The 44,668-nt window shown below is 63.5% G+C and carries 46 protein-coding genes; 28 read left to right on the top strand and 18 right to left on the bottom strand.

Annotation, left to right across the window (positions count from 1 at the left end):
- Nucleotides 1–208: 208 nt before the first annotated feature.
- The 5 genes from NKH41_RS28995 to NKH41_RS29015 all read left to right on the top strand — a co-directional run bounded on the left by NKH41_RS28995 (nt 209) and on the right by NKH41_RS29015 (nt 2,126).
- The gene (locus NKH41_RS28995; RefSeq protein ID WP_352770519.1) at nt 209–844 is read left to right on the top strand and encodes a BA14K family protein; all 636 of its coding nucleotides are present in this window, start codon (nt 209–211) and stop codon (nt 842–844) included.
- A 128-nt stretch (nt 845–972) separates the two neighbouring features.
- Nucleotides 973–1,302 carry a DUF2934 domain-containing protein gene (locus NKH41_RS29000; RefSeq protein ID WP_287286361.1) on the top strand — a complete coding sequence of 110 codons (330 nt, stop codon included), beginning with the start codon at nt 973–975 and terminating at the stop codon, nt 1,300–1,302.
- A 3-nt stretch (nt 1,303–1,305) separates the two neighbouring features.
- On the top strand, nt 1,306–1,455 hold the full coding sequence (locus tag NKH41_RS29005) for a hypothetical protein (RefSeq protein WP_023677295.1): 150 nt from the start codon (nt 1,306–1,308) through the stop codon (nt 1,453–1,455).
- Between the two features lie 146 nt (nt 1,456–1,601).
- Entirely contained in the window at nt 1,602–1,862 is a 261-nt protein-coding gene (locus tag NKH41_RS29010) for a hypothetical protein (protein WP_352501268.1), read from the top strand.
- A gap of 3 nt (nt 1,863–1,865) precedes the next feature.
- Nucleotides 1,866–2,126, top strand: coding sequence for a hypothetical protein (locus NKH41_RS29015; RefSeq protein WP_352770517.1), 261 nt, complete (start codon nt 1,866–1,868; stop codon nt 2,124–2,126).
- On the opposite strand, the gene NKH41_RS29020 is transcribed toward NKH41_RS29015, so the two are convergent.
- The 7 genes from NKH41_RS29020 to NKH41_RS29050 all read right to left on the bottom strand — a co-directional run bounded on the left by NKH41_RS29020 (nt 2,123) and on the right by NKH41_RS29050 (nt 11,218).
- On the bottom strand, nt 2,123–2,827 hold the full coding sequence (locus NKH41_RS29020; protein ID WP_352770515.1) for an SOS response-associated peptidase: 705 nt from the start codon (nt 2,825–2,827) through the stop codon (nt 2,123–2,125). The two genes, NKH41_RS29015 and NKH41_RS29020, sit on opposite strands and share 4 nt — an antisense overlap.
- A 113-nt stretch (nt 2,828–2,940) precedes the next feature.
- Nucleotides 2,941–3,159: a hypothetical protein gene (locus NKH41_RS29025; RefSeq protein ID WP_292659780.1), complete on the bottom strand. Its 219-nt coding sequence runs from the start codon at nt 3,157–3,159 to the stop codon at nt 2,941–2,943.
- A gap of 1,084 nt (nt 3,160–4,243) precedes the next feature.
- Complete coding sequence (locus NKH41_RS29030; protein WP_352770512.1) at nt 4,244–6,028, bottom strand: ABC transporter ATP-binding protein; 1,785 nt, start codon at nt 6,026–6,028, stop codon at nt 4,244–4,246.
- 9 nt (nt 6,029–6,037) lie between these two features.
- Complete coding sequence (locus tag NKH41_RS29035) at nt 6,038–7,066, bottom strand: glycosyltransferase family 2 protein (RefSeq protein ID WP_502895690.1); 1,029 nt, start codon at nt 7,064–7,066, stop codon at nt 6,038–6,040.
- Nucleotides 7,067–7,072: 6 nt separating this feature from the next.
- On the bottom strand, nt 7,073–8,179 hold the full coding sequence (locus NKH41_RS29040) for a glycosyltransferase family 2 protein (protein ID WP_352770510.1): 1,107 nt from the start codon (nt 8,177–8,179) through the stop codon (nt 7,073–7,075).
- A gap of 2 nt (nt 8,180–8,181) precedes the next feature.
- Nucleotides 8,182–9,378: an acyltransferase family protein gene (locus NKH41_RS29045; protein WP_352770507.1), complete on the bottom strand. Its 1,197-nt coding sequence runs from the start codon at nt 9,376–9,378 to the stop codon at nt 8,182–8,184.
- A gap of 433 nt (nt 9,379–9,811) precedes the next feature.
- Nucleotides 9,812–11,218, bottom strand: coding sequence for an MFS transporter (locus tag NKH41_RS29050; RefSeq protein WP_352770504.1), 1,407 nt, complete (start codon nt 11,216–11,218; stop codon nt 9,812–9,814).
- Nucleotides 11,219–11,422: 204 nt separating this feature from the next.
- Here NKH41_RS29050 and NKH41_RS29055 point away from each other — a divergent pair, with 204 nt between their 5' ends.
- Nucleotides 11,423–12,325, top strand: coding sequence for a sigma-70 family RNA polymerase sigma factor (locus NKH41_RS29055; RefSeq protein ID WP_352770501.1), 903 nt, complete (start codon nt 11,423–11,425; stop codon nt 12,323–12,325).
- Nucleotides 12,326–12,429: 104 nt separating this feature from the next.
- On the opposite strand, the gene NKH41_RS29060 is transcribed toward NKH41_RS29055, so the two are convergent.
- Nucleotides 12,430–13,632, bottom strand: a complete 1,203-nt coding sequence (locus tag NKH41_RS29060) for an MFS transporter (protein WP_352770498.1) — start codon at nt 13,630–13,632, stop codon at nt 12,430–12,432.
- Nucleotides 13,633–13,848: 216 nt separating this feature from the next.
- On the opposite strand from NKH41_RS29060, the gene NKH41_RS29065 reads away from it, so the two are divergent.
- A complete protein-coding gene (locus NKH41_RS29065; protein WP_352501275.1) occupies nt 13,849–14,277 on the top strand; it encodes a VOC family protein in 429 nt (142 codons plus the stop codon).
- Nucleotides 14,278–14,369: 92 nt separating this feature from the next.
- Here NKH41_RS29065 and NKH41_RS29070 read toward each other — a convergent pair whose 3' ends face one another.
- Nucleotides 14,370–15,263, bottom strand: a complete 894-nt coding sequence (locus tag NKH41_RS29070; protein WP_352770495.1) for a LysR family transcriptional regulator — start codon at nt 15,261–15,263, stop codon at nt 14,370–14,372.
- 96 nt (nt 15,264–15,359) lie between these two features.
- On the opposite strand from NKH41_RS29070, the gene NKH41_RS29075 reads away from it, so the two are divergent.
- Nucleotides 15,360–16,109 carry an SDR family NAD(P)-dependent oxidoreductase gene (locus NKH41_RS29075; RefSeq protein WP_352770492.1) on the top strand — a complete coding sequence of 250 codons (750 nt, stop codon included), beginning with the start codon at nt 15,360–15,362 and terminating at the stop codon, nt 16,107–16,109.
- 160 nt (nt 16,110–16,269) lie between these two features.
- A complete protein-coding gene (locus tag NKH41_RS29080) occupies nt 16,270–16,653 on the top strand; it encodes a YybH family protein (protein ID WP_352770489.1) in 384 nt (127 codons plus the stop codon).
- A 106-nt stretch (nt 16,654–16,759) separates the two neighbouring features.
- On the opposite strand, the gene NKH41_RS29085 is transcribed toward NKH41_RS29080, so the two are convergent.
- Nucleotides 16,760–17,221, bottom strand: coding sequence for an Lrp/AsnC family transcriptional regulator (locus NKH41_RS29085; RefSeq protein WP_126105586.1), 462 nt, complete (start codon nt 17,219–17,221; stop codon nt 16,760–16,762).
- A 155-nt stretch (nt 17,222–17,376) separates the two neighbouring features.
- Here NKH41_RS29085 and NKH41_RS29090 point away from each other — a divergent pair, with 155 nt between their 5' ends.
- Complete coding sequence (locus NKH41_RS29090; protein ID WP_352770486.1) at nt 17,377–18,384, top strand: ornithine cyclodeaminase family protein; 1,008 nt, start codon at nt 17,377–17,379, stop codon at nt 18,382–18,384.
- Nucleotides 18,385–18,464: 80 nt separating this feature from the next.
- Here the strand turns inward: NKH41_RS29090 and NKH41_RS29095 are convergent, their stop codons facing one another.
- Nucleotides 18,465–19,397, bottom strand: a complete 933-nt coding sequence (locus NKH41_RS29095; RefSeq protein WP_352770485.1) for a dimethylarginine dimethylaminohydrolase family protein — start codon at nt 19,395–19,397, stop codon at nt 18,465–18,467.
- Between the two features lie 33 nt (nt 19,398–19,430).
- Nucleotides 19,431–21,023 carry a zinc-binding metallopeptidase family protein gene (locus NKH41_RS29100; protein WP_352770699.1) on the bottom strand — a complete coding sequence of 531 codons (1,593 nt, stop codon included), beginning with the start codon at nt 21,021–21,023 and terminating at the stop codon, nt 19,431–19,433.
- Between the two features lie 75 nt (nt 21,024–21,098).
- On the opposite strand from NKH41_RS29100, the gene NKH41_RS29105 reads away from it, so the two are divergent.
- The 6 genes from NKH41_RS29105 to NKH41_RS29130 all read left to right on the top strand — a co-directional run bounded on the left by NKH41_RS29105 (nt 21,099) and on the right by NKH41_RS29130 (nt 26,427).
- Entirely contained in the window at nt 21,099–21,986 is an 888-nt protein-coding gene (locus NKH41_RS29105; RefSeq protein ID WP_023677271.1) for a LysR substrate-binding domain-containing protein, read from the top strand.
- Between the two features lie 124 nt (nt 21,987–22,110).
- The gene (locus NKH41_RS29110; protein WP_352770482.1) at nt 22,111–23,205 is read left to right on the top strand and encodes an ABC transporter ATP-binding protein; all 1,095 of its coding nucleotides are present in this window, start codon (nt 22,111–22,113) and stop codon (nt 23,203–23,205) included.
- A 67-nt stretch (nt 23,206–23,272) separates the two neighbouring features.
- A complete protein-coding gene (locus tag NKH41_RS29115) occupies nt 23,273–24,388 on the top strand; it encodes an ABC transporter substrate-binding protein (protein ID WP_023677269.1) in 1,116 nt (371 codons plus the stop codon).
- Between the two features lie 17 nt (nt 24,389–24,405).
- Nucleotides 24,406–25,239 (top strand): ABC transporter permease, encoded by an 834-nt coding sequence (locus NKH41_RS29120; protein WP_352770480.1) that lies wholly within the window; start codon nt 24,406–24,408, stop codon nt 25,237–25,239.
- Nucleotides 25,240–25,243: 4 nt separating this feature from the next.
- Entirely contained in the window at nt 25,244–26,050 is an 807-nt protein-coding gene (locus NKH41_RS29125) for an ABC transporter permease (protein ID WP_352770477.1), read from the top strand.
- Nucleotides 26,051–26,139: 89 nt separating this feature from the next.
- Nucleotides 26,140–26,427, top strand: coding sequence for a DUF982 domain-containing protein (locus NKH41_RS29130; RefSeq protein WP_352770475.1), 288 nt, complete (start codon nt 26,140–26,142; stop codon nt 26,425–26,427).
- 42 nt (nt 26,428–26,469) lie between these two features.
- Here the strand turns inward: NKH41_RS29130 and NKH41_RS29135 are convergent, their stop codons facing one another.
- From NKH41_RS29135 to NKH41_RS29145, 3 genes are all read right to left on the bottom strand, one after another.
- The gene (locus NKH41_RS29135) at nt 26,470–26,778 is read right to left on the bottom strand and encodes a HigA family addiction module antitoxin (RefSeq protein WP_352770473.1); all 309 of its coding nucleotides are present in this window, start codon (nt 26,776–26,778) and stop codon (nt 26,470–26,472) included.
- A 115-nt stretch (nt 26,779–26,893) separates the two neighbouring features.
- On the bottom strand, nt 26,894–27,952 hold the full coding sequence (locus tag NKH41_RS29140; RefSeq protein WP_352770472.1) for a glycosyltransferase family 2 protein: 1,059 nt from the start codon (nt 27,950–27,952) through the stop codon (nt 26,894–26,896).
- Nucleotides 27,953–28,419: 467 nt separating this feature from the next.
- Nucleotides 28,420–29,751 carry a dicarboxylate/amino acid:cation symporter gene (locus tag NKH41_RS29145; RefSeq protein WP_352770471.1) on the bottom strand — a complete coding sequence of 444 codons (1,332 nt, stop codon included), beginning with the start codon at nt 29,749–29,751 and terminating at the stop codon, nt 28,420–28,422.
- Between the two features lie 238 nt (nt 29,752–29,989).
- Between NKH41_RS29145 and NKH41_RS29150 the strand changes: the two genes are divergently transcribed.
- The gene (locus NKH41_RS29150) at nt 29,990–31,849 is read left to right on the top strand and encodes a sensor histidine kinase (protein WP_352770468.1); all 1,860 of its coding nucleotides are present in this window, start codon (nt 29,990–29,992) and stop codon (nt 31,847–31,849) included.
- A 6-nt stretch (nt 31,850–31,855) separates the two neighbouring features.
- Nucleotides 31,856–33,211 (top strand): sigma-54-dependent transcriptional regulator, encoded by a 1,356-nt coding sequence (locus NKH41_RS29155; RefSeq protein WP_352770467.1) that lies wholly within the window; start codon nt 31,856–31,858, stop codon nt 33,209–33,211.
- 30 nt (nt 33,212–33,241) lie between these two features.
- Here NKH41_RS29155 and NKH41_RS29160 read toward each other — a convergent pair whose 3' ends face one another.
- Entirely contained in the window at nt 33,242–33,985 is a 744-nt protein-coding gene (locus NKH41_RS29160) for a 2OG-Fe(II) oxygenase (RefSeq protein WP_352770464.1), read from the bottom strand.
- Nucleotides 33,986–34,133: 148 nt separating this feature from the next.
- On the opposite strand from NKH41_RS29160, the gene NKH41_RS29165 reads away from it, so the two are divergent.
- The 9 genes from NKH41_RS29165 (at nt 34,134) to NKH41_RS29205 (ending at nt 43,778) form a co-directional block, all read left to right on the top strand.
- Nucleotides 34,134–36,416 (top strand): tetratricopeptide repeat protein, encoded by a 2,283-nt coding sequence (locus NKH41_RS29165; protein WP_352778548.1) that lies wholly within the window; start codon nt 34,134–34,136, stop codon nt 36,414–36,416.
- 181 nt (nt 36,417–36,597) lie between these two features.
- Entirely contained in the window at nt 36,598–37,323 is a 726-nt protein-coding gene (locus NKH41_RS29170; protein WP_352770458.1) for a 3-keto-5-aminohexanoate cleavage protein, read from the top strand.
- Nucleotides 37,324–37,525: 202 nt separating this feature from the next.
- Nucleotides 37,526–38,569, top strand: coding sequence for an acyltransferase family protein (locus NKH41_RS29175; protein ID WP_352569108.1), 1,044 nt, complete (start codon nt 37,526–37,528; stop codon nt 38,567–38,569).
- Between the two features lie 317 nt (nt 38,570–38,886).
- Nucleotides 38,887–39,390: an Lrp/AsnC family transcriptional regulator gene (locus NKH41_RS29180; RefSeq protein ID WP_352935207.1), complete on the top strand. Its 504-nt coding sequence runs from the start codon at nt 38,887–38,889 to the stop codon at nt 39,388–39,390.
- Nucleotides 39,387–40,550, top strand: coding sequence for a saccharopine dehydrogenase family protein (locus tag NKH41_RS29185; protein WP_352770456.1), 1,164 nt, complete (start codon nt 39,387–39,389; stop codon nt 40,548–40,550). Before NKH41_RS29180 ends, NKH41_RS29185 begins: the two co-directional genes overlap by 4 nt.
- Nucleotides 40,551–40,660: 110 nt before the next feature.
- Nucleotides 40,661–41,449: an ABC transporter substrate-binding protein gene (locus NKH41_RS29190; protein WP_352541231.1), complete on the top strand. Its 789-nt coding sequence runs from the start codon at nt 40,661–40,663 to the stop codon at nt 41,447–41,449.
- 217 nt (nt 41,450–41,666) lie between these two features.
- Nucleotides 41,667–42,338, top strand: a complete 672-nt coding sequence (locus NKH41_RS29195; RefSeq protein WP_352451492.1) for an amino acid ABC transporter permease — start codon at nt 41,667–41,669, stop codon at nt 42,336–42,338.
- Nucleotides 42,335–43,009 (top strand): amino acid ABC transporter permease, encoded by a 675-nt coding sequence (locus NKH41_RS29200; protein ID WP_023677250.1) that lies wholly within the window; start codon nt 42,335–42,337, stop codon nt 43,007–43,009. Before NKH41_RS29195 ends, NKH41_RS29200 begins: the two co-directional genes overlap by 4 nt.
- A 25-nt stretch (nt 43,010–43,034) precedes the next feature.
- Nucleotides 43,035–43,778 carry an amino acid ABC transporter ATP-binding protein gene (locus tag NKH41_RS29205; protein WP_352770453.1) on the top strand — a complete coding sequence of 248 codons (744 nt, stop codon included), beginning with the start codon at nt 43,035–43,037 and terminating at the stop codon, nt 43,776–43,778.
- Nucleotides 43,779–43,864: 86 nt separating this feature from the next.
- On the opposite strand, the gene NKH41_RS29210 is transcribed toward NKH41_RS29205, so the two are convergent.
- Nucleotides 43,865–44,110 carry a hypothetical protein gene (locus NKH41_RS29210; protein ID WP_352770451.1) on the bottom strand — a complete coding sequence of 82 codons (246 nt, stop codon included), beginning with the start codon at nt 44,108–44,110 and terminating at the stop codon, nt 43,865–43,867.
- A gap of 73 nt (nt 44,111–44,183) precedes the next feature.
- On the opposite strand from NKH41_RS29210, the gene NKH41_RS29215 reads away from it, so the two are divergent.
- Nucleotides 44,184–44,276, top strand: coding sequence for a LysR family transcriptional regulator (locus NKH41_RS29215; RefSeq protein ID WP_352935211.1), 93 nt, complete (start codon nt 44,184–44,186; stop codon nt 44,274–44,276).
- 106 nt (nt 44,277–44,382) lie between these two features.
- On the opposite strand, the gene NKH41_RS29220 is transcribed toward NKH41_RS29215, so the two are convergent.
- On the bottom strand, nt 44,383–44,668 hold a 286-nt coding region (locus NKH41_RS29220), incomplete at its 5' end, for a hypothetical protein (protein ID WP_352778539.1).

Below are 44,668 nucleotides of genomic sequence, written 5' to 3' on the forward strand. Positions count from 1 at the left end.
ATACGGGGTTGTTTTGGGGCGCTATTGCGGCTAGCAGTTCACCCCCCTTAAGGAGCGTTGGGTCCGCGCCCCGCAACGGGGGTTTGGGGTCGCGGGGCTCCGGAGACGGAGAGAGGGGTCCTCCTTTAAGTGCCCTGCCCCCACCCTCTTCCTGGAACCGGATTCCCCGCCCCCGCATTTCCTTAACCGGGAGGCGAAGGAGCGCGGCATGAAAGCCTTATTCGCAATCTTTGGCGGCTTCGTGCTGACGCTCGCCGTATTCGCCAGCGGTCTCGCCTTCGCCACCTGGCTTCTAATAGCCAAGCCGGTACGGCCGGCCGCCCCGGTCTCCAGCGTCGCCGAACTGTGGGCCAAGGACCCGCGACCGGTGAACCCGGCCTCGCAGCGCCTCGAACGCCTCCCGGCCCGCCCGGTCCCCGTTCGCACCTCGGAAGTCGATCGCAGCTCGAAAACCACCGATGCCGCCGCAGCGTCGACAACCGACATTACCGCGACCGGCTCCATCCAGCCACCAGCGGAAGAGCAGCAGACGCTGCCCGCCGCCCACGTGGAATGGTGCGCCAGCCGCTACCGCTCCTACAGGCCGGACGACAACCACTACACATCCTACAGCGGACAACAGCGCCCCTGCATCTCGCCCTATCTCGGCGCCGCCGATGACGGCAGCTATTTCGAGGCGAGCGATACGTCGTCGGTGGAGGGCTACGCGCCATCGGATGAATCCGGCGCCGCCGAGCTCTCATTCGACCACGTGCAATACTGCTTCAGCCGCTACCGGTCATATCGACCGGAGGACAACAGCTATCAGCCGTATTCGGGCGGGCCGCGCAGGCAGTGCGAGTAGGCAGGCCGTGGGGTGGCTGGCGGCCGCAGTGCATGGCGCCTTGTGCGACCCCACCCAACGATCACGCAGATTTCTTGGATCGTTCGGGTTGGCGCGGCGTTCATCCGATACCCAAAGGAGAAATCAACATGGGCGACGACCGGGAAGACAAGATTCGTGAGCGCGCATACCAGATCTGGGAACGCGAAGGCGGGATCCATGGCGATCCCGAGCGGCACTGGCACCGGGCCGAGGCCGAGATCGACAGGGAGGCGGCCCTGCCACTGACGGCAGGCGATGCCCTGCCGGAAACCCGCGAGGTCGCGAGCTCCGACGTTTTGACGGTGGAGGCCCTGGCGGTGCGCACCGGCATATCGGGCGAACAGGCGCAGGAGCTGATCGACAGGCTGGGAAACGACAGGGCGGCTATCGAACAAGCCGCGCGCAACCTTAAGGGGAAGCAGCGGCTCGGGGAGTGACAGATGATCAGAAAACTCAAAGACGGAAAATACCGCCTCTATTCGCGCAAGAAGGACGAAAAGACCGGCAAGCGCCGCAATCTCGGCACCTTCGATACCCGCGAGGCCGCCGAAAAGCACGAACGTGAGGTGCAGTATTTCAAGAGGCATTGAGGCGGCGTGCTGTCGCTTCGGTGCCTCCATTAGTTGATATTGAACAAAACGGGAACAAAAATGTCAAGAGCGAATTGACTCTGCGAGGAATGCCTTCCTATTTGTCAGCAGGCGGGGCGGTTGCTCACAAATCGAGGAGAGCCGCGATGGGCAGACGAAAAAGCCGGTTCGACAGGCTGTCGGCGAGGGATGCGGAGGCGATCATCAGGGACACTTTGAGCCTGCGCAAGACGGTGCTGTCGTCGCAACTGCATCTGAAGGCGCATGGCGAGCTGTTCTGGCAGCTTTGCGGGCTTGTCGAGAAATTGCACGAGGTGCTGGCCAGCGTCGCGGAGAAGGAGCCCGATTACCGGATGGCGGAGCTTGGCCTGCTTCCGCTGCCCGAGGATTACTCGACCCGGAATTGAGCCATGGCCGGGCCGATGGACAGCGTTGGGCGTGCCGCCAAGGCCAACATGCTGCTCATCGTGGAGTGCGGCCATTGCTACCATGTCGGACGCTTCAGGGCGAATGACGTGGCCCAGGTGGTGGGCTGGAGCAAGCCGCTGGAAGCGATCAGGTTCAGGTGCAAACGATGCAGCCGCAGGGACACGACGGTGAAGACGCAGTTCATCGACCAGGACCATCCACCCAAGGGCTACATCTGGGTGCTGCAGAAATTCAAGCGCTAAAACAACGAGCCTTGCGCCGGCGCCTGCTGCGGAAACTTGATCTGTGTCGCCGGTTTTTCGACGATCACCAGCGCGTCATCGGGCGCCGTGCGCTGCAGGTGCCTTGCCTCCGACCACGGCGCGGTGAGCCAGGCCTCCGTTTCTTCCGGCGTGGTCAGGATCACCGGCATCGCCTTTTCGTGGATCGGCGCGATCAGCGCGTTGGGCTGGGTCGTCATGAAGCCATAGACCTGGTGATCGGCGGGGCCGTCCTTGACCTTGCGAAGGCCATGCCAGCGCGTCCACAGGCCGGCAAAGAAGAACAGCGGGCGGTCCTCGCCGAGTGCAAACCAGTAGTTGCGCTGGATGCCGGTCTCGTGGTCCTTGTCGCCGGGCGTCGGGCTGGGCTCGGCGAAGCTGGTGACAGGCACCACGCAGCGGTTCTCGATGCCGAGATATTGCTGCCAGTGGCCGTATTGCGGATTGCGGATATTAGTGGTGCCGTAGTCGGTCTTGCCCTTGACCCGCTCCAGTGGCGTCGGCATGCCCCACAGCAGATTGGCCAATTCGCGTTCGCCGTCCGGCGCGTTGCGCACCACCGGGCCGGGCTGGTTGGGATAGATGTCGATGGAGGGTTCGAGATTGCCGAGGATGTCGCGCAAGGCGCGGGTCCACTGGCGGATGGCCTCCTGGCTGGTCGTGATGTTGTAGAGATTGCACATTTTCAGGCCGTTCCCGGATGCTCAGGCATCTTGTTGGAAACGGCCTGGAATTTCCAGCGCTGTCCGTTGGGTTGCTGACACGGCAGGCCGTGTCAGCAATGGCTTTGTGAGACCTACCGCGCCGATTGTCTCATAGCTTGTGCGGCTACCGCCGCGAGAAAAGCCCTCGCCGCGGCATCGCAGGCCGCTCGAGACGGGCCTTTGGCGAAAAGAAGAAGCTCGGCGGCTCGAATGTTGAGCCCGTGCTTCCTTGCGAATGTGGCTAGATCATAAGGCTTGTTGTCGTAAGGTTCGTCGTCGTAGTCGATCGTCAGATCGTAGTTTTCTTTCATTTTCTTCCTCCCTTTAGCGATCTCCCCCCTCCTATCGCTAACGCAAAATTAACGTCGATGGCGGCGGGCGAGTCCACCAATCAGAGATTGTGTAAAAAACGTACGAGCTCGCATGCTCGCCCTCGCAACGGGCCTGCGAGCAATCGCCGCCGACCGGACCGGTCGAAAGAGCCGATTATGATGGCAATGTTGGAAAGGCTGCCACAGCCTGGTGCTACGGGTGTCCGCGACGCCTAGCGTGCCTAAATAGCAGGCATTTTCATCTTCCAGGCCCCGGTCCGCAGCCGGCCTCGTTGGGTCCGGCTAAAGGATAAGTCCGGCTAATAACACCGTAAGGAGCAGCGACAGCGGAACGGCCGCAAGACACCAGATCTCCAACGTGTTGTTTTGCAGCGGGTCCATCATCAGCCTCACTTTTTGGTTTGTCATTGTGACACTAACGGTTGGTCGGAGGTAGCGGTTCCAAGCGACGCCGTTCATAGAGCGCTGCCTGTGCTGCATATTAGCAACAGCTTGACGACCGCTGAGCCGGTACCGCTTGGACAACTTCACTGGCGCCGGTGGATGCGTATTCCGCAGGACTGCAAGCGCCCCTCGGCATCAGTCGTGCGGGGATCGATCGCCGCCCATGATCAGCGCCGAGCCGGTCATGCCCCGGAACCCAATGGCTGCATCTATCTCCGGCCGAAGTTTCGCTACCACCGAGCCGATCCGATGTTCACTCCAGCCAGCGATGCGCGTTTACAGGGACCTAAGTCTGACCTGCCTGCGCAATGGTCTTGTGTACGGCCGGCATCGGGAACAACTGCGCCCGTCTTCAGTTGATGGCGTCACCTCCTCGAGGAGACATCGGCGCAGAATCAGTCCCTTCATGCGCTGATTAGGGTCCGCCTGCCATTGCTGGATTTGGCAGGCGGACCCTTGGTTCTGTACGCTCCAGATGGAAAGCGGGTAAGCTCGGGATCACTCATCATCCCAGAAATCCCGTAGAGACGTAGGCGGAGGTCTTCCTCGCCCCTGAGATGCTTGACCTGAATTGACATCCGAGACGACCTCCCAGCGCGCGCACGCAGCGGGGTCGCCCTCAGCCTTCCAGCGCCTCGTGCTGGTAAAGCTCGTCCATGCTGAGCGTCGCAAGCGCGGCGAACGGCGCCTGCTTTTTCACACGGCCGTGGCTCAGGATCACGACGTCGTCGCAGAACGAGATGGTGCTGCGATGATGGCTGATGACGATGGTAGTGCGGCGGCCGGCCCGCGACTTGAGCGTCTCGACGATTGCCGCTTCCGACAGGCCGTCCACCGCATTGGTGGCTTCGTCGAGGATGAGGATGTCGGGATCGCGCACCAGGGCCCTGGCCAGCGCGATCCGCTGCCGCTGTCCCGCCGAGAGATTGACGCCACGATAGCCGACGACCGTCCAATAACCCTGCGGCAGTTGCTCGATGAAGCCATGCGCTTCGGCCAGTTTTGCGGCGCGCTCGGCGTCGTCGGCCGAGGCGGTGTCCTGGCCGTAGACAATGTTTTCGAAAACCGTGCCGTCGACCAGTTCCAGCTCCTGGCTGGCGAGCGCGATGTGCTTTCGCCACTGGCCGGGGTCTATGCGGTCCAGCGGCGATCCATCGACGAGGATCCTGCCGCTATCCGGTTCGACGAAGCGGCACAAAAGGTTGACGATCGTCGTCTTGCCGGCGCCCGACCGGCCGATCAGCGCGGTCGAGCGGCCGCTGCGGAGGTCGAAGCTCGCCGCATGCAGCACCACCGCGCGCTGTTCCGAACCAGAATAGGTAAAGGTGACGTCCTCGAACTTGATGCCTTGGCTGAGCCCAGGGAACGCTGCGCTGCCTTGCGGCGGCGCGGGCTTGCCGGATGGGTCCAGCATCCATGTCACCTCTTCAAGCGATCCGCTCAGGCCTTGCAGCTGGCTCCAGGCCATTTGCAGCGACCGCATATAGGGCTGCAGCCTGTAGAGCAGGATGACGAAGGCGACGATCAGCGGGAAGGAAACATTGGCGAACCAGGCGCCGATCACCACCGCCAGGAACAGCATGGCGTGCAGAACCTCGGTCAGCGGCGGCAACGCTCCCTGGCGGGTTAAAAGCACGAAGGCCGCCCGGCGCACCGCGTCGGATGCCTGGTCGAAAGCCGCTTTCTCGCGTTGCTCCTGGCCAAAAATGCGGATCAGCCGCCCGGCATGCACCAGATGCAGCATCTGCGATGCGAGCTGGCTGTTGCGGGAGGCGACGCTGCGGCTCGGCGCCTTCAGATTGGCCGACAGCACGGCGTGCGCTACCTGGACCAGCGCCAGGCCCAGCGTCACCAGCAGCGTCATTTGCCACGACAGAAGCAGCAGGAAGGCCAATAGGATGATTGCGGCCGATGCATTGACGATTGCCCCCAACGTGATCTGGATGGCATCCGAGGCCCGCCAGGATTCGTTGGAGATGATGTTGAGCAGCCGTCCGGGGCTTTGCTGCAGGAAGAACGGGTAGCCCACCCGCAGCAGCTGCTCCGACAGCGCGCTGCGGATCGAATGGCTCGCCTTGCCGTAGATGAAGGTGGTCAGCAGCGTGTTGGCAAAGGCGAACAAGTTCTTAAGCACGATCGAGCCGAGGATGGCGACCGAAATGACGATCAGCCGGTCGCGCTCGCTCAGGCTCGATCCGACATGCTGGAAGACGGCGGAAAAGCCGGCCATGCCGATCTGCCCTTGCCCCATGATTATGTTCAGCAACGGAATGATCAGGCCGATACCAAAACCTTCAAGCGCGGCGCTGAGCAGCCCGAGCACCACCACGGCAGGAAGCAGGCGCAACTGCTTTCTTCCGAGCGCGCGGCGCAGCATCGGCAGGCTGGGCGGCATCAATCGCATGGTGGCGGATCACCTCGCCTCGGCATTTGCCTGTTGCTCCTGTCGCATTTGCGCCGGCTGCGGCGATTTCGCCAGCAAAAGCACCGCGAACTTGGCCGCGCCGAGCAAATTCATGCCGACGATCGGCCAGTGCGACAGCTTGAGTTCACGGTCGAACAGAGGGCCTTTCACCAGTTCGCGCAAGGCCGCCCTCATCGACCAGTAGCAATGGCGAAGCAGCCACGGCGCGTGGCGGATATGTTTCAGGCAAAGCCCGCCATTGCCCATGCTGTAGTCGCGGTGCAGCTTTTCGATGGCTTTGCGGTCGCGCCGGCCGTGATGGTGATAGATAGTCATGTCGGGCACATATTCGACCGGGATCCCAAGTAGCACCGCCCGCACCAGATAGTCCGTATCCTCTGCGGAGCGCAGCGGGCCGCCGGCGCCGAACCGTTCGTCGAAACGGCCGATGCGGGTGGCAACATCGCGGTGCATCGTCATGTTGCAGCCAAGCACGAAGCCGCCGGGATGGACGTCTGGGGTAAGCCGCGCGCGCACCGGCGACCGCTTTATGGTGAACGGCAGGTCGCGGGGGTCGCCGATCTCGACCCGCCCACCGCGGATGACCCGTTCGCCGGCCGCATAGTGCCGCTGCAGATCGCGCAAATAATCCTTGTGGACAGCGCAATCATCGTCGACGAAGACCAGCACGCGGCCCCGCGCGCGCTCCAGCCCGGTGTTGCGCGCGGCCGCCAATCCGGGTCGCGGCTCGCGAATGGCCGTGAACGGAATGTCAGAAAGTTCGGCTATGCCGGCCAGCCGCTCTGCTGTGCAGTCGGTCGAGCCATTGTCGACAACCACCAGTTCGGCAGAGAAGGCGGCGTAGGCGCGGCACGCGGCCTGGATCGACTTTATGCAAGGCTCGAGCACGTTGACGCGGTCGCGTGTGCAGACAATGAAGCTGACCGCCGGCGCCGGTCCTTGCTGCGGCCGCGGCGACATGGCCGCCGGCACCGTCGAGCGGCCGCGCTGCTGGAGCTGGTGCGATTTGACGAACATGCGTTGCTAGCTCAACTGGTTCGAAGGCAAAACCGCCGCGGCCGGCACGGACTGCAGATACCGCGACAGGGCATCCACCTGCCTGGTGACCGACATCGAGGCGAGACTGAAGCGCGGCGCGAAGGCACCGGTCCGAAACACGTACTGCTCGCGCCGCCGGATGAGGTTCCATTTCGCCGTCCGCGTCAGGAATTCGTGCATCAGCAGCGGCTGCCTTTCCCCCGATATCAGCTGGTAGAGGAAATAGAACAGGTTCAGCGTGCCGGCCTGGTAACTCGGCCTCGTCTCGGCCGGCAGTGCCGAAATCCTTTCTTCCAGCGCAAGGATCCATTCGGCGGCACGGCGAGCCGTGTCCATCGACAGGACCTCACCGATGTCGCGCAGGCCTTGCGTCTCTTGTGCGAGCCCTTCGCGCTCGAGGTTCTCGGCGACGATCTTCAAATGGGTCCTGCGCATTTCGCGCTTGTGCCTGTTGGTCACGCTGTCGTCATGGATACGATAGGCGATCAGGCTTTCGGGGATCATGGCCGCCGGGTAGCGGTCGGTCAGCCGCCTGAACAGGTCGAAATCCTCGGCATGCTTGTAGCTTTCGTCATAAAATAGAACGCTCTCTTCGATGACCTTCCTGTTGTAGACGACCGTGGAATGCATGAAGATCGTGAAGAACATCGACAGTATTCGCAGGATATTGTCCTGGAATATCGGATCGGGCGAACCCCTGACGATGCGGTTGCCGAGCAAGGTATCGAAACCCGCGCCGCATAGAGCCAGGTCAGGCTGCTGGTTGAACAGCGCGACCTGCCGCGACAGGCGCTGGGGATAGGCGATGTCGTCGGCGTCCATCCTGGCGACCAGATCGCCGCGCGCCACGGCCAGGCCTTCGTTCAAAGTTGCGATCAGGCCACGGTTTTCGCGTGAGATGATCGAGATGCGATTGTCGGCTTGGCGGTATTTCTGCAGGATCTGCAGCGAGTTGTCGGTCGAGCCGTCATCGATGGCGATGACCTCCAGACGCTCGTAATCCTGGCGCAGGACGCTGCCCAGCGCAGCGGCGAGATAAGGTCCCGCATTGTAGATCGGCAGCAGAACGGAAACCAAGGGAGCAGCAGCCATGATCAGCTCCGATCGGTTCGGTGCAGCTTGCGCGGCGAGGGTGACGTGCCACCATCAAGCGGCCTGCCCGGATATGCTCCGGCCGCGATCCATCCGGCATTGCCCACGTCCATGCCTGCCGAGATGGCGCCGCGGCCTTTTCCAGCAACATAGGGGAAGTGGCGCTTGAGGCTGTTGAGCGGCTTTTCGAAAAGCAGCCACGAAACCGAAGCCAGCATGAGCGTCGCAGTTCCCGCGACCAGGAACCGCCCCGGCCCTTGCTCCGAGACGTTGAGCGGGATCCAGGGCTGCGACTTGACAACCAGAGCCAGCACTATGGGATGGTAGAGATAGACGCCGTAGCTTATGCGGCCAAGGCCAAGCAGCGGCGGCAGTTCGAGAAGTTTTCCGACGCGACCGCCAATGCCCGTTGAACAGCTTGCAACGATGACCACCAGAGGCGCGACAGGCAGGATCTGCAACAGCAGCCAGAGACCCCATTCCTGCACCGGATTTGCCGGCGCCGGCGCAAACCACTGCAGAACGAAAAACGCCGCGGCGAGCCCCGGCCAGCCAGCTCGAAGCCATTGCGGCAAGCCGGCTGTTCTTGACCGGTAGGCGGCGAGCAGCGCGCCTGACGCCAATGCATCCATCGACGCCGGCGGCAGCAGGTCGCGCGCCAAACCGGGCGTTCCCGCGATCGGCCAATAAAACCGGTAGGCCAGCGACAGCATGATCACGCCGATGCAGATCGCTTCGAGGCGCTGGCGCGGTGCCAGCAGGACGATCAGTGGCCAGGCGATATAGAACTGCTCCTCGATGCTCAGGCTCCAGAAATGGCAGAGCAGCCAGGGCGTCCATTCATTCTGCGCCGCGTACCAGAAATTCGACAGATAGAGGGCATGCCAGGCCAGCGATCCTCTGGACTGCTCCAGGTCCACCAGCCAGACGAAACCCAGCACGGCGAAATAGGGCGGGAATATTCGCAGCGCCCGCCTGATATAGAAGGATTTCAGCGCCGGTCCGGTTTCGAATTCGGCGGCCGCTCTGGCTTCCAGCAGCAGTCGCGTGATCAGAAAGCCGCTCAGCACGAAGAACAGGCGCACGCCGATATGGCCCCAGAACGAGGACCCTCCGGCCGCGAAGAAATGGGAGTACAGCACCATCGTCACGGCGATGGCCCTCAGCGCGTCCAATTGGGTGTCGCGCGCATTTCCCATTAGCGGCATACGCCGGCGGGACGGCGAAACTGCCAATCGGTCAATATAGCGGCGTCGTTCACGGCGCATTCCAATCGGAAGCGCCCCCCTTGCGCAGAATAGGACCACCATTGTGCAACGCAACACAAAAAGTTGACACATTTGAAACAGGAACGTGAGGCGCGACTAATAAAAGCCAAAAAACAGCAGGAAACAGCCTGAATTGTCCATTCTTGACGATTTTTTCGCACTGCCTTGGCCCGCCGAGATCGGCGAGAGGGTGCTGCGATGCAGCATGTTCGCCGCCATCACGGGCGCAAGATCTGGGTCTGGACACAGATGCCCCGCCACAGGACCGGCCGGCAACCGACGCTCGGCGACCTTTTTGCTGCGCTGGCGCGGCTGCTGTTAGCGCGACAACAGTGGGAGCAAGCGCAAGCTTCCCGCCTTCGAGTTACGCCTCCTTGCTGGCATTCGCGAGCGCCACTGCGCGACGCTCCGGGAGCGCCAATCCGACGAGCGCGCCGGCGAGCGAGAGCAGAGCGGAGACGTCGATTGCCGAGGTGAAGCCATCGCTGAACGCGTCAGTGGACGAGAAGCTTCCAGTGCCGGCGAACACCGCACCGGCGATCGCGATCCCGGATACGCCACCGAGGAAGCGGAATGTGTTGAACGTGCCGGCAGCCTTGCCGACCTCCGGCCGGGCGACCGCATTGAGAACCGCGTTCTGCGCGGCAGGCATGGCCATCGACACGCCGGCACTGGTAATGATCAGCGGGGCGACTAGCTGAACGTAGGGCAGATCAGGTGCGGCGATCTGCGCCAGCCAGGCCATTCCAGCCGCTTGCAGGATCAGTCCGGCCACCACAAGCCAGCGCTCGCCGACTCGGTTGATCAGGCTGCCGGCGATCGGTGCGACCACGAAAAGCGTGGCGGTCCAAGGCAGCAATCCCATGCCGGCGCCGAACGGCCCACGGCTCTGGGCAAACTGCAGAAACTGCGGCAACAGGAATACGAGGCCGTACATGGCCGCGCAGAGCAGGAAGTTCGCCCCTACGCCCGAGGAGAATGCGCGCGCCTGAAAGAACCGCAAAGGCAGCATGGGCTCGCGGGTACGCAGCTGCCAAAGGACGAATGCGGTGGCGAAAAGCAGCCCGGCCGTCAGCGCCGTCAGCACTTCAGAGCCGCTCCAGCCCACGATGTTGCCGCGCATCAGACCCCAGACCAGACCAAATGCCGCCGCAGTTACCAGGACGACGCCGAGGACATCGATAGCCGTGCCCGGCCCGTAACTCTCCGGAATCCGACGCAGCACCAGCGGGATGAGGACGATGCCGACCGGGACATTGAGCCAGAAGATCCAGTGCCAGGAGAGGCCTTCGGAAATCGCACCGCCCGCCATCGGGCCGATGATCAGGGCCAGGCCGGTGATGCTGCTGAAGATACCCAGCGCCTTGCCTCGCTCCTCCGGGGGAAAAGCGACGCTCAGCAGCGCCATGGCCAGCGGCATGACCATTGCGGCACCTGCGCCCTGGACCGCACGGGCCGCAATCAGCAATCCGGCATTGCCAGCGAGCGCGCAGGCAACCGACGCTGCGACGAACAACGCCAATCCGGCAACGAGCGTACGCCGGCGGCCGAACCGGTCACCGAGCGCAGCCCCGGTCATGAGTAGGACGGCAAAACTCAAATTATAGGCGTTCATCGTCCATTGCAGCGTCTCCAGCGAGGCATCGAGCTCGACGCGCATTGTGCTCAATGCCGTCGCCACGACCATCGCATCGAGAACGACCATCAAGGAGCCTATCGACGTGAGGGCGAGAACCCAGACCTTCGTTGATCCCGCACTTTGCTTGCTCATGACTATGGCGCCTCCGGCTTGAACAAAGGGCCCGCCAGGTTGACGGGCCCGTGATCCAGAGACGCGTAGGGAACATCAAAGGATTCCAGCAGGAGAAAGTTTTTTCGACCGAATCCTTTTGCCATCGTCGAGCGTCTATAAGACGCTGCGCCCGATGGCGGGCGCCTCTGCCTGGGAGATACGCATGAGATCGACCCTTGTGCGATGACCGGATCCGCAATCGGCACGCCAGAAGGACGGGAGCCATTCGACCGGCTGCTCGGCGAATTGCGGCCGAAACTGCACCGTTATTGCGCCCGCATGACCGGTTCGGTGATCGATGCCGAGGATGTCGTCCAGGAAGCTACGGTCAAGGCGCTTGAGGCGTTCCCCGGGACCGGACCGATAGCCAATGTCGAGGGCTGGCTGTTCCGCATCGCGCACAATACAGCGCTCGACCACCTGCGCCGTCGCGCCAGGTTGGATGCCGCGCATGTCGTTGAGGATATCGATATGATCCCTGACCCCGGTATGTCGGCCGAGGGTCGACACACTGCGGCCGCAAGCCTGCAGACCTTCATGCGCCTGCCCGCGGCGCAGCGTAGCAGCGTCATCCTCATGGATGTGCTCGGCTATACGATCGAAGAGATCGGCAACATTATCGACAGCAGCGTTCCGGCGGTGAAAGCCGCACTGCATCGCGGCCGTCTGCGCCTGCGCGAGGTCGCCGGCGAGTCTGAGGATCGGCCTGCGCCGGTGTTGGCCGAGCCCGAGCGGGCGCGGCTGGCAGCCTATGTAGAGCGGTTCAACGCCCGCGACTTCGATGCGATCCGCGACATGCTGGCCGAGGACGTCCGGCTTGACCTCGCCAACCGGCTCCGGGCGAGTGGCCGCACGAAAGTGGGCCGGTACTTCCATAATTACGCGGGTATCCACGATTGGCGGCTGCTTCCAGGCCTGGTGGATCGGCAGCCAGCCATTCTTGTGATCGATCCGGACGACTCGGCCAGAGGGCTAAAATATTTCATCCTGCTGGAATGGGCCGGCGACAGATTGGCGAGAATTCGCGATTTCCGCTATGCGCGCTACACGCTTGACGGCGCCGAGGTGGTGCCTCTGCTTGCATAGCAATTCGCGTTTCATAATGCCGAACAAACACTGCCAGCTATTTTTGGATCGCGGCCGCTTGCCATCCAAGCGGCCGCCCTTTTCCGCCGATCCTGCTTTAAGCTTTAAGCCGGTTGCAACTCCCTGCGCGGCAGCGGCGGGAAGGCGATCGCAATCGCCATCGCGCCAAGCCCGACAAGGGCCGAGCCGATGAACAGCCAGGAATAACTGGCATAGGCATCGAACACCATGCCGCCGGCGAGCGGGCCGAAAGCCATGCCGAGGCTGGACAGCATGGTTACTGCACCGAACACCGTACCGAGGATGCGCTGGCCGAAATATTCCCGCGCCAGCACCGCATAGAGCGGCATGACGCCGCCATAGGTGGCGCCGAAGATGACGGCGAGCGTGTAGAATTGACCAAGCTCGCTGACCGCCAGATAGGCTGCGATGACCACGGCCTGTATGGCCAGCCCGGTGATCAGCACCGGCTTGACGCCCAGCCGATCGGCAAGCACGCCGTAAAGCAGCCGGCCACCCAGCCCTGCCAGGCCCTCGATGCTGTAGATGCTGACCGCCGCCATCGGCGCTATGCCGCACAGCATCGCATAGCTCACCATGTGGAAGATCGGCCCGGAATGCGCCGCGCAGCAGGCAAAGAAGGTCAGTCCCAACACGATGAATTGCGGCGAGCGCAGCGCCTGCGGAACCGTCATGCCGGCACCCTCGGCCGCAACGCTTGGGGCAGCGCCGTCGGCAGCGGGCTTGGGCGGCTGGCGCACCAGAAGCGCGGCCGGCAGTAGCAGCACCCACGCGGTTATGCCGATGTCGAACATCGCGGTGCGCCAGTCGTAGGCCGAAATCAGCCAGCGGGCGAAGGGCGAGATGGTCATCGGCGCCACGCCCATGCCGGCCGAGACCAGCGAGACGGCGAGGCTGCGGTTCGTGTCGAACCAGGCGGAGGTCAGCGCGATCATCGGCGCGAAGAAGGCGCTTGCCGCGAGGCCGACGAGCACGCCGTAGGCCAACTGGAAAACGAGCAGCGAACCGGTGCGGCTGGCCAGGACCAGCGCCAGGCCGAGCAGCACGGCGCCGGTCACGACGACGATGCGGGCGCCAAAGCGGTCGTAAATGGCGCCCCAGGCGAAGCCGCCGAGGCCCATTACCAGGAAGTTCAGCGTCATCGCACTCGATATGCCGGCGCGCGACCATTGTGTGTCGAGCGCCATCGGTTCGAGAAAGATCGCCAGCGAGAACATCGCCCCGAGGGCGACACAGGTCATCAGCGCGCCAGCCGCGACGATAACCCAACGATAGGGAAGGCTCATTTCACTTTTCTCCCATGCCGGAAGCGTTGATACGGCACGACCTTTTCGAGCTCCGCCGAGCCGCTTGCGTCCGAAGGACGTTGGAGATGTCTTGAATCCGACAATCCGGTTGCATTTTTTATCCAGTCGGCGCGATGGCGCCATTCCACGGCTTTCTGGATTGACCGCGCACCATTCGAAGCTAGATTTCCAACCGGCGATCAGGAGCTGTCAAGCATGGCAAATCAGGAACTTCATCGCGGGCGTCTCATCGACCACCTCCAGCTGGTGGTCAGGGATCTCAAGGCCAGCCGTCGTTTCTACGAGGCGGTTCTCAACGTGCTCGGCATACCGATCGGTGGCGCCGGCAATGATTATTTCTGGGCCGATGAGCTGTTCATTTCCAGCCCCGACAGCCCGGCGGCCCTGGGAAAGCTGACCGGCCGCCATCACCTGGCCTTCCAGGCAAATGACCGCGCCATGGTCGACGCATTCTACAGGGCCGGCCTCGACGGCGGCGGCACCGACAATGGCGCGCCCGGCGAACGATCCTACCATCCCGGCTATTACGCCGCCTTCCTGCTCGACCCCGACGGCAACAACATCGAGGCCGTCCACCACGGCGCCGCCAACCGCAGCGCCGATTCAGTGAAGATCACTTTCTAGCTTCGGGTAAGGGTGGTTTGCTTGCGCAAACGGCCGGCACGGTTGGTCTCTGCCAAAAGCTGGGTGTTTGCGTCATAGACCATGCGTCTGCCCTATCGCGTCAGCGCAGCCATTTGGCCTGCAAGGAAATCGACGAACAGCCGCGCCCGGACCGGCAGCTGTCGCCCGTACGCATGGACGATGTGCACCGGCATGGTTGGCATCGCCACCTCGGGCAGGATGCGGACCAGGCGACCCGTGTCGAGATCGTTCTGCACGGCAAACCGCATCAGATGCGCGATGCCGGCGCCGGCAAGCGCCGCATTGCGGATGGCGCCGCCGTCATCGGTATCGAGCCGCCCATCCGGCACGATCATCGTACCGTCGGCAAATGTGACCGGATAAGGCCGGCCAGCCATCTGGTGACGGACGAATTCATGGTCCCGTAAATCCTCGACCGATGCCGGACGGCCGCGCCGCTCGACATAGGCCGGTGAGGCCACCAGCATGATCGGCAGATTGGCGATCTTGCGCGCGACGAGCCCGGTGTCTGAGAGCGGCCCCATGCGCACCGCAACATCATAGCCTTCGCGGATCAGGTCGGCGTGGCGGTCGGTGACGCTGAGCTCCAGTTTGACTGCGCCGTGCTGCGCAAGGAACGCTTGCGCCCATGCCGCGATCAGGCCACGCCCAAGCTCGACGGGCGCTGTAACGCGCAGCAGGCCGCGCGCCGTATCGGCCATCTGAACGATGTCTTCGGCATCGTCCAGCGCCCTGAGCAGCGGCGCCACGCGCTCGTAATAGGCGATGCCTTCGCTGGTGAGCCCGAGCCGGCGCGTCGAGCGCTGGATCAGCCTGACGCCGAGCCGACGCTCGAGCCGCGCCACGCTTTTCGACACTGCCGACGGGCTGGAGCCGACCAGCCGGCTGGCGGCATGGAAAGAGCCGGCATCGACGGTTCGGACGAAGGCGACGAGACCGGCGGTCTTTTCGAGGATGGTGGTCATTCCGGAATTCCAGGCATGAAAGAATGGATCATGATGATCCTAATACGCTTTTTGATCATCATTAAATACCGCTCATCGTCGACAAAGGAGAGATTGATGAGCAAGCTGAACGGCAAGGTCGCCATCGTCACCGGCGCCTCCAAGGGTATCGGCGTCGCCATCGCCAAGAGTCTTGCCACGGCCGGCGCCGCAGTGGTCGTCAACTACGCCTCGTCACGGGAAGGCGCCGACCGCGTCGTCGCCGAGATCGAGGACCGTGGCGGCCGCGCCGTCGCCGTCCAGGGCGACGTGTCGCAATCGGCCGACGTGCGCCGCCTGTTCGAGGCGGCGAAATTGGAGTTTGGCGGGCTCGACATACTGGTCAACAATGCCGGAGTCTTCGCATTCGAGCCGCTGGAAGCGGTTACCGAGGCCGAGTTTCACCGCGAGTTCGACACCAATGTGTTGGGCATCATTCTGACCACGCAAGCAGCAGTGAAGCATTTTGGCGCGGGCGGCGGCAGCATCATCAACATAAGCTCGGTCGCCAGCCGCAATCCGCAACCGAACTCGCTCGTCTACGCCGCGACCAAAGGTGCGGTGGACACGATCACGCTGTCGATGTCGCGGGAGCTCGGCGAACGCAACATCCGCGTCAACGCCATCGCGCCCGGCGGCATCGATACCGAGGGCCTCGCGCGCATCGGCATCGTCGGCAGCGAATTCGAGAAGCAGATTATAGCCATGACGCCGCTCGGTCGCTTCGGCCTGCCCGACGACGTCGCCCGCGTCGCGGTGTTCCTCGCGTCCGACGAAGCGTCCTGGCTGACCGGCGAGCGCATCACCGCCTCCGGTGGCTGGCGATAGGCATGGAGGGCGCGGACCGCCGTTTCACGGACCATGCCCCACGCAGAGCGACGTCGATAAAACACTGCAATCGATGACGGGTGCGATCCAAGCCCTATGTAGCAGCGAGGGAGGAGCGCCGTGCGCCATCGATGACGGCGAGAAACCAGGGAGATAACGGATGACGGACGACGAAAGGGCAATCCGAAAGCTGGTCGAGACGTGGATGGATGCGAGCAAGCGTGGAGACATCGCGACCGTCCTCAGCTTGATGACGGACGACGCGATCTTCATGGTTCCCGGCCGGGTACCCTTCGACAAGGAGATCTTCGCGGCAGCCGCGCGGGAGACGGCCGGCGTTCATATCGACGGCACGAGCGATATCGTGGAACTACAGCTTCTCGGCAATTGGGCCTTCATCCGCAGCCGCATCAATATGACCGCGACCCCGCCGAATGGCGAGCCGGTCCATCGATCGGGATATGCGCTGACGCTCCTGCGCAAGGAGGCGGATGGTGAGTGGCGGCTCGCACGCGATGCGAACCTGCTGACCCAGCAAAGCTAGAGCCGGTCTCCGGCATCGCTGCACCTGAAGGCGCGCCAGGGGGAGCGATTAGATGGCGAAGATGCGATGCAGGTCGCCCTGAACAGCGTTCCCCTCCTCTACCCGATCACACCGGCAAAAGGGCGTTCGGCTTGACATCGGCGATGGAGGCGAAAGTGTGCGTTTCGCGCACGCCGGGCAGCGGCAGGATGACCCGCTGCAGGAAATCCTGGAACACCGCCATATCGGCGATCCGCGCCTTGACCAGATAATCGAAACCGCCAACCACCATATGGCACTCCAGAACCTCCGGAGCTTTCGCCACGGCTTCGGCGAAGCGGTCAAAGACATGCGGCGCCGTGTGGTCAAGCCGGACCTCGATGAACACCAGCGTTCCCCGGCCGACCTTGCGCGGATCGAGCACGGCCCTGACTGCGGTGATGAACCCGTCGCGGAACAGGCGCTTAACCCGCTGGCTGGTTCCGGTCGGAGACAGCCCGACACGCCCGGCAAGATCAAGCGTCGTCCGGCGTCCGTCTTCCTGGAGCAGCCGGAGCAGGCTGCGGTCTATCTGGTCGAGGTCGCTCATTTCACAATCCACGCTATCTAAGGGATTTGCGTGTTGATTTCACGCAGAGACACCGAAATCAACGTATTTCACAACATAAAACCTCGCAATAGCCTGCGCTTCCCTCACCGCTGAAAGCAAACGTGGTGAGCCGATTTCGAACACAGGAGTGCAGGATGACCAAGGAAGCGTTCAGCCCAGCCGGCAGGAGTGCGGCGGAAATCAGCAAGGGAGCGACCGAGATCCTGGTGCTGAGCGAAGCCGACGTGATGGCGTGCATCGACCTCAGTCAGCTTCTCGATGTTCTGGAAGACGGCTTCAAGGCGCTGTCACAAGGCAAGGTCGTCAATCCACCCCGACCACAGCTCGACATCCCCGAGGCCGGCTACAGCCTCGCCATGCCGGCCTGGATGGAGGGCATGAACCTGACCGTCAAGATCGTCAACGTCTTCGAAGGCAACCTGGCCAAGAACCTGCCCAGCCACCTCGCCACCATCACCCTGTTTGATCCGCTGTCCGGCCTGCCGGTCTGTATCATGGACGGCACCTTCATAACCGCGGTGCGGACCTCCGGCTCCGCCGTGCTGTCGGTGCGCACGCTTGCCCGCAGGGACGCCAGGATAGCGACCGTGGTCGGCGCCGGCGTGCAGGCCAACCAGCACCTGCATCTGTTGCCCTTGGTGCGCGACTTTGCCGAAATCCGTGTCGCTTCGAAGAGCTTCGACGATGCGGCAGCGCTTGCCCGGCTGCATCCGTCGGTGGTGGCGGTCGCCGATCTCGAGACGGCAGTGCGCAGTTCCGACGTGGTGTGCCTGGCGACCCACTCCTACCAGCCGGTGATCGACGCAGGCTGGGTCCAGCCGGGCACGCATGTCTCCTCGGTCGGGGTGGCGCCGCCCGGCGGTGAAATGCCGATCGAGCTCATCGGCAGATCCAGTCTTTTTGTCGAAACCAAGGATGCATTCAAACCGACCCCGGTCGGATCTTGCGAGCTTGCCAGCTTCGACCCGGATTTCGGCACCGAGCTTGGCGCCATGCTGCTCGACCGCGCGCCGGGCCGCGTTTCGGATCAACAGATCACCATCTACAAGGCGATGGGCATTGCGATGGAAGACATGGTCGCTGCCGACCTCGTCTATCGTTGCGCCCGGCGTCTGCACAAGGGAAAGCTCATCGTGCTGTAGGCGCGTGCCGCGAGCCAGGCGGGATCGACGGTGCTGACAATGGCGCTTTCGCGCAAGCGGCCGGGCTAAAGGCCGGCCCCTCAGGCCGGCTCGCGCTTCAGCGCCTGCGCCATGCAGTGAATGCCGCCGCCGGTCTTCGAGATCTCGCTCATGTCGATGGCCGCCACCTCGAAGCCGCGCGCCTTGAGCTGGCCGATCAGCGTCTGGCTCGAGGTCGGGGCGATCACCCTGTCCTTGCCCAGCGACATGAAGTTGCAGCCGAGCGCCATAGTATCCTGGAACGGCACGTCGATGATCTCGTGGCCCTTGCCCTTCAGCCAGTCGACGATGCCCGGCTCTGTACAGGCAAGGCAGACGGCGGTCAGCTTTTCGGCGATCGGCACCACCATCAGGTCGATATGGACGTAATACTCGTCGATGAAGGCGATGCGGGTCTCCCAGCCCTCCTTGTCGAACCAGGCCTGGACCTGGCGCGCGCCCTCCTCCTGCGTGCGGGCGCCACCGCAGCCGATCAGCACGACGCCGTCCTCGATGACGTTGAAGTCGCCGCCCTCGAACGTGCCCGCGGTGACCATGTCGTAGACCGGGATGCCGAGCTTCTCATAGGTGCGGATCGCCGCGTAGTTCTCGCCGCGCCGCCACCATTGCGACATGGCGGTGATGATGGCGCCGTACGGCGTCATGACGCTGGAATCGCGCGAGTAGACCTGCATCGGCAGTTCCGGCGTCGGCTCGTGCCAGTGGATGTTGACACCGAAATGCTCATAGGCGGCGACCAGGTCCTTGTGCTGCGCCTGCGCGATCTGGACGTTGCATGGCGCTTCGCGCAGATGCTTGCGCGACAGCGAGCTGGTCGAGAGATGGCGCAGGAAATTCGGCGAGCCGAGCAGCACGTCGGTCAGCACGTCGGTCTCGTTGGCGAAGCCCCAGGCGGTCAGCGGCTTGGTTCCGCCGGCCGGGTTGCGGTGCTGCAGCGAAAACGCCTCGGCGACGATGCGGTCATGGACGGTCATGGGGTTTCTCCTCGTGAAGGGCGGCTTGGTTGATCATGCGGCTTGGTTGCCTGGTATCCACCAATCCCGTCCGCGCGGGGTGGTGATGTATTCCGGCCAGCGAAATCCGATGGGCGGATCGTAGTCGCAGAGCGGCGCGATCCAGTTCGAGCCGCCGATGCCGCCGCCGGTGCGGGCGACGAATTCATCCATCGCCGCGTTGCGCGCGGCATCGTCTTCCAACAGGCGAAGTGCTGCCAGCGCGACCGTCTTTGCGGCGCAGATGACCATTGGGTCGATGGTGGCAGAAATGCCGCCCAGCGCATTCATCGCCCAGGACGGAAACGCGTGGCCGTTCTCGGATCGCAGCGCCGGCCGGGCGACGTAGAATCGTGCCGTCGGTGTATGCCACGACATGTCGGTGTAATCGTCAGAGGTGGAATTGAGCTGCCAAGGCGGCAGGTCGCGGCGCAGGAGCGCCTCGGCCGCCTGTGGTGCAATCAGCCGGTCCAGTTCGTCGATGAATGGTTCCTCGGTCGCCTCGCCCCCGGCATTGAGCTGGACTTCGCGGGCGATCGCCTTGGCCGTCTCGTCCCAGCACGGCGGCCCGACCGCCGCCAGCGCGTCGAAGGCAATACCGGCCATGACGTGATTGGCCAGCCCCGGCCGCGACTTCGACACCCAGTGCCGCTCATGGCGGCAGCCGCTCATCCTGGCTGCGGCTTCCGCATTGCGGTCGAGCACGGCGGTGACCTGCTCGGCCATCGCAAGCGTCGGCACGCGGATCATGTACTGGATCTCGGCCAGCCCGGCCGGCAGATTGTCGGCGGTCGCCTGGCCCGCCGTCAGGATCGCCTCGCTGATCGACCAGCCACCCTGGTGCGGCAGCATGGAATCGCGCAGCGCCTTGGAGGCCATGTACATCATCATCAGCGCGTCGTTGGCGCCGGGCGCCCTGACTGCCGAATGCGCCTGCGGGATGGGTGCTGCGCCGCCTGCCGCCCTCGCCCAATGTTCCGGCTCGTCGCACACAAAGCGGTAGATCATCGCATAGGCCGCACCGCAATGCGTATCCCAGCGCGCGGTATTGCAGAGCGGCAGCATATAAAAAGGATGGAAGGAGACCATGCCCGCCAGCCCATCGTAATAGCCCTTCGCGGCATGGATCGGCTTCGACCCGCGCACCTTCTCCGCCGGCTCGCCGGTGAAGCGCAGCGTGCCTGATATGCCGTGGCGCTGCATCGCCGCCTTGGTCGCCAGCAGCCCGCCGAGGCTGGCAATGCCGAGGCCGGAATGCGGATCGGTGTGGCCGCCAGCCTGTTCGCCGAGGCCCGGGCGCGGTCGCTTCACCGTCGCCGCATCCTGGCAATTGCCGGGCACTGCATCATACTCGGCATACAGGCCGATGGTCGGGCCGGGCCCGTTGGTCCAGTGGGCGCAGAAGGCGGTCGGCATGCCGCCAGAACCTTCCTCGACGGAAAAGCCTTCGTGCTTCAGATGCTCGACATACCAGGCGGCCGACTGGTATTCGCGCCAGGCGGTCTCGCCGAAATCGAAGATCGCCCGCGTCCACGCCGATAGCGACGGCTGGATGTCGTCCAGACAGGCAAGTGCGGTCGCTTGCGCCGAGGTCACCGGTTTCTCCATGGCGGAAAGAAAGCAGTGAAGCGCCCCGCCAAAAAGTGATATGTTTTCCCGGCTCATGCAAATTCGGTTCACCTCTTGAGAATTCCCTCGACGCAGGCGCTGCGCGCCCTCGACAGTTTTGCCCGCCACGGCAGCGTCTGGCGCGCCGCCGACGAACTGCATCTGACCCGCAGCGCAGTCAGCCATCAGCTTCGCCTGCTCGAACGCGATCTCGGCTTCGACCTGCTCGAGCGCATTGGCAAGGGCGTGGCGCTGACGCCGCGCGGCCAGCGCTATGCCAGCGACGTGCGCAAGGCGCTGACGGTGCTGGGCGACGCGGTGACACGCCATGCCGGCACCGGCATCGGCGGCTCGTTCAGCGTCAGTTGTACGCCGGGTTTCGCCTCGCTGTTCCTGTGCACCCATATCGGCGAGTTCCGGCAGATGTACCCCGATGTCGCGCTGCGCATCCTGACGCCGCGCCGTCTCGACGACGTGAGCAATGCCGAGGCCGATGCCTTCATCGCCTTCGGCGTCGGCAATTGGCCGAACCGCGCGGTCGAGCTGTTGTGCGGGATCTCCTTTACGCCGCTGTGCAGCCCGACGCTGCTCAACAAGATCGGCGGCTTCTCCAAGCCGGCCGACGTGCTGCGCGCCAATCTCCTGCATCTCGGCGATACCGAGGACTGGGCGCGCTGGCTGGCGCTGTCCAAGGTCGAGAACCCCGACCCGGAAGGCGGCATCTTCTTTTCCGACATGAACCTGGTCTTTTCGGCGGCGATCGCCGGCCAGGGCATCGCCATGGGCGACGAGCTGACCAGCGGCCGGGCACTGAGCGAAGGCCGGCTGGTCCGCCCCTTCGACATAGCGATCAATTCACCGCGCTCGTATTTTCTGGTTTCCGAGCACGCCAAGGCGGCGCATCCGGTGCTGGAGGCGTTTGGGCGGTGGCTGCGGTCGAAGCTGTCGGAGAACCAGCGTTAATCTCCCCCCTCGAGGGGGAGATTGGCGCATAGATGAATCAAATTTGCCGATCAGGCGAAAACTATTCGGTTGCGGTGAGCCGCCGCCCTGCCTACGATTTCGGCTACGCTAAGGAAAGGGCAGGATGCAGCAACCCGGCCGGGCCGCAGAGATCAAGGCAATCGGGATCGGCAAGAGCTTCGGCTCGTTCCGTGCGCTGGACGATCTGACGCTCGATATCGGCCGTGGCGAGTTCCTCACCCTGCTCGGCCCCTCCGGTTCCGGCAAGACCACCTTCCTGATGATCCTTGCCGGCTTCATTCAGCCGACCGACGGTCGCCTTTACAGCGACGGCGTCGACATCACCGAGCGGCCGGCCGAGCAGCGTGCCGCCGGCATGGTGTTCCAGGGCTATGCGCTGTTCCCGCATATGAGCGTCGAGGCCAACATCGCCTTTCCGCTCAAGGTGCGAAAGAAACCGGCGGTCGAGATCAAACGCCGCGTCGGCGAAATGATCGAGCGCGTCGGGCTCAAGGGCCACGAAAAGAAACTGCCGTCGCAATTGTCCGGTGGCCAGCAGCAGCGGGTCGCACTGGCGCGGGCGCTGGTGTTCGAGCCGGGCGTACTTTTGCTCGATGAGCCGTTTTCAGCACTCGACAAGGGCCTGCGCGGCCAGATGCAGGCCGAGATGAAGCGGTTGCACCAGGAGACCGGCACCACCTTCGTCTTCGTCACCCATGACCAGAGCGAGGCGCTGGCGTTGTCATCTCGCGTCGCCATCTTCAACCACGGCAAATTGCTGCAGGTCGGCGCGCCGGACGAGGTCTACGACCGGCCGGACAACCGCTTCGTCGCCGAGTTCCTGGGCGAGATCAACATGCTGCCGCTGAAGGGCGTACGCCCGGCCAACAATGGCTCGACGGGCCTCTGCGAAGACCGCGCGATCAGCATGCGCTGCAAGGCCGAGAAGGTCCGGGGCGACGCCATCCTGGCGATCCGGCCCGAATACATGTCGATCGCCCGCGAAGCCGCGACAGGCGAGAACGGCATTGCCGCGACTGCCGTCGCCTCGACCTATCTCGGCGCTGCGACGCGGCTCGATCTGACGACGCGGCAAGGCGCCAAGGTGACGATCTCTGTGCCGAACGAGGTCGCCGCTTCCGCGCTCAGCAAGGGCAATTCCGTCTGGCTGACCTGGCCGGCGGAGAAAGGCTTCCTCCTTCCGAACGGAGGACAATGACGATCGGCGCGGCGAATTCGCCAAGCTGACTTTCAGGAAATATCAACGACAAAAAAGGGGAACTGACATGACAAACCAAACCAAGAAAAATTCCATCGAGGCGCTATCCGCCAGGGCAGTGCGCGGCGAGATCTCGCGCCGGCAGTTTACGCAGCTGGCCGCACTGGTGCTGGCCGGCACGCCGATGCTGCTGCGCTCGACCGGCGCCTTTGCCGCGGCTAAGGAACTGGTGCTCGTCAACTGGGGCGGCGACGCCATTACCGCCTATGACGCGGCTTACGGCCAGGCCTTCACCAAGGAAACCGGCATTGTCGTTAAGATGGACGGCTCCGGCCCGACCGAAGGCGCGATCGCGGCGCAGTTCAAGAGCGGCGCCCCGACCTGGGACCTGGTCGACGTCGATCCGTTCTCGGCCATCACGCTCGGCGCCCAAGGCATGCTCGAGCCGATCGATTATGCGGTCGTCGACAAGAAGAAGATGCGGCCGGGCTTCGGCTGGGAATACGCCGCCTCGACCTATTTCTTCTCCTATGTCATCGCCTATGATGCCGAGAAATACGGCAGCCAGGCACCAACCGGCATGGCCGACTTCTTCGACGTGGCAAAATTCCCCGGCAAGCGCTCGCTCTACAAATGGGGCGTGTCGAGCTGGGAAGCGGCACTGCTCGCCGACGGCATCGCACCGGCATCGCTCTACCCGCTCGACCTCAAGCGCGCGCATGACAAGATCGCCGCCTTCAAGGAAAACGTCGTCGCCTATTGGGGTGGCGGCGCCGAAAGCCAGAGCGTGCTGCTCAATGGCGAGGCCTCGATGGCGATCGTCTGGTCGACCCGGGCTTCGCTCATCGAGCAGGATTCCGGCGGCAAGATCAAGTTCATCTGGGACCAGGGCCTGATCTCGCCCGGCGCGCTCGCCGTGCTCAAGGGCAATCCCGGCGGCAAGGACGCGGCGATGAAGTTCATCGCCAGCACCCAGGACCCGGAGAAGGAACTCATCATGTTCGAAAAGCTCGGCCAGGGTCCGGCCAACCCGGCCACCGATGCGCTGATACCCGCCGACAAGAGGCGCATCAATCCGGTCGATCCCGAGAACATGAAGAAGCAGATCCCGCTCGACATGGATTGGTACGCCAAGAACTACGGGGCGGCACTCGACGAATACACGAAGATCATCTCCGCCTGACAAGCCGGGATAACCGGATGAGAGCATACCTCTCCGACAGGATGGGCGCGGCGCTGTTGATGGCGCCGCTGCTCCTCTTTCTTGTGCTGGCCTATGCCTGGCCATTCCTTGGCGTCGTTAAATGGAGCTTCACCCTGCCCACGCCGGGGCTGGGGCAGTACAATGCGCTGCTCACGGATCAGTTGGTGCAGTCGGTCTTCATCCGCACGCTGCGTATCGCCGCGATCGTGACGATCGTTTCGATTGTCGCCGCCTACGCCATCACCGTTGTCTGGGTACGCGGCACGCCGGTGCAGCGCGTCGTGGCCGAGTTCTGCATCCTGGTGCCGTTCTGGATCTCGGTGCTGACGCGCGCCTTCGGCTGGGTGGCGCTTTTGTCCAATCGCGGCCTGATCAACACCTGGCTGCAGGCGGTCGGCTTCATCTCAGAGCCGCTGGCGCTGGTGCGCAACGAGTTCGGCGTTATCGTCGGCATGACGCATTTCCTCATTCCCTTCGCCGTGTTTCCGCTGGCCTCATCGATGCGCAGCCTCGACGACCGTGTGCTGCTGGCGGCGCGCGGCCTCGGCTCCAGCCGTATGCGCACCTTTTGGTCGGTATTCGTGCCGATGACCAGCTCCGGCATCATCGGCTCGGCGCTGATCGTCTTCGTCTTTTCGCTCGGCTTCTTCGTCACGCCGGCGATCCTCGGCGGCGGCCGCAGCGTGATGATCGCCGAGCTGATCTACCTTCGCATCTTCCAGAGCCCGGACTGGGGCCTGGGCGCCGCAATCAGTGTCGTGCTGGTGCTGTTTGTCGGCGCGCTGATGGCGCTGCTGTTCCGCTATATCAGACCCAAGCAACTGGTGTAGCGCGATGCCGACCTACCGCCCCGGTCCCGTCTCGCTGGTCCTCGCCGCCCTCGTCGCGCTGTTCCTGCTGCTGCCGCTGCTCGCCGTCATCCCGGTATCGCTGACGCCGAGCCGCATGCTGGCGATGCCGTCGGGCGAATTGTCGCTGCGCCATTACCGGGCGCTGATCGAGGATCCGCGCTGGATCAATTCGATCCTGCTCTCGATCAGGATCGGCATCGTCAGCAGCGCCTTTTCCACCGTGCTGGCGCTCTGCTTCAGCCTCGGCATCTGGATGTTCCAGCCGCGCTTCACGGCAGCATTGGTCGGTTTCGTGCTGCTGCCGATGGTGGTGCCGCCGGTGGTCTCGGCAATCACGCTCTACTTCCTGCTGACCTCGGTCTCCGGGTTCTCGTCGTTCTTCGGCTATGACACCTGGCTGGGTGTCGTCATGGCGCATGCGGTGATGACGGTGCCCTTCGGCACGGTGCTGATCCTGGTGTCGCTCAGCCAGCTCGACCGCCGCATCGACCTCGCCGCCCGCGGCCTCGGCGCCACCGTGTGGGAGCGCGCCACCCGCATCATCATGCCCAACATCAAGTTCGGCATCGTCACCGCGGCGTTGTTGTCTTTCGTGCTGTCCTGGGAGGAGATCGGCGTCACCCTGTTTATCACCTCGGTCAACGCCATCACGCTGCCGCGCTTGATGTGGATGGGCCTGCGCGACAACATCGACCCGGCGATCGCCGCACTCTCGGTGATCCTGATCGTCATCACCGTGCTGGTGCTTGTGGCGCGCAGCGTCGTGGTCAGGCTGCGCGAGGCGCAGTGAGGGCCGCCTCACGCCGTGGTGACTGGCGCGAATGAAACCTTGCGCTACGATTTTCGTTATAGATGGTTCAACACGTCGAGGGCTCTGCCATGAACCAGGGATGGTTTGCCAAGCCGGTTGCGGTTGCGGTCGGCATCGTGGGAGATCTCCGCAACATTTCCAACGCACGGCAGGCTGTCGAGTTGCTGGAAGCCCACTGGCGTGACGCCGGCAGCGCCAAACACGGCTTGGCGCTGCGCACATGCCGCCGTGCCATGAGTGACGACCGCTGGACCGAAGCCGCCAGGGACGCGTTCATCGAGGCCGCGCGGGAAGCGCATGTCCTGGTCGAGCGAGCCGTCGAACCGGAGAACCGGTCCAGGCAGGCGGGACCGTGATCGATTTTTGAGAGCTCGGTGGTCCGGCGGATCTATTGCATCTCAGGCAGCATGCAATCTTGGAACGGCGCTGACGTCGACCCCGCGCTCCGCATGCCAGGCATCATAGGCAGCCTGCATCCTGAGCCAGATCGCGGCGCCGTCGCCGAACATCTTTCCAAGACGGGCAGCGACAGCCGGCGACACCGGCTTCTTTTCGCGGATGATGTCATAAAGCTGCTGGCGCGAGATTCCGAGCAGATTGGCGATCTCCACCTTGGTCTTTCCGGTTGCCGGGATAATGTCGTCAAGCAGCGCTCCAGGGTGGGATGGGCAGCGCTCCATCGGACGCATCGGCTCATAAGAGGTCATGGGCTGGTTGTCCTTTCGCTTGGGGCGCCACGTACCCATAATGATATTGTTCGAAATCTACCCGGGTTGCCAGACCTCCCGAAAACCTGGCGGAGTTGTGGCACAGCGCCACCCACTATCCCATGGCGTGGCGGATGGTCTTGGACAGGCGGCTCAAAAATGCCGGCCTCGACGACGCATCAAGCTTCCACGACAGCACCGCGGTCGCCATTTTCCGCGGCAACACCCCGACCGACAGGAACCAGGCGGCAAGGATTGCACGCCGCCGCAGGGATGCGGTCATTTCGAAGCTGGCGACCGCGCCGGCCGCCCCGAGCGCCAGCCGGGAATCGTCGGCCACGGGATGTCGGCCGCTGTCCGCGCAGAGCGATGCCAGCCGCTCTTCCAGGTGGACCGGATCGTGGCGGACAGCATCCGACGGCACGATGGTCAGGCCGATCCCGGAGGCCTGGTCAGACAGCGCCTGCATGCGGCGGAAATCGTGAGTTACCCGCCAGCGTGCCCGCTCGGCGAGCTTTTCACCGAAGACTGAATGGTTGGCGCCATGGATCCGGTAGGCGCCGAGGCATTCGTCGATCGATTGGACATGCCCGTACATCGGCGCCAGCGTTGCCAGATAGCCGTCGGCGCCCTGGCGGAACTCCGGCTCCGGTATCGGCATGATCGATTCGAGCGTTGCGCGGTCAAAGGCCAGCCCGCTGGTCACGGTCGTCTGATAGCGGCCCTTGTGCAGGAGTTTCGGCATGACGTCGCCGCTGTCGAAAGCCAGTTCGGGCGGCGGAAAGACATCCTTGATGCGTTGCCCTTCGTCAACGATATGCAGTCTGGACTGGACCTGGGCGGTTGCCTCGTCCCAGGTCTCGACGATGGTGGAGACGGCGGTCGGATAGAGATAATCGTCGGCGTCGAGGAACAGGACGATCTTGCCCGAGCTCGCAGCGAAGCCGGTGTTGAACGCCGCCGCGTGTCCGCCATTTTGCGCTCGCGGGCATGCGAGGATCTCGTCGCGATAGGATTCCATGATTGTCGTGGAATTGTCCTGCGATGCATCGTCGACGACGATGACTTCGACATCCGCGTAGTCCTGCTCGAGGGCGCTGTCGATGCAGCGTTTGAGGAACCGCGCATAGTTGTAGTTCGGGATGATGATGGATACCGGAATGACAGGCTGCATCGCGTTTGACCTCGCATCTTGCTTTGGTTCGGCAAAGGCCCGCTAATGGGCCCGCCCCCTCTTCAAGCGCCCCTCTTGGCGCAACGAGTTCCCTGGGAGAAAGCCTGCGCTTCCCACGAGGAGACGGGTCACGTTTCGCGTTGCGACTTCGTACTGAGGCCGCCATTGCCTTCGAGGCTGCTGCCATGGTCAGGGTCGGCGGCAGCAAAAGCTCCGACGTTCGGCCAAGGTGGGTCGCAACCGAGCCCGACGGAAATGTCTCGCCTCGCGATCAGGTCGGGAGCGAAGCGGACGGGTGCCCTGAAGGCATGGCGGATACTGGCCTGCAAATGCGGCTGGAACAAGCCCCGCGTCGAAAATAGCGCCACTTCAGGTTGCGTTTCAGGCGGCATACCGCGACCGCCGCCGCTTCTGCCCCGAAGCCGGCGAACCGCCTCCGGGGCCTTGTGGTCATGTGGCCTGGACGGTCAGGCGGCCTGCAAACCCGGCAGCGACAGGTCGACTTCCTCCGGCAAGTCGCCGGCCATGGCGGCGGCAAACTTCGTCTGGTCAAGTTCTCCCTCCCAGCGTGCCACCACCACTGTCGCCACCGCATTGCCGATGAAATTGGTCAGCGCCCGGCATTCCGACATGAAGCGGTCGACACCAAGGATCAGCGCCATGCCGGCGACCGGCACGGTGGGGACGACTGAAAGCGTTGCCGCCAGCGTGATGAAGCCCGCGCCGGTGATGCCGGCAGCACCCTTGGAGCTCAGCATGGCGACGGCGAGCAGCAGGATCTGGTCGCCGTAGGTGAGTGGCGTGTCGGTCGCCTGCGCGATGAACAGCGCCGCCAGCGTCATGTAGATGTTGGTGCCGTCGAGGTTGAAGGAATAGCCGGTCGGGATGACCAGACCGACCACCGAGCGGTTGCAGCCGGCGCGCTCCATCTTGGCCATGAGGCCCGGCAATGCCGCTTCCGAGGACGAGGTGCCGAGCACCAGCAGCAGCTCTTCCTTGATGTAGCGGATCAGCCCCAGGATCGAGAAGCCGTTGTAGCGGGCGACAGCGCCGAGCACCACCAGCACGAACAGCAGCGCGGTCAGGTAGAACGTGCCGATCAGCATGGCGAGGTTGGCGATCGAGCCGATGCCGTATTTGCCGATCGTGAAGGCCATGGCGCCAAACGCGCCGATCGGTGCGGCCTTCATCAGGATGGCGACGAGGCGGAAGATCGGCGTGGTCAGCGCCTGCAGGAAATCGACGACCGGACGGCCGCGATCGCCGACCAGCGCCAGGGCGACACCGAACAGCACCGAGAAGAACAGCACCTGCAGGATGTCGCCCTGCGCGAAGGCGCCGGTGATGGTGTCGGGGATGATGTTCATCAGGAAGCCGACGATGGTAGTGTCGTGCGCCTTCTCGGCATAGGCCGCCACCTTGGCGGTATCGAGCGTCGCTGGATTGATGTGCATGCCGGCGCCGGGCTGGACGACATTGGAGACGACCAGGCCGACGACCAGCGCCAGCGTCGAGAACACCAGGAAATAGATCATCGCCTTGCCGGCGACGCGGCCGACCTTCTGCAGGTCGGAAACACCGGCGATACCGGTCGCCACGGTCAGGAAGATCACCGGCGCGATCACCATCTTCACCAGCTTGATGAAGGCGTCGCCGAACGGCTTCATCGCCTCGCCGGTTTCGGGATAGAAATGGCCGAGCAGCACGCCGGCGGCGATCGCCGCGAGCACCTGCACATAAAGATGCCGGTATAAGGGAAGTTTGCCGCGCGGCTCGGCGGCAGCGATTGCTGTCTGCATAACGTCCTCCATGGCGCCCCGATCGAAAGCTCGACTCCCCGGGGCAGTTGTTTTGAGACCAGCAGCCTCGCGACTGCTGAATTCGTGTTTGCAACAGCCGTGCCAGATACGCAGAAGAACTTTTCATCATTGATTTTGTTGAGCATTCGCAAACGTCCGCTGTGCTGGACGCATGGATAGGTGCGAATCTCCGCATAGGTCGAATTGTGCTTTGTGCGAATTCATGCACAAATGGGCGATGCTGCAACGCCCCGCCGGTGCCTTGTCTTCGACGCCCGAGCAACTCGCCAGGCGGGCGCGCCGAGCCTGGCTGCTGTTTGCGGCCATCGCGCTTTTGATCGTCACGGCAGCGCTCTACGGCGCCGGCCTTTACGGCCGCACCGCCGAGGTCGGGACCCTGGCGGCGCAGGGGCGTACCGACGCCAATCTGAAGGTCGCGCTGCTGCGCGCGGTGCTCGAAAGCCCGCGCGCCCTGCCGCTGCTTTTGTCCGCAGACCAGCAAGTGCGTGACGCGCTGTCGCAGAAAAATGCCGCGGCAATCGATGTGCTGAACCGCAAGCTCGAGGGGCTGGTCTCCGGCACCAAGGCGTCGGTACTCTATGTCGTCGGCACCGATGGACTGGCGGTCGCCTCCAGCAACTGGCGCGAGCCGATCAGCTTCGTCGGCAATGACTACCGTTTCCGCGACTATTTCTCCGGCGCGATGCGGGCCGGAACCGCCGAGTATTTTGCGCTCGGCAATGTCAGCAAGCGCCCCGGCCTCTACATTTCGCGGCGCGTCGGCGACACAGACGCACCGCTCGGCGTCGTCGTCGTCAAGATGGAGTTCGACCAGCTCGAAGCCGACTGGCGCGAGGCGAACCGCCCGGCTTATGTCAGCGACGAGAATGGCGTCGTGCTGATCACCAGCGTGCCGTCCTGGCGCTTCATGACAACCGCACCGCTGGCCGCACCCAAGCAAGCCGCGATCCGCGACAGCCAACAGTTCGGCGACGCGCCGCTTGTGCCGTTGCCGATCGTGCACGCGCAGGCGCTCAGCCCGGATGTGTCGATCGTCCACGCGGTAACGCCCGGCGGCAGCGACGCGGAGTATCTCAGCCTTTCCACGACGGTTCCTTCGACCCCCTGGCGGCTCGACTATCTGATTCCGGCTGAAGCGCCGATCGCCGCCGCCGTCCGCGAAATGCGGCTTCTGGCGCTCGGCGTCGTCGTCCCGCTGCTCGGCCTTGCCGCGTATCTGTTGTGGCGCCGGCAGTCGGCGCAGATGCGGATTGCCGCCGAACAGGCGGCCCGCATCGAACTCGAACGCCGCGTCGTCGAACGGACCGAGGATTTGAGCCGCGCCCGCGACCGGTTGCAGGCCGAGATAACAGGCCACCGCAGCACGGAAGCCAAGCTCCAAATCGTGCAGCAGGATCTGGTCCAGGCCAACCGCCTCGCCATCCTCGGCCAGGTCGCGGCCGGTGTCGCCCATGAGATCAACCAGCCGGTCGCCACCATACGCGCCTATGCCGACAATGCCCGCACCTTCCTCGACCGCAAGCAGACCGGGCCGGCCGAGGAAAACCTCGGCGCTATCGCAGCCCTTACCGAACGCATCGGCTCAATCACCGAGGAGTTGAAGGCATTTGCCCGCAAGGGCCGCACCGCCGCCGAGCCTGTCGAATTGCGCGGCGTCATCGAGGGCGCCGTCATGCTGTTGAGAAGCCGCTTTGCCGGCCGGCTCGACGCGTTGGTCATCGACCTGCCGCCGCCGAGCCTCAAGGTCATGGGCAATCGGGTGCGGCTCGAACAGGTGCTGATCAATCTCTTCCAGAACGCGCTCGAAGCACTCGACGGCCGCGACGACGCTCGTGTGCAGGTGTCGGTCGAGGAGACCGCGGACGGCGTGACGGTCGGCGTGTCCGATAACGGACCGGGCATTCCACCCGCGATCCTCAAATCGCTGTTCACGCCGTTCAACACCTCCAAGGAAAAAGGCCTTGGCCTTGGCCTCGTCATCTCGAAGGACATCGTCGCCGATTATGGCGGCCGCATCGAAGTTTCGAGCGACGACAGCGGCACCCGCTTCACCATCCATCTCCAGACAGCAGCGTAAGCCATCATGACGAACGACAATGCCGCGCCGGTGATCCTGATCGACGACGACCGCGATCTCCTCAAGGCCACCGTGCAGACGCTGGAGCTTGCCGGCTTCTCGGTCTCCGCCTTTGCGGTGGCGGCTGAGGCGCTGGCCGGGCTCGACGCCGGTTTTACCGGCGTCGTGGTGTCGGATATCCGCATGCCTCAGATCGACGGCTTGCAGCTTTTCAATCGCATCCTGCGGCTGGATGCCGACATTCCCGTCATCCTCGTCACCGGCCACGGCGACATCGCCATGGCCGTCAAGGCGATCAAGGACGGCGCCTACGACTTCATCACCAAGCCTTTCGCCGCCGACCGGCTGGTACAGAGCGTGCGCCGCGCAGCGGAAAAGCGCCGCCTGGTGATGGAGAACCGGGCCTTGCGCGAGGCGGCCGGAGAGGCGCAGGACGGCCTGCCGCTGATCGGCCAGACGCCGGCGATGGACAGGCTGCGCCGCACACTACGCCAGATCGCCGACACCGACGTCGACGTGCTGGTGACCGGCGAGACCGGCTCCGGCAAGGAGGTGGTGGCAAGCCTTCTGCATCGCTGGAGCCGCCGCGCCAAGGGCAATTTCGTCGCGCTGAATTGCGGCACGCTGCCGGAGACCGTCATCGAGAGCGAGTTGTTCGGCCACGAGGCCGGCGCCTTCACCGGTGCGCAGAAGAAACGGATCGGCCGCATCGAGCATGCCAGCGGCGGCACGCTGTTCCTCGACGAGATCGAAAGCATGCCGGTCTCGACACAGGTGCAGATGCTGCGCGTGCTGGAGATGCGCGAGGTCACCCCGCTCGGCACCAACGAGGTGCGCCCGGTCGACCTGCGCGTCGTCGCCGCCGCCAAGGTCGACCTCGCCGATCCGCGCCAGCGCGGCGCTTTCCGCGAGGACCTTTACTACCGCCTCAACGTGGTGACGATCTCGATCCCGCCGCTGCGCGAGCGCCGCGACGACGTCGCCCTGCTGTTCTTCTACTTCGCCGAGCGCGCCGCCGCCCGCTTCCACCGCCAGGTGCCGGCAGTGCCGGCTTCGGTGCATCGCCATCTCAGCGACCATGACTGGCCGGGCAATGTGCGCGAACTGGCGCATTTCGCCGAGCGGTTCGTGCTTGGATTGGAGGAAGGCGCCGAAGCACAACCCCCTGCCCCGACCCAATCGAACGCCGCCATGAAGCTGCCGGAGCGGCTGGAGCGCTACGAGGCCGACATCATTCGCGAGACGCTTGGCCGCAACGAGGGCGACGTCAGGCGCACGATCGAAGCGCTGGGGATTCCGCGCAAGACCTTCTACGACAAGCTCCAGCGCCACGGCATCGTGCGCAGCGATTTTTCCCGGTAACCGCCGCCGGGCCTCGACCGGGCGGCTCGGCTACTTGGCATCGTGGAAGATAATGCCGACGGTGTGGCGCATGCCGGAGCGAAGCCGGCTGACGCCGTGCCTGAGATTGACCCGGTAATTGCCCTTGCTGCCCTGGACCGGACGATTGTGGACGGCGAAGGCGACCGCATCGCCCAGGCGCAGCGGCACCACCTCGGCGCGGCTCTGCATGCGCGGACGCTGCTCGGTCAGCACGAACTCGCCGCCGGTGAAATCCTTGCCTGGTTCGGACAACAGGATCGCCACCTGCAGCGGGAACGCCAGATCGCCGTAGAGATCCTGGTGCAGGCAGTTGAAGTCGCCGGGAACATATTGCAGCAGGAGCGGCGTCGGCCGCGTCTGGCCCTGCTCGTGGCATTGCTCGAGGAACGCGGCGTGTTCGTCGGGATAGCGCTGCGCGATACCCATGCGCTCGTTCCAGTCATTGGCGACCGCGGCCAGGCGCGGATAGAGCGCGGTGCGCAAGCCGCCGATCAAGTCGGGCAAGGGATAGCGGAAATAGCGGTACTCGCCCTTGCCGAAGCCATGCCGCGCCATATGGACATGGCTGCGGAAATGGCTCTCGTCCGAATAAAGTCCGGCGATATGCCGGCACTCCTGCGGCGTCAGCAGCTTTTCCATCACCGCGCAACCATAGCCGCTCAGCTCATCGGCCAGCGTCCGCCAGTCATATCCGGCAACGCGCACCTCCGCCGATTTCACCGCCGCTTTCGCGCCTATCGAATGGATGGTCATGGCTTCGCCTCCTGTGGCTTCTCTGTCATTGAGATGGGTGAAACGGCGCGCGCGGACCACCCGTTTCTTGCCGGGTGAACTCGTTAGCGATTGTCTCGGGGATTTCGTTGAATACAATGCAGCGGGGCTTGCCGCGATGGGGGGCGATTTGATCGGACGGGTTCGACAAGGGGACGGGGCAGTCCGGCAATTCCTCGTTTGCCTCGTCGTCATGCTGGTCTCGGCGCTCCCGGCCTTGTCCGCCAGCAGCGACTGCGTCAGCGACGACGAGGTCGAGGCAAGCACGCGGATCGCCGCCTGTACGCGCATGATCGAGGATGCGACAGAGCCCCTCGAAAACCGCGGTATTGCCCATTTCAAGCGCGGCAATGCCCTGACGGAACGAGGCGACTATGACCGCGCCATCGCCGACTACAGCGCGTTCATCGGCATCGCACCGACCGTCGCCAGCGGCTACTACAACCGGGGCATCAGCTGGGTCTTCAAGGGCGACTACGACAAGGGCATCGCCGATCTGGACAAGGCGATCAGCCTGGACCCTAAATATGGCGACGCCTACTACAATCGCGGCGTCGCCTGGACCTTCAAGGGCGAGAACGACCGGGCTTTGGCCGACTATGACAGGGCAATCAGTCTCAGTCCCGGAGACGGCAAAAGCTACCACAATCGCGGGCTGATCTGGTCAAGCAAGGGCGACGACGACCGCGCGATAGCCGATTTCGACCAGGCCATCAGGCTCAACCCAAACGACGCCAGTTCCCTGAACGGCCGCGCCGATGCCTGGACCAACAAGGGCGATGCGGAGCGCGCGCTGGCCGACTATGACAAGGTGATCAGCCTCGATCCGAAAAACGCACATGCCTACTACCGGCGCGGCAACGCCCGGCTGACGGGCGGCGATTTTGACGATGCCATCACCGACTACAATAAGGTCGTCGCGATCGATCCGAAGGATGCTAGCGTCTACTACAACAGAGGCCTCGCCTGGTCGAACAAGGGCGACCATGACCAGGCGCTGGCGGACTTCGACACGTCCATCAGCCTCGATCCGACATTTGCACCAGCCTATTACAGCCGAGGCGTCACTTGGGCCAACCGGGGGGACCATGACCGCGCCATAGCCGATTATGGCAAGGCGATTGGCATCGATCCAAAACTCGCCGTCGCATACTACGCGCGAGGCGCGGCCCGATCCGACGCAGGTGACGCCGATGGCGGCATCGCCGACTATGGTCAGGCCATCGCGCTCGATCCGAAATATGTCGACGCCTACAACAACCGGGGGATAGCATGGGCGGCGAAAGGCGATTTCGACGGCGCCATCGCCGACTACGACCAGGCGATCAGACTCGATCCGAAACACGCCATCTCTTATTCAAACCGGGGTCTGGCCCGAGCAAACAAGGGCGACATCGATCGTGCCATCGCCGATTACAGCCAGGCGATCACCTTCGATCCGAACCTTGGCAATGCCTATTTCAACAGAGGCATCGCCTCGCTTGCAAGGGGCGATGCGGACAGTGCCATTGCCGATTACACCCAGGCGATCAGGCTCGATCCGACAAATCCGAAAATCTACGTCAAACGTAGCGAGGCCTGGTACAAGAAGGGGGAGGACGATCACGCCATTGAGGACTCCAACCGGGCCATCGGTCTCGATCCGAAACTGACGAGCGCCTACTACAATCGGGGCACCGCCTGGCTTCGAAAGGGCAGGGACGATCGTGCTATCGCCGACTACAGCCAGACCATCACTCTCGACCCGACAAAGGCGATCGCCTACAACGACCGAGGTTTCGCCTGGAGCAGGAAAGGCGAATACGATCTCGCCATCGCCGACTGCGACCGCGCGATCAGCCTCGATCCGAGACTTGTCAAGAGCTACCAAAACCGAGGCGTCGCCTGGACGGCAAAGGACCAATACAGCCGCGCTATCGCCGACTATGGCGAAGCAATCAACCTCGATCCGAAAGACGCCTCCACCTATGCTGGCCGGGGCGTCCTGTATCTCTATTCCGGCGCGACGGCGATGGCGCAGACGGATTTCGAGCAGGCGGCCTCTCTCACCCCCGACAATGCCTACTTTGCCATCTGGCTTGATATCGCGGCGCGGCGCAACGGCGCGGCGAGCCACTTGAAGGAGGCGAAAAGCAAGCTCGACATGACGAAGTGGCCGGCACCGCTGGTCAGCATGCTGCTGGGTGAAAAGACGTCCGCCGAAGCACTTTCGGATGCCGGTGCTGTGGGCCTGGCTCAGAGAACCGGACAAGTCTGCGAAACGAATTTCTACACGGCCGAGCTTAGCCGGCTCCAAGGGCATAGCGAGGAAGCCTTACGGCTTTACCGGCTCGCCGCTAGCGATTGTCCCAGGGATTTCGTCGAATACCGAGCCGCCATGAGTGCGCTGCACGATCTGGGCGTGCCGCCATAACTCTGCAAACGACCGTCTCTTTTGCCGAGAAGATCGTTGGCGAACAAGGCGATAGAGACACACCCTGCCCGACTGATCCAGGCCGGCCGGCGTCCATATGTCAGGAGCCTTCGCCAGCGCGATTCCGGTTTTCACTGGCCCGCGCTAGACTGGCAGCAACCGCAACCGGACTGCCCATAGCATGATTGTCCAGACCTGCATCAATGGCGCGCGCAGCGCCGATTTCCACCCCAACCTGCCGCTCGACGCGGAGGCCATGGCGCGCGATGGCGCCGCCTGCGTCGCCACCGGCGCGGCTGAGTTGCATGTCCATGTGCGCGGGCTGGACGGTCGCGAAAGCCTGGCTCCGGCGGCGATGGATCGGACGGTGCTGGCGCTCCGCCGCGCCTGCCCTGGAACGCTGATCGGCGTGTCGACCGGCGCCTGGATCGAGAATGAAGACGAGCGGACGCTGGCCGCGATCGCCGCTTGGAGCGAGCTGCCCGACTATGCCTCGGTCAATCTCAGCGAAGACGCCGCGCCCGCTATCATGGAGCGTCTGCGCCAGCGCGGCATTGGCATCGAGGCGGGGCTTGCCTCCGTCGCCGACGCCGAACGCCTGGTGAGCCTCGACCATGGCAAACGCGTGCTGCGGATCCTGATCGAAATCTCCGAGCAGGAGCCGGACGCTGCGCTGGAGATCAGCGACGATATCGCCGCCGTGCTCGACGGCGCCGGAATGCGCCGGGCAATCCTGCTGCACGGCGCCGACGCCACGGTCTGGCCTTTCGTGCACCGGGCGGCGGAACGCCGTTGGTCGACGCGCGTCGGACTGGAAGACGGCAAGGAGCTCCCTGATGGAACAGTAGCATCTAGTAACGCTGCGCTGACAGCGGCAGCCGTCGCTATCTTCGAGTCCAGCCGTTAGCGCGGGAACGGCCAATCTCCTCTTCACTGGGGAGCTGCCAAGTTCGGCAACGAGGCAGGCCAAAGTCGGCCGAGCATAAATGTGGCGCACGCTATATCAATAAAACTTATCTAAAACTTTACGTGTTAATTAAACCAACAATTAATCGGCACATCAACGATCACGTATGTTAATGCTCTCCTGCACCGGGGACCATTTTTTGATGAACATCATTCCACAGAATGATCACGCTGCGCCGCGTCGGATTCAACAGTATACATCGATACAGGTACTGCGGGGGCTGGCAGCTCTCATGGTTGTTATCTATCATCTTCCGGCCGCGCTGGGCATGCTCGATCTGCGTATTCCCGTTCTAAACAGCGGCGTCGACCTGTTTTTCGTCATTAGTGGTTTTGTAATGGTTCTCTCGACAGAGAACAGACGCGCCGACCACCGTGCTTTTTTGATGCAGCGCTTCACGCGCGTCGTTCCCTTCTATTGGGTTATGACCTTCCTCATGGTCGCCGCACTTTGGTTGTTTGCCGGTCGTGCAGTGTTTCTTGAGCAGATCACCAATAGCCTGCTTTTCATAGCCTATCTCGATACGGTCACAGGCTATGTCCAACCGGTGCTTGGCGTGGGTTGGACGCTCAATCTGGAAATCCTGTTTTACATTCTGTTCGCAGCGACTATGCGTTTCGGCACGCTGACGCAAATGGCCATGGTCGGCGTTGTCTTTGCAATCGCCGTAGCGGCGCGCATCGTCTTCAAACCCGCCGCCGACACTGTGCTGTTTTTCTATACCACGCCAATCCTGTTTGAGTTCCTTGCCGGCATGGCGCTCGGCCACCTGGTCGGCAGACTGGCGCGTTTGCCTACCGTCCTGGGTGTCTCGGCGCTCGTGTTCGCCATCGTGTCCATGCTGGTGATGGTACTTGGCTTCAACTTGCCGCGAACCCTTGCTCAGGGAATCCCGGCCTTGATCCTTGTCGCCGGTTGCATCAGCCTGGAAAGCTATTTCCGGCTTTTTGCTCCTCGCCTGCTGGCAAGGTTGGGCGATGCCTCCTATTCTCTCTATCTGACGCATCCTATCGTGCTGCTTGCGACCGCTCCTGTCGTTGCAAGCGTCAGCGTATCACCATGGCTTGCTGGCATGGTTATTGTCACCGCCTGCATTGCCGTCTCCCTGGCCAGCTACAGTTTTGTTGAAAAGCCGATTTTGGCCATTTCGCGGATGAGCCTTTCCGCCCGTCACGTGAAGGCATGAGTTGCGGCTGCGCTCCGCGGAACCACGCTGTCCCGCCAATCTTAGACCGGCGGCGCTGAGCCTTCAAAAGATCCGGAAACAAAAACCCGCCTCGGGAGGACGGGTCGTTGGAGCCAAATTGGCACCATATCCAAATTAATAGCATAGCTGCCGGCACAAAGCAAGAACAAAATGTGGCGACATCGACGAAACTGCCGATAGGCGCAGCGGCACGGCGGATGACATGGCTCTTGCCGTTGTTAAAAATCTCTCATAAGGTATTTTTCATATCTGAAAAAAATCCAATCGTTTCTTTCTTTTTATGAAAGCCTGAGCGTTTGCGGGAACATCTCGATCAGACCGACCGGCGACTGGTCAAGCTGCTGTCGCAGGACGCGCAGCTTGGCCTCAACCGCCTTGCTGAGAAGATGGCGATCTCGGTGCCGACGGTGCGCATGCGGCTGCGCAACCTGCTCGACCGCAACCTGCTCAAGATCGTTGGGCTGCTCAACCTGACCGAGCGCCCTGAGCTGATCTCGGCCATCGTCGGCATCAACGCGCAAGGGCGCGGCCGGGCCCGGGAACTGGCGCAGCGCATCTCCGAATTGCCTTTCGTGAACTCGGCCGCCGTCGTCACCGGGCGCTTCGACATCATCGTCGACGTAACCGTGGCCGGCGATGTCGCCGATCTCTACCGCGTCACCAGCGAGCTGATCCCCGGCGCCGGCGAGCCGGGTGAGGTGGTGCGCAGCGAGACCTTCGTCGTCATGGCGTCCTGCAACAAATGGGTCAGCCTGCCGGAAGGTTGCTGGTCGGACGAGACGCGGAAGGAAATGGCATGAAGATCGCGGTTCTCGGCGGGCTCGGCCTGCAAGGCCGGGCGGCTATCGCCGACCTCGTTGCCAGCGACGGCGTCGAGCAAGTGGTCTGCGTCGACACTGCAACCGGCGGCGCTGCGCGGCTCGGCGGCCTGACCGACCTTGCCCGCGTGCGTTTTGTAGTGCCGGAGGGCGCGATCGGTCCGGTGCTGGCCGATGTGATGAAGGACGTCGATGCGGTCATCGACCTGTTGCCGCAGCCGCTGATGCGCGACGCGGTGCAGGCGGCGATCGCGACGCGCACGCCGCTGGTCACCACCAATTACGGCAAGGCCATCGCCGATCTCGCTCCCGAGGCCGAAAAGGCCGGCGTGTCGATCGTGACCGAATGCGGGCTCGACCCCGGCATCGACCTGGTGCTCTACGCGCGCGCCGCCAGCCAGTTCGACACCATCACCGCGATCGATTCCTACTGCGGCGGCATTCCCGAGCCGAAGGCGGTGGTCGAGCCGCTGCGCTACAAGGTGAGCTGGAATTTCGACATGGTTCTGGTCAGCCAGAACCGCGACAGCGTGCTGGTCGAGGACGGCAAACGGGTCGATGTGCCGGCCGCCCGCCAGCACGACAATCGTTTCATCCACGAGATCGAGGTGGCGGGACTGGGCAGGCTCGAAGCCTTCCCCAATGGCGACGCGCCGCATTATGCCGGCATGCTCGCCGCCGCCAAGGGGCTGCAGCGCTCCGGCCGCTATTCGCTTCGCTGGCCCGGCTGGTCGGCGTTCTGGGCGCCGCTGAAGCAGCTCGGCTTCCTGTCCGAGGACAAGGTGCAAAGCACCGGTGCCAGCCCACGCGAATTCCTCGGCCGGCTGCTTGGCCCGCAACTGCAATATGGCGCCGACGAAAAGGACCTTTGCGTGATGCGCAACGTCTTTGTCGGCAGCGAAGGCGGCCGCCGCAAGACGGTGACCTCGGAGCTGGTCATCGAACGCGACCTCGCCTCGGGCCTATTCGGCATGAGCCTCGGCGTCGGCTATCCCGCCAGCATTGTGGCGCAGATGCTGGCACGGCGCGAGATCGCCGCGCCCGGCCTGCTCAATCCGCTGCTGCATGTTCCCGATGGCCGCTTCCTCGATGAGCTGGCCAGGCGCGGCATCAAGGTTGCCGAAACGGTGAGCTGGGACTGAAGGATTTTCGAACGGTGGTCGCCGCCGGCAACGGCGCTGCCGCTCAAAAAGCACCTCGATGGGGTGAAACAACAAGTGGAACAACAAACGAAACAAGGAGGAATGCCCAAATGAAGATTGCCAAGCTTTTCATCGCCGGCCTTGCGCTCGCTGGCCTTACCGCTGCCGCCAGTGCGGGAACGCTCGACGAGATCACCAAGCGCGGAGAGTTGCGCGTCGCCGTGCAGACGCAAGGACCGCCCTTCTCGCTGGTGGGTGCTGCCGGCGAACGCACCGGCAGTTCGGTCGAACTCGCCGAACTGATGGCCAAGGAAATGGGCGTCAAGATCACCTTCCTCGACTTCGACTGGGACGGCCTGATCCCGGCGCTGCTGTCGGGCAAGGCCGATCTTCTGGTCGCCGACATGACCCCGACACTGGCGCGTGGCATGAAGGTCGCCTTCACCAAGCCTTACATGTACACGGGCAGCACAGTCTTCACCAAGGCTGGGACCGCCTTCAAATCCACCGAGGACTGCAAGGCCAAGGGCACCAAGATCGCCGTGCTGCTCGGCGCCACCGGCGAGAAGGAAGCCAAGGCCGCCTTCCCCGACGCCGATATCAAGAGCTACAAGGGCGGCGGCCCGCTGCTGCTCGACGCCGTCAACAACGGCCAGGCCGATTGCGGCGTCAACGACGTCTCGGCGGTCAAGGGCCAGTCGACCGCTTACCCCGCCGGCAGCTTCATCATCATGCCGGACATGCTGTCGAAGGAGCCGCTGGCCTTCGCCACGCGCTATGACGAGCAGGACCTGCTGGTCTGGATGAACCTGTTCCTCGACCAGGTCAGCCTCGACGGCCGCCTGCAGAAGAACCTCGATTACTGGGTCAATTCCGACGCCTGGAAGAAGGATCACTAAGTAGAGTGAATGGTGAATGGTGAATGGTGAGTAGGGAGTAGGGAGTAGGGAGTAGGGAGTAGGGAGTAGAGAGTAGAGAAGAGCTACTCGCTACTCGCTACTCGCTACTCGCTACTCGCTACTCGCTACTCACTACTCGCTACTCGCTACTCGCTGCTCCTATTCCCAATTCCCTATTCACTATTCCCTATTCACTATTCACCATTCACCGTCCAAAATGCTCGAAAACTTCAGCTTCCGCACCATTGTCGAATATCTGCCCCTGTTCGGGCAGGGCCTCGTCACGACCGTGTGGCTGTCTGTCCTCTCCTTTGCCGGCGCGCTCGCCGTCGGCATCGTGCTCGCCGCCATGAACTTGCAGCGCGGCCGGCTGTTCCGCGTCCCGGCCAAGGCCTATATCGACGCGGTGCGCGCCACGCCGCTGCTGGCGCAGCTTTATTTCCTCTATTTCGGCCTGCCGCGGCTCGGCTTCGTCCTGCCCGAGTTCGTCGTCGGCATCTTGGCCCTGTCGCTGAACAGCGGCGCCTATGTCGCCGAGATCATCCGCGCCGGCATCCTGTCGATCCCGCGCGGCCAAGTGGAGGCCGGCGTCGCCTCGGGCATGACCTATGTCCAGCGCATGCGCCTCGTCATCCTGCCGCAGGCGTTCAAGGTGACGATCCCGCCGCTGCTCGGCCAGGCGATCGTGCTGGTCAAGGATTCCGCCCTGTTGTCGCTGATCTCGGTTGCCGAGCTGACGCGCGCCGGACAATTGCTCGCCTCCGACCGCTTCATGCCGGCGGAAGGTTTCATCACCATCGCCGCCTTCTACCTCCTGCTCTATTACGGGCTGAAGGGGCTGGCGGCGCTCTCCGGGCGCTGGCTCGGCCTGGCGGGGGCACGGACATGATCTGGCAGCAGCTGCAAAGCATCGCCGGCAGCTATCCCCTCGCCTTGCGCGGCCTCGGCATGACCGTGGTGCTGTCGCTGATCAGCCTGGTGCTGGGCACGCTGCTCGGCTTCGGCCTCGGCATCCTGCGCACCGGCGGCAACCGGCTGATCAGCGGCGCGATCGGCGCCTGGGTCGACCTGATCCGCGGCACGCCGTTCCTGGTGCAGATCTTCCTGATCTTCTTCATCCTGCCGGAACTCGGCATCGAGCTCGACGCCTTCACCGCCGGCATCATCGCGCTGACCAACCTGGCCGCCTGCTTCATCTGCGAGATCGTCGTCGCCGGCATCCGCTCGGTGCCGACCGGCCAGGTCGAGGCAGCACTGGCGTCCGGCCTGTCGCGCTGGCAGCGCATGCGCCAGGTGGTGCTGCCGCAGGCGATGCGCATCGTGCTGCCGCCGCTGGTCGGGCAATATGTGCTGCTGATCAAGGATTCCTCGGTCGTCTCGGCCATAGGCCTCACCGACCTCACCCGCGTCGGCTGGCTGGTGGTGCAGCGTGTACCCAATGGGCTGCTGGTCTTCTTCCTCGTCGGCCTCGGTTACTTCATCGTCTGCTACCCCCTGATCATGCTGGCCCGCCGGCTGGAGCAACGCATGGGCGCGGCGCATGGCGAGGTACAGTTGTGACATCGAACCTCAAGGGTCCGGCAATATGACCAAAACCGGCATGATCGACTTTCGCGGCGTCAACAAATGGTTCGGCCAGCTCAACGTGCTCAGGGATATCACGCTGAGCGTCGAGCCGCGCGAAGTGGTCGTCGTCTGCGGCCCGAGCGGCTCGGGCAAGAGCACCCTGATCCGCTGCATCAACGGGCTGGAGACGATCCGCGACGGCGACCTGACGGTCGACGGCCAGCGCCTCGGCGACCCCGCCACCAACATGACGCGGCTGCGCACCGAGGTCGGCTTCGTCTTCCAGTCGTTCAACCTCTACCCGCACAGGACGGCGCTCGAGAACGTCACCCTGGCGCCGATCCATGTCCGCAAGATCCCGCGCGCTGAAGCCGAGAAGGCCGGGCGCGAATTGCTCGCCAAGGTCGGCCTCGCCGACAAGGTGAACGCCTATCCGGCGCAGCTGTCTGGTGGCCAGCAGCAGCGCGTGGCGATCGCGCGCTGCCTCGGCATGCGCCCCAAGATCATGCTGTTCGACGAGCCGACCTCGGCGCTCGATCCCGAGATGATCTCGGAAGTGCTCGACGTCATGGTCGCGGTGGCGGAGGAAGGCATGACCATGATGGTGGTGACGCACGAGATGGGCTTTGCCCGCAAGGTCGCCCAGCGCGTCGTGTTCATGGACGCGGGCGCCATCGTCGAAAGCGGCACGCCGGATGAGTTCTTCTCGCACCCGAAGACCGACCGCAGCCGCGCTTTTCTGAGCAAGATCCTGCGGCATTGACAGCAGCGACAATACGCACCGAACCTGCCGTCGCCTTTGCGCCGAGGTTGCGCTCGAGCCTACAATGGATCATCCGCAGCGGCGCACTATGGCGACACACCGAGCGCGCGCAGTGCCTTGCCTGCCGCGACATATTCGATGAAGTCGCGGGGGCAGTCGCGTACCGCAAGCCGGTACCGCCGCAAGGCTTGATCGTCACGGCCGTCGAGCCTGTAAAACTCCGCGACATAGAGATTGGCCTCGCATAGATTTCCGCGTTTCTTGGCCGGGACCGGGACGGGATCGTCGGCTGCGGCCAACGCTGCTTCGGGCGTCTGTTCGCCAAGAAACATGCGAAACCAGCGGCGCCGGCCAACTTCACGGCCGCGGCCAACACTTCGGGTCTCGCCGTCGGCGATCAGCAAGATGATCAGGCAACTGGAAGCGCGGCTTAGCGCGACCCTTCTGAGGCGGACCACGAGGGCGACGAGCCTGACTGAAGCCGGCGAGAGGTTTTGAGCCAGGCAGGACCGGCGCTGGAGCTCATCCTTGCCGCAACGAGGGATGCGGGAAGCTTTGCCGAAAAGCCTGCCGGCCGGTTGCGGTTGAATGTCCCGCAGATGACCTATCCGAACTTCCTCAAAGTACCAGAAACATAGGTAATTATACTTTCCAAATCCCTGCCCCGGAGCGCCGATCTGGTTCCTGTCGTGGCTCCTGCGGACGTGGCCGCGCTGTTCGCGACCAAATCTTGCGCCGGGTTAGCGTTCGCTCTGGGCCTAAGATCTGCCGAAGCGTTCAGCCGACCAAGCGGCAGCAATGGGTGGATAGTGTTGAAGAAGTCGGCGATGAAGCCGTGGATCCACTCGCACCGAAGCGTCTTGATTAAGGTCGACGCGACCTCCTCGCCT

The sequence above is a fragment of the Mesorhizobium sp. M1169 genome (assembly GCF_040318345.1).
Classification (GTDB): Bacteria; Pseudomonadota; Alphaproteobacteria; order Rhizobiales; family Rhizobiaceae; genus Mesorhizobium.

Excerpts from the sequence above, each read along its gene's own strand:
- NKH41_RS29030 (WP_352770512.1), bottom strand. The coding sequence starts at position 6,028 with ATGCGATTGATGCCGCCCAGCCTGCCGATGCTGCGCCGCGCGCTCGGA.
- NKH41_RS29065 (WP_352501275.1), top strand. The coding sequence starts at position 13,849 with ATGGCAAATCAGGAACTTCATCGCGGGCGTCTCATCGACCACCTCCAG.
- NKH41_RS29205 (WP_352770453.1), top strand. The coding sequence starts at position 43,035 with ATGACCAAAACCGGCATGATCGACTTTCGCGGCGTCAACAAATGGTTC.
- NKH41_RS29000 (WP_287286361.1), top strand. The coding sequence starts at position 973 with ATGGGCGACGACCGGGAAGACAAGATTCGTGAGCGCGCATACCAGATC.
- NKH41_RS29110 (WP_352770482.1), top strand. The coding sequence starts at position 22,111 with ATGCAGCAACCCGGCCGGGCCGCAGAGATCAAGGCAATCGGGATCGGC.
- NKH41_RS29155 (WP_352770467.1), top strand. The coding sequence starts at position 31,856 with ATGACGAACGACAATGCCGCGCCGGTGATCCTGATCGACGACGACCGC.
- NKH41_RS29115 (WP_023677269.1), top strand. The coding sequence starts at position 23,273 with ATGACAAACCAAACCAAGAAAAATTCCATCGAGGCGCTATCCGCCAGG.
- NKH41_RS29025 (WP_292659780.1), bottom strand. The coding sequence starts at position 3,159 with ATGAAAGAAAACTACGATCTGACGATCGACTACGACGACGAACCTTAC.
- NKH41_RS29135 (WP_352770473.1), bottom strand. The coding sequence starts at position 26,778 with ATGACCTCTTATGAGCCGATGCGTCCGATGGAGCGCTGCCCATCCCAC.
- NKH41_RS29100 (WP_352770699.1), bottom strand. The coding sequence starts at position 21,023 with ATGGAGAAACCGGTGACCTCGGCGCAAGCGACCGCACTTGCCTGTCTG.
- NKH41_RS29045 (WP_352770507.1), bottom strand. The coding sequence starts at position 9,378 with ATGGGAAATGCGCGCGACACCCAATTGGACGCGCTGAGGGCCATCGCC.
- NKH41_RS29020 (WP_352770515.1), bottom strand. The coding sequence starts at position 2,827 with ATGTGCAATCTCTACAACATCACGACCAGCCAGGAGGCCATCCGCCAG.
- NKH41_RS29150 (WP_352770468.1), top strand. The coding sequence starts at position 29,990 with ATGCTGCAACGCCCCGCCGGTGCCTTGTCTTCGACGCCCGAGCAACTC.
- NKH41_RS29140 (WP_352770472.1), bottom strand. The coding sequence starts at position 27,952 with ATGCAGCCTGTCATTCCGGTATCCATCATCATCCCGAACTACAACTAT.
- NKH41_RS29080 (WP_352770489.1), top strand. The coding sequence starts at position 16,270 with ATGACGGACGACGAAAGGGCAATCCGAAAGCTGGTCGAGACGTGGATG.
- NKH41_RS29015 (WP_352770517.1), top strand. The coding sequence starts at position 1,866 with ATGGCCGGGCCGATGGACAGCGTTGGGCGTGCCGCCAAGGCCAACATG.
- NKH41_RS29200 (WP_023677250.1), top strand. The coding sequence starts at position 42,335 with ATGATCTGGCAGCAGCTGCAAAGCATCGCCGGCAGCTATCCCCTCGCC.
- NKH41_RS29010 (WP_352501268.1), top strand. The coding sequence starts at position 1,602 with ATGGGCAGACGAAAAAGCCGGTTCGACAGGCTGTCGGCGAGGGATGCG.
- NKH41_RS29175 (WP_352569108.1), top strand. The coding sequence starts at position 37,526 with ATGAACATCATTCCACAGAATGATCACGCTGCGCCGCGTCGGATTCAA.
- NKH41_RS29185 (WP_352770456.1), top strand. The coding sequence starts at position 39,387 with ATGAAGATCGCGGTTCTCGGCGGGCTCGGCCTGCAAGGCCGGGCGGCT.
- NKH41_RS29085 (WP_126105586.1), bottom strand. The coding sequence starts at position 17,221 with ATGAGCGACCTCGACCAGATAGACCGCAGCCTGCTCCGGCTGCTCCAG.
- NKH41_RS29070 (WP_352770495.1), bottom strand. The coding sequence starts at position 15,263 with ATGACCACCATCCTCGAAAAGACCGCCGGTCTCGTCGCCTTCGTCCGA.
- NKH41_RS29160 (WP_352770464.1), bottom strand. The coding sequence starts at position 33,985 with ATGACCATCCATTCGATAGGCGCGAAAGCGGCGGTGAAATCGGCGGAG.
- NKH41_RS29095 (WP_352770485.1), bottom strand. The coding sequence starts at position 19,397 with ATGACCGTCCATGACCGCATCGTCGCCGAGGCGTTTTCGCTGCAGCAC.
- NKH41_RS29035 (WP_502895690.1), bottom strand. The coding sequence starts at position 7,066 with ATGTTCGTCAAATCGCACCAGCTCCAGCAGCGCGGCCGCTCGACGGTG.
- NKH41_RS29145 (WP_352770471.1), bottom strand. The coding sequence starts at position 29,751 with ATGCAGACAGCAATCGCTGCCGCCGAGCCGCGCGGCAAACTTCCCTTA.
- NKH41_RS29195 (WP_352451492.1), top strand. The coding sequence starts at position 41,667 with ATGCTCGAAAACTTCAGCTTCCGCACCATTGTCGAATATCTGCCCCTG.
- NKH41_RS29090 (WP_352770486.1), top strand. The coding sequence starts at position 17,377 with ATGACCAAGGAAGCGTTCAGCCCAGCCGGCAGGAGTGCGGCGGAAATC.
- NKH41_RS29130 (WP_352770475.1), top strand. The coding sequence starts at position 26,140 with ATGAACCAGGGATGGTTTGCCAAGCCGGTTGCGGTTGCGGTCGGCATC.
- NKH41_RS29040 (WP_352770510.1), bottom strand. The coding sequence starts at position 8,179 with ATGGCTGCTGCTCCCTTGGTTTCCGTTCTGCTGCCGATCTACAATGCG.
- NKH41_RS29215 (WP_352935211.1), top strand. The coding sequence starts at position 44,184 with ATGATCAGGCAACTGGAAGCGCGGCTTAGCGCGACCCTTCTGAGGCGG.
- NKH41_RS29190 (WP_352541231.1), top strand. The coding sequence starts at position 40,661 with ATGAAGATTGCCAAGCTTTTCATCGCCGGCCTTGCGCTCGCTGGCCTT.
- NKH41_RS29120 (WP_352770480.1), top strand. The coding sequence starts at position 24,406 with ATGAGAGCATACCTCTCCGACAGGATGGGCGCGGCGCTGTTGATGGCG.
- NKH41_RS29005 (WP_023677295.1), top strand. The coding sequence starts at position 1,306 with ATGATCAGAAAACTCAAAGACGGAAAATACCGCCTCTATTCGCGCAAG.
- NKH41_RS29055 (WP_352770501.1), top strand. The coding sequence starts at position 11,423 with ATGACCGGATCCGCAATCGGCACGCCAGAAGGACGGGAGCCATTCGAC.
- NKH41_RS29075 (WP_352770492.1), top strand. The coding sequence starts at position 15,360 with ATGAGCAAGCTGAACGGCAAGGTCGCCATCGTCACCGGCGCCTCCAAG.
- NKH41_RS29125 (WP_352770477.1), top strand. The coding sequence starts at position 25,244 with ATGCCGACCTACCGCCCCGGTCCCGTCTCGCTGGTCCTCGCCGCCCTC.
- NKH41_RS29210 (WP_352770451.1), bottom strand. The coding sequence starts at position 44,110 with ATGTTTCTTGGCGAACAGACGCCCGAAGCAGCGTTGGCCGCAGCCGAC.
- NKH41_RS29050 (WP_352770504.1), bottom strand. The coding sequence starts at position 11,218 with ATGAGCAAGCAAAGTGCGGGATCAACGAAGGTCTGGGTTCTCGCCCTC.
- NKH41_RS28995 (WP_352770519.1), top strand. The coding sequence starts at position 209 with ATGAAAGCCTTATTCGCAATCTTTGGCGGCTTCGTGCTGACGCTCGCC.
- NKH41_RS29060 (WP_352770498.1), bottom strand. The coding sequence starts at position 13,632 with ATGAGCCTTCCCTATCGTTGGGTTATCGTCGCGGCTGGCGCGCTGATG.
- NKH41_RS29170 (WP_352770458.1), top strand. The coding sequence starts at position 36,598 with ATGATTGTCCAGACCTGCATCAATGGCGCGCGCAGCGCCGATTTCCAC.